The organism is Micromonospora sp. NPDC049891 (assembly GCF_040660295.1).
Lineage (GTDB): Bacteria > Actinomycetota > Actinomycetes > Mycobacteriales > Micromonosporaceae > Micromonospora.
In genome coordinates, this window is record NZ_JBFAML010000003.1 from 282,040 (window position 1) to 339,710 (window position 57,671).

Sequence of the window (57,671 nt, forward strand, 5' to 3'; positions counted from 1 at the left end):
CGTGATCTACTTCGGTCGCGGTGCGTACGGCATCGAGGCGGCGGCCCAGACGTACTTCAACACCAACGCGAAGAAGCTGACGGTGGCGCAGGCCGCGGTGCTCGCCGCGCTGATCAAGCAGCCCGTCGCCAGCGCCACCCACAAGGGCTTCGACCCGGAGACCAACGAGGTCGACGCGAAGTCCCGGTGGGAGTACGTCATCAACGGGATGGTCCAGGAGGGCTGGCTGAACGCCCCGGGCAAGCCGGAGCGGCCGACCGAGTACCCGAAGGTCCAGAAGTCGAAGAAGAACAACGGCTTCGGCGTGGCCACTCCGCGCGGCAATGTCATCAACTACGTCCGCAAGGAGATGGCTGCGTGGGGCATCTGTACCGAGTCCGGTGAGCCGGACAAGCCCACCTGCGTCGACGAACTGCGCGAGGGCGGCTACCGGATCACCACCACCATCGACCCGAAGATGCAGAAGGCCCTGGAGGAGGCGGCCCAGCCGGACCGCAAGGGCTCGGTGCTCAAGGGTCAGCCGAAGAACCTGATGTCGGCGGCGGTCTCCGTCGAACCGAAGACCGGCCGGGTACTGGCCTACTACGGCGGTGACAACGGCACCGGGTTCGACTACGCCGGCCTGAACACCAACCAGAACGGCGACCTCGTCGGCGGCCACCCGCCAGGCTCGTCGTTCAAGGTCTACACGCTGGCCGCGGCGATCGACGCCGGCATCTCGGTGAAGTCGCACTGGGACGCCACGCCGTTCAAACCCGAGGGCTACGACAATAAGATCCAGAACGCCGGTCGGGACGTGCGACAGACCTGTAACAAGTGGTGCTCGCTCCAGGAGTCGACCGTCCGGTCGTACAACGTGCCGTTCTTCCACCTCACCGAGGACATCGGCGAGGACAAGGTGATCGACATGGCCCGCCGCGCCGGCATCCGCACCATGTGGACCGTGGACCCGCCGAAGGCGTACGACCTGACCAAGCACAAGCCCGAGGAGCTCGGGCGCAAGCACTTCGACCGGGTGGTCGGCTTCGGCCAGTACCCGATCACCGTGCTGGACCACGCCAACGGCCTGGCCACCCTCGCCAACAAGGGCAAGTACAACAAGGCGCACTTCGTCCGGACTGTGGAAAAGCAGAACAAGGCCACCGGCAAGTGGGACAAGGTGCCCGGCACTGGCGAGAAGCTCAAGCCGCAGCAGGTGATCCGACCGGAAGTCGCCGACGAGGTGACCGCGGTGCTCAAGGAGATCCCCGGCAAGAACAATGCCAACCTGGTGAACCGCGAAGCCGCCGGCAAGACCGGCACCTGGGAGCACAACGGAACCCCACGCAACGCCCACGCCTGGATGGTCGGTTACGACGAGAACGTGGCCACCGCCGTCTGGATCGGCAGCCGTGACCCGAAGAAGCCGACAATCATCGACAAGAACGGCTCCGACATCGGCGGTGGCAGCTTCCCGGCCGCGCTGTGGAAGCGGTACATGGACGATGCCCTGAAGGGCTACGACCCGTCCAACCTGCCGGACGTCACCGGAGTCGGCGATCAGGACGCCGGCAACGGCGAGGAGCCCGCACCGCCACCGCCCCCGCCGGGTGGCAACCAGCAGAACTGCAACCCGCTCGACCTCCTCTGCCAACTCAACAACGGTGGCAACAACGGTGGGGACAACCGCGGCGACAACGGCGGTCCCGGCGGCGGGAACAACGGCGGCAACAACCCGATCACCCCACCCGGAGGTGATCAAGAGCCGGGCGGTGAAGGCGGCGGACTGCTACCGCCGAGAAATACGACCCGGAACTAGCGCCCACTGACGCCGCGGGCGGTCGGAGAATCTCTCTGGCCGCCCGCAGCTCGTTTTCCGGCACGAGATGCCCGCAGTGTGAGGTGGGCACCGGCCGTGGGCTCGCCGACCGGTCCGGTAGTAGCTTCAGTCGGCACCCATGCCAGCGAGGTCGGCGGACAGGGACGTCAGCAACAAGCCATGCGATTCGCTCGGGCGATGGGCAACGTCCGGTCGTCCTGGCCGGTCAGCGGACTTGCTTCGCCGGGCGTTTCATCATCCCGTTGTCGCGCCGCCTCGTGCGGTGGTGCCCGTGATGGTGTCGCGATGATCGGCCGATGAGCACTGATCCTAGGCTCCCCCGAGCAGAGGGACGAAGAGGAAGAGGTGCACACGTGCAGAAGCTGTCCAGCAGGAGAGCCTTCGGTAACCTGCTCGCGGGGGTCATGATGGCGCTCGCCGCCATCCTGGCCGTGCCCGCGGCGGCGGCGGCCGAGCCCGCGAAGAACGCCGCCGAGAGCATCGACGAGACCTGTCGAAACAATGGCGGGGGAGGATACGTTTCTTGCAATGGCAAGGACCCGGTGGCGATGAACTGCACCGGCAACTCGACGAAAGCAACGGTCAAGGCGAAGAACGGTGTGCAAATCGAGTTGAGGTACTCGTCGTCCTGTCAGGCGTACTGGACCCGGTACATCAACACGCCGGGTGCCACCGGTGAGGCGCGGATCAAGGGCACAAATATGGTCCAGACAAAGACGTTGGCGGCGTACAAGGGCGAAGAGGGCTGGACGCGGATGCTCTCGGCCGCCCAGAACCCCAAGGCGTGCCTGTTCTTCTGGTACGCCCCGTTCAGCGAGTACATGGAGTCCTGCGCCTAGGAACACACAGCAATGATCGGCGGGTGACCGAGGCACCCTCGGTCGACCGCCGATCATTTTCGCAAAGTCGGTGTGCCTGATCGTTGCCTAGTCCGGGAGCGTCCGCCAGCTACTGACAACTGTTGATTCGGCTCGTATGCACATGACCGCAATCTTCCTGTCGGGCTCAAGCATCAGGGCCTGCCCGTAGCGATGGCGCCGTAGTGAGGCAACGATGAGAGTTGCCGCCAAAATTGCGCCGATCCGGGCCACGGCGATCAGACGCCGTCGGCGCGGTGGAAACCCGGGAGGCGCGGTTGTGAAAGTATCCAGAATCAGGGCGGTGGCGTCATGCTCACTCACCCTGCTGATTGTCGGCACGGCGGCCAGTCCGGCTGTTGGCGCACCAGAACCTGGCAGCGGTGCGGCACCGACGACAGCGACGGATTCCGGTGCCGCACCGGCATCACGACCCCAGACGGACACGGTTGACCCCGACCGTCGGGACGACCTGCTGGGAAAGGGCTGGCGATCCTCGAAGGACGTCGCCTGGACCACCTTCGGCGACGCCGAGGGCTTCCACGTGCTCGCCGCCGACGCCAGCGCCGGTTACACCTGGCGGACCGTGACCAGCCTGGCCGAGCCCGGCTTCGACGCTGACCAGTGGATCGGCAACGCCTGCCTCACCGGCTCCGGCCGGCGGCTGGTGGTGGTCTACGCGCCGCGTACCTTCACCAACGACGCTGACCTGTTCGACCGGGGCGGGTTCACGGCAGTGGTCGACCTGGGCACCGGCGCGGTGCGCAAGCTGCCGGTGCAGAGCTCGCTTGCCTACTTCAACCCGGGCTGCGGCGTCGGCGAGACCGCCGTGGTGACGCAGTTCGGCGGCAAGCTGGTGGACGACCCGTCGGCGACCCGGGTGGAGAGCCGGATCCGAACTGTGGACGCGGCGGCCGGTACGGTGTCGGCGCCGGTGAAACTGGCCACCGAGGTCACCTCGGCGGTGCCGGTCGGCGACGCGATCATCGCCGCAGCGAACGGCGCGCTTGTCGATGTCGCTCGTGACGGCACCACACGGCGGATCGCCGAAGCGTCCGGGGTGCCATTCCGGCTGGTCCCGGATGGAACTGACGGACTGGTGTTCCTCGATCTGGCACAGCAGCGGGTACGCGTCAAGCGGACCACGCCGGGCGCCGGTGCCGGCGTGCGCACCCTGGCCGAAGGTGCGGAGGGCGAGCTGAGCGTCGCCCGGGGCGCTGCCGGTCGGGTCTTCCTCACCGGCCAACCTGCCCAGGTCAGCACGCTGCCGGCGGGTATCCGCGCGGTCGAGGCCCCGGAGCACAGCGAGATCTCCACTCTGGGGCAGCTCGCGCTGACTCGGGTCGCCGGGCCCGGCAGTGGCGATCCACGTGCGGCGACCCGGACGCCCGGGGTGCCCGAGCACGTCCAGATCAACGCCAAGACCCTTGGCAGCGGCGGTGACCTCGCCTTCGAGGTGCATCCGGCGGCGACCGGAACGGCTGCTTCGAGCGGCCGGGCCATCCATCCGAAACTCGGTACGTCGTCCGGGAAGGAGTCCCGGTCCGGTGCCCAGGCGGCCACCGCTGGTTCGCCGACCGACCCGGTGGAGAGCGAGCGGTACTGCTCGGTGCCCCGCAACGACCCCCGCAATCAGGTGCTGCAGCCCAAGCCTCGACAGGTCGAGTGGGCGGTCAACCAGGCCATCACCAACTCCCTGCACGTGACCCGTGAGGCGAACTGGAAGAACCTGGGCATGCCGGCATACACCCCGCAGGGTCTGTTCCCGCGCCGGGATCTGCTCGGTGGCGGTCGGGTGCCGGCCCAGATCATGCTCGGCATCATCGCGCAGGAGTCGAACATGTGGCAGGCCTCGCGGTACGCGCTGCCGGGTGTCACCGGCAACCCGCTGATCGGAAACTTCTACGGCCGCAACGTCTACAACGAGACCCCCGACGACGACTGGGACATCGTCTGGGAGGAATCCGACTGTGGCTACGGCGTGGCCCAGGTGACCGACCGGATGCGGCTGGCCGGGCGGGAGAAGCCGGGCGAGACGGCGCTGCCCTACCAGACCCAGCGGGCTGTGGCGCTTGACTTCGCCACAAACGTGGCGGCCGGGCTGCAGATTCTCCAGGACAAGTGGAACCAGACCCGATCGGTCGGAATGATCGTCAACAACGGCAACCCGGCGTACATGGAGAACTGGTTCTTTGCCGTCTGGGCGTACAACTCAGGCTTCTACCACGACAAGGGTGACGGGTCACCGTGGGGTGTGGGCTGGCTGAACAACCCGATCAACCCACGGTACGACCCGGTGCGCAAGCCGTTCCTGGAGGAGACCTACGCCGACGCGCGGACGCCGCAGAAGTGGCCCTATCCGGAGAAGATCATGGGCTGGGCGGGGCACCCGGTGGAGATCAGCGAGTCACCGACGACCCTGGTCGCCGGCTACCGGGCCGCATGGTGGTCCACAGTGGCCTCGCGAGCTGCGGTGAAGCCGCCGAGGGCGCAGTTCTGCGACGCCACGAACCACTGCGACCCGACGGGCCGTTACCAGCCGAACGACCCGGATGTCATCGGCGAGCCGACCGGGCCATGCGCGCACCGCAACGCGGCCGGCTACTACGACCTGCGGTGCTGGTACAACAAGCCGGTGGCCTGGAAGGGCGGGCCAGGGCTGGCCTGCGACTGCGGCAACGAGGTGTTGCGCTTCGATCCCGGGTACGCCTATCAGGAGGACGGTACGAGCTTCCCGCCCCGGTGCGACCTGTCCGGGCTTCCCTCCGGCTCCCGGATCATCGACAACTTGCCGGACGGAGTACCTACGGTCCGCTCCGGTTGTGGGCGACCCTGGTCGAACGCGGGCAGTTTCGGACTCCGGTTCGGCAGCAACTACTTCGGGGAATATCCGTCCAAGGTGGACTTCCATCAGCTCGGTGGCGGGTTCGGTGGGCACTTCTACATGGGTTACACCCGCAAGGCGGGCAACCTGAACGACCAGATGAAGATCACCGGTACCTGGACGATCAATCCCACGAACGCGTGGACCCGGGTCCTGGTGCACATTCCGGACCACGCCGCCTACACGCGCCAGGCTGACTACAAGGTTTATCTTCCCGGACAGACCACCTCGACCCGGCACCGTTCGGTGCCTACACGGTGGCAGGAACACAAGTGGCTGGACCTGGGGGTGTTCGACTTCCGAGGCAGCGGCTCTCCGAAGGTCGAGCTCTCCACGATCGCCCAGGACGGCAACGGTACTCATAAGATCGTCTGGGACGCGATCGCGGTGCAGCCACTGTCGGCCAAGCCCCGACACTTCGTAGTCGGTATGGGCGACTCGTTCTCCTCGGGGGAGGGTGCCGGAGATTACACCCGGGTCTCCGACCAATATGGCGACGAGCCTGGCTTCAAGAATTCCTGCCGACGCAACGCCCACGGCTGGGCGCGGCAGGTCGTCCTGGCCGGCGCGCCGGGCGGACGGTCGTTGGGCAGTCTCTCCGACGGACTGGATGCCAACGTGGACTTCCACCACATCGCCTGCGCCGGAGCGCAGACCCACCACGTGATGGCGACCAGAACGGCGAGCGGGCAACCGGCACCGGCGAACGCCATGGGTCAGGTCCCCCGAGACACCAGCAACGGCGAGCTCACCCAGATCGACCAGGGCTTCCTGGACGAGAACACCACCCTGGTGATGCTCACCATCGGGGGTAATGACGCGGGCTGGACCGACGTGTTCAAGGAATGTGCGGTGAAGAACTGCATGGAGCCGGGCTTCACGCTGCCCGGCGACAGTCAGCCGATGACGGTGGCGGTGCCGGCCAGGTTCCGCGACAAGATCAAGCTGGACGTTCGTCGGGTGATCAACGAGATCCGGGAACGGGCACCGAACGCGTGGATTGTGCTCGCCGGCTACCCGCAGATCTTCAAGTCGGGCACCACGTATGACCTGAACCCGCTGCCGGGGGTGGCGATCGGAATCACCGCCGAGGAGGTCGACTGGCTCAACGACATGGCTCGGGTCGCCACCACCGAACTGCTCTACACAGACCTGGCCAACAAGATCAACGGTGTTGACGTGCGAGCCGACTTCGCCGGACACGAACTCGGCACGGCCGACGCCACCGAGAACTGGCTCAACGGCTACATACTGGGTGACTGGTTCCGCCCCGACGACGATGACGGGGAGCCGAACGACTCGTACTTCGGTGCTGGTTCCTTCCACCCCAATGTCAACGGATTCCGGGCTTATGGTGGGGCGGTCTCCGATCGTCTCAGCGCACTCGGCTACCGCTGGAGCTGACCGGCGCCTGTAGCGCCAACCGGCGTCCCCGCCCACGTGCGGGGACGCCGGCCGGCCGGAAGGAGCGTGACGTGGTCGAGTCGCCGTCGGGACCATCCGAGTCGCCGCGTGCGTCGACGCACGGTCCGCAACGTGCCGACAACAGACTGCCTGCCTCCTCGTTCTGGCGGGTCACGATCGCAGCGCTGCTCGGCGCCTTGGTCGGCACCGTGATCGGGGTGACCTGGCGGGCACTCACCGAGTCCGATCGACCGTCCGAGGACATCATCGCTCTGACCTTCCTCGCCTGGCTGGTCGGTCTTCCGGTGCTGTTGGTGGTGAGCTGGGTGGTACTGGCGCTCACCGGTCCGGCCTGGGTGGCGCCAACGGTGACGATCGCGGGGCTGGCTGCCGGAGCCTACGTCGAGGGCCTCTACCAGAAGGCCACCGGCTCGTCGGACGCGACACCGGTCGCGATCTGCGCCTTGGCCTGGGGAGCCTGCTATACGGCCGTTGCGTTGGCCTGTCTTCCCGGGCTGTCCCGAGCGGTCCGCATCGCACTTGCCGCCCTGCTCATCACCCCGGCGATCCTGTTCCTCGTGCTCTGAGCTTCCGTACCGGAGCGCAACCGGCAGCCGCCGGATCGTCAGATGCGGCATGTCGGGGTTTCCGGCGCCAGGGATACCGCGACATGCCGCAGACCGCGAGCGCCGGACGTCGGTTGCCGAGCGCCGGCTGCCGGTGCCCAGGTGGCGGAGGTGCCCACACAGCGGCGGCAGCGCCTCGGGGATTCGCTGTGGTTTCGGCTTCAACGCGGTCGCAGGATGCGGCAGGATGCACGGTCATGAGCACGAAGTCGACGCCAGGCATCGATGAATCGGATGCCCCCGATCACCCGTCCCGCTCCGACGGCTTCGTCCGGGGGCTCTCCGGACTGATCGGTGGTCCACTCGGTGACCACGCGGTCGCCCGGGACCGGCCGGTCGGCGCGGAGCGTCGGCTCTGGACGGCGGTGCGGATCGTCCTGGCGCTGACCTGCCTCACACTGGCCCTGCACTGGGTGCAGAAGTCGCCCTGCCAGGACGGCGCGTGGGTCAACAACGAGCAGTACACGCGCTTCTGCTACACCGACGTCCTGGCGCTCTACTACGCCGAGCGGCTCAACGAGGGAGCGGTGCCCTACCGGGACCATCCGGTGGAGTATCCGGTGCTTACCGGGTACTTCATGGGGGCGCTCGGGTTGCCGGTCCACTCGGCCGGCGTTGATAACCCCGACATGAACCAGGGCCAGTGGTTCTACAACCTCAACGCGATCGTGCTCGGGGCGCTGGCGGTGGTCACCGTGGCGGTGATCCTGGCGCTGCGCCGTCGGCGTCCCTGGGACGCAGCGCTCTTCGCGCTCGCGCCCGCGCTGCTGCTCACCGCCACCGTCAACTGGGACTTCCTCGCCATCGGGCTCGCCGCGCTCGGCCTGCTGGCCTGGGCACGCTCCGGACCAGGCCCGAAGGGGACACTGCTTGTCGCGCTCTCCGGGGTGCTGCTGGGGCTCGGTGGCGCGGCGAAGATGTGGCCGCTGTTCATCCTCGGGCCGATCCTGGTGCTCGCGTTACGCGCCAACCGGACCCGGGCCGCGCTGCTGTCCATCCTCACGGCAGCGGTGACCGTGGTGCTGGTGAACCTGCCGGTGGCGATCCCGTACCGGGACAACTGGAACCGGTTCTTCGAGCTGAACACCACACGTCCCATCGACTGGGGCACCTTCTGGTACATCGGTCGCTACCTGGACGGAAAGTTCGGTGACCCCGCGAGCATCGGGCCCTTCCAGTGGCTGGACGCCAACATTCCCACGCTGAACCACCTGTCGTACGCGCTGTTCGGGCTGGCCTGCCTCGGCATCGGCGCGCTGGCGTTGCTGGCACCGCGACGTCCCCGGCTGGCCCAGCTCGCCTTCCTGGTGGTCGCCGCCTTCCTGATCTTCAGCAAGGTCTGGTCGCAGCAGTTCGTACTCTGGCTGCTGCCGCTGGTGGTGCTCGCCCGGCCCAGGTGGGGGGCGTTCCTCGTCTGGCAGGCCGCCGAGGTCTGCTACTTCATCGCCTTCTACGGCCAGCTGCTCGGCGCGTCGACAGGCACGCCGGTCTTCCCGGAGGGCGTCTTCGTGCTGGCCGCGAGCCTGCGGCTGGCCGCCGTGGTGGCCCTTGTCGTCCTGGTCGTCCGCGAGATCCTGAACCCGGAGCAGGACGCGGTACGGCGCACCTACGCCGACGACCCGGACGGCGGCCTGCTCGACGGCGTTCCCGACGCTCCCTGGCTGGACCGATGGCGAAGCCGCCGCTCGACAGTCGAGCAGACCCCGACGCCCGCCGCCACGACCACGTGACCATGACCGGCACGCTCAGAGGCGGAAGACGACGACGTCGTCGATCTCCTCACGGGTGATGCCCAGCCCGTCGACAGGTGCGTCGACGCTCACCTCCCACGGGGTGCCGGCGATCTTGTTGCGCAGCACCAGGACGTTGCGCACGCCGAGGGTGCGCAGGTAGTCGACGCTTGTCTGGTCGGGGAAGGTCATGGCCACCCGGCGTGCGTCGTCGAGCTGACGCGGGGTGAAACCGCTGCCACCGTTGACGATGTCCTGGAACCGCGTGGTCGACCAGAGCATCACCGGTTGGTCATGGTTCTGCCCGCTGGGCAGGACGAGCAGTGGGCCGTCGACCGAACGCATCGCCGCCGGCTGTGCCGGCACCACCGGATGGGGTGTGGTGTTTGTGCCCTCGGCGATGACCAGCATCAGCGGCACCAGGGTCGCCAGGCGCAGCCAGGGGCTCGGCCAGGACGGGATCCGTTCGGCGGAGATCTCCCGGACCCGTTCGGCGAACGCGCTGACCGCCCCCGCCGCGAGCAGCCCGAGCAGCAGCGTGGCCCACAGCATCAGCCGGCCCGGCGTCCGGATGCCGCTCCAGCCGGGCAGATGGTCGAAGAGCGGTACGTAGGTGAAGCGACCGCCGAAGAGTTCGGTGCCCATCGACAGGGCCATCGCGACAAGCACCCCGGCGAGCAACAGGAGCCGTTGACGGACCTTCCAGACGGAGAAGAACAGCCCGCCGAGGGCCAGCGCGTACAGCACGAAGCCGGGCAGCAGCGTCATCTCCGGATGCCACGACAGCAGTGACCGGGCACCTTCGTGCAGCCCGCCCCAGAGGCGGGACTCGGCCGGGGCGGTGACGAAACTGGTCGCGGGCGGCGAAAAGACGGCGATGTCGCCGATCGTCCGTTCCGCGTTCGGGTGCAGCTGCGTGACGGTGAAGTACGGGATGGCCATCAGGACACCCACCCCGGCGAAGATCAGCCCGCCGATCAGGTCGGCGACGAACAACCGCTGGCCGAAGGGGCGCTTGACCCGCCAGAAGATCCGTTTCGCGTACCAGATGGCGGCGGCCACCAGCACGATGCCGGCGAGCACGTACGCGAACGGCAGGCCGATACCGAAACCGAGGCTCAGCTGCCAGGCGGCCATCAGCCAGCCGGCGTACACCCAGCCCTCGTGCCGACGCTCGGGTCGGTAGCCGTGCCGGAGCGACCAGCCGTGCCCCCGGGCCAGCATGGCGAGCGCCAGCGGAATGCCGCCGTTGGAGACCACGTGCAGGTGACCGGCCTGGGAGAGCAGCCACGGCGCGTAGGTGTACGCGGCACCGACCACCGCGGAACCCGTCCGGCTCGCGCCGAGCTGCCGAGCCAGCACGTACGCGCCGAAGGTGGCGAGGGCGTGCGCCAGCACGAACATGATGTTGTAGCGAACGAGGGCGGCCTCGGGACCACTGCCGATCATGCCGGCCGGCGCGTACCCGAGCAGGGTGTCCGAGAAGGCGAAGCTCCACCGTTCGGGATAGAACGCGTTGGCATGCCACAGCTGGGCCGGCTCGCTCAGCAGGATGTGCCCGGACCAGGCCATCTGCCAGGCCTGAAGGCTCGGATCCCAGTAGTCCTGGGGCAGCGTGTGTGCCGGGTAGCGCAGCGTCGGCCAGGTCATCAGCACGGCCAGAGCCAGTGACGCGACGGCAGCCAGCGTCCACTCGTGGATCAGTAGCCGGCCGAACCTCCGACCCGCCCGCCCGTACCAGGTGGGGACCGGCTCGGGTGCGGGCCCGAAGGCGGACCACCGGTCCGGCTTGCTGCCGCCCTCCGCCGGGGCTCCGTCCGGCTTGCCGCTGCCGTCCTCGCCGGACCGGTCGCCGCTCGCCGGACCGGCGGATCTGTTCTCGTCGGCGGGTTTGCCCTTCTCCCCGCCCGTGTCCTTGCCGTCGGCCTTGCTCTCGGCCTCGGTCCCGTTGCGGGCCTTGGTCTTGTCGTCGGCCTTGGTCTTGTCGTCAGCCTTGGTCCCGTTGCCGGCCGTGCCCCTGCTGTCGGCCTTGGTCTTCTCCTCGGCCCTGCCGTTGTCGGCAGCTTCGCCGGCGGCAGTGACCTCGCCTGCGGCGGTCTGGTCGGTGATCGCTCTGCCGGCGGCCTTGTCGGTGTCTGCGGCGTCCTTACCCGCAGCCGTCCTGCCGTTCTCGCCCTCGGCGGCGGTCGCCGACGCGGTGGCCGGGTCAGTCGCTGAGTCTGCCCGCTTGCCTCGGTCATCGCCGGTGCGCTTCTCCGCCGGACGGACCGCGTCGGCCGGACCACTCGCGGTGGGCCTGCCTGGCTCGTCGAGGGCGCTCGCCCGTACCTCGTCGCCAGCGTCGCGTCGGCGCTCCGGGTCAGTGCCGTCGACCGCCGATCCGTCGGCGGCCCGACCGTCGCGCGAGGCCGGCCGGGGGCCGCCGGGGGCGGACTGGTCCGTGGTCATCGTGCCCCGGTCTCCCCGTCGAGCTGCCCGCGCAGGAAGGAGATGTCGTTGCCCTGCCCCTCGACGCCCCCGGGCGTCTCGACGATGACCGGTGCCCCCGCTGCGCGGATCACCGCCACCACCAGGTCCGGGTCGATGGTCCCGCCCGACAGGTTGTCGTGACGATCACGCCCCGACCCGAACCCGTCCTTTGAGTTGTTGGCGTGCACCAGGTCAATCCGCCCGGTGATCGCCTTGACCCGATCGACCAGGCCGAGCAGCTCCTCCCCGCCGGCATGGGCGTGGCAGGTGTCCAGGCAGAAACCGACCTCGTGGTCACCGACGGCGTCCCAGAGCCGGGCGAGCGCATCCAGCCGCCGGGCACAGGCGTTCTCGCCACCGGCGGTGTTCTCGATCAGCACCGGAAGCCCGAAGCCGCCTGACTCGGCCGCGTACGACAGCGCCTTGCGCCAGTTGTCGAACCCGGTCGCGGGGTCGTCGCCGGCGTTGACGTGCCCGCCGTGCACCACCAGGCCCTTCGCGCCGATCGCGGTGGCTGCTTTCGCGTGCGCCAGCAGCAGCTTGCGGCTGGGGATCCGGATGCGGTTGTTGCCGGTGGCGACATTTATGACGTACGGCGCGTGCACGTAGACGTCGACGTCGGCGCTGCTCAGCGCTTCCGCGTCGGGACGGGGTTGCGGCGTCTTCCAGCCCTGAGGGTCGGAGAGGAAGAACTGCACGGCGTCTGCCGCTCGGGCGGTCGCCTCCGCCAGCGGGTCGGTCGGATCGACGTGGGCTCCGATACGCATGCAGGCGAGCCTACGTCCCGACTCCGACGGCCGGGGCGACGCCCGCTACCCGGCCGCGTCACCGGCGCCGACGGCAGTCGTTGATTCCGGTGGATCCTCCGGTCAAGTGACCTGGCCGGAGTCCATCGAGAAAATTGTCGGTAATTCCGGGATTTGCCCCATGAAGCACCAGCTTCCGCGATAACGTCAGGTAACAACGTGATAAAGCTCCGCGGGGCGTCTCCGGTCCAACCTCATCGGTGTGGTCGTTCCTCCCCAGGTCCCACCCAAGGAATGCGGACCAGGCGCCCCGCGGCCCCGTGGCCGGGGGTCCGTGCCGACAGCGACGTCGGCCGGACCCCCGGTTCGCTGTGCCCGTCACCTCGGTGATGGTGATCGTCTGGGCCGGGTATCCTGGTCCGGTTGTCCGTCCCCGGCCGGGTCCCCCCGGTACCGGAACGGGCCACGACGCACGACCTCCTGCCACGGAAGGACCGTGGCCGCTTAGCCCACAGGAGGTGAGCACGTCTTGCGTCATTACGAGATCATGGTGATCCTCGACTCCAGCCTCGAGGAGCGCACCGTCGCCCCGTCGCTCGACACGTACCTGAACGTGATCAGGACTGCGGGTGGCTCGGTGGAGAAGACCGATGTGTGGGGCCGCCGACGCCTCGCCTACGAGATCAACAAGAAGGCCGAGGGCATCTACGCCGTCATCGACCTCCAGGCGACGCCGGAGGCGGTGGCCGAGCTGGACCGCCAGCTGCGGCTCAACGAGTCCGTGCTGCGTACGAAGGTCATCCGGCCGGAGATGCGCTAGCAAACCCACCCCGGCCCCACCCGGATCAGCCTCACCGTCGCTGTCAGAGGGTTCTGCGAACCTGTACGGCGGAACGGATGAGCGCGCGAGGAGTTGGTCATGGCAGGAGACACCACCATCACGGTCATCGGCAACCTGACCGATGACCCCGAGTTGCGGTTCACCCCCTCCGGTGCCGCGGTCGCCAAGTTCCGGGTCGCTTCGACGCCCCGGTTCATGGACAAGGCATCCGGTGAGTGGAAGGACGGCGAGCCGCTCTTCCTCTCGTGCACCGTCTGGCGGCAGGCCGCGGAGCACGTGGCGGAGTCGCTTCAGCGCGGCGCCCGCGTGATCGTCTCGGGTCGACTGCGTCAGCGGTCGTACGAGACCCGCGAGGGTGAGAAGCGCACCGTCATCGAGCTGGAGGTCGACGAGATCGGCCCGTCACTGCGCTACGCCACGGCGAAGGTGCAGAAGATGTCCCGGTCCGGCGGCGGTGGCGGCGGCTTCGGTAGTGGTGGCGGTGGTGGCCAGGGCGGCGGAGGCAACTTCGACGACCCCTGGGCTTCGGCTGCACCGGCCCCCTCCCGTTCGGGTGGCGGCAACTTCGACGAGGAGCCTCCGTTCTAATGGCGCCGAGCGCCCGTGATCGTAAACCAGGAGCAAGAGCAATGGCGAAGGCTGCGGCACTGCGCAAGCCGAAGAAGAAGGTGAACCCGCTCGACAAGGACGGGATCACCTACATCGATTACAAGGACACCGCGCTGCTGCGCAAGTTCATCTCCGACCGCGGCAAGATCCGCGCTCGGCGGGTGACCGGCGTCACCTCGCAGCAGCAGCGGCAGATCGCCCGTGCGGTCAAGAACGCCCGTGAAATGGCGCTCCTGCCGTACACCGCGACGGCCCGCTGAGAGAGGCACCGACATGAAGATCATCCTGACTCAGGAGGTGTCCGGGCTCGGTGCCCCGGGCGACATCGTGGAGGTCAAGAACGGCTACGGCCGTAACTACCTGCTCCCGCAGGGCTTCGCGATCGCCTGGACCAAGGGCGCGGAGAAGCAGGTCACCCTCATCAAGCGGGCCCGTTCGGCCCGCGAGATCCGCGACCTGGATCACGCCAACGAGGTGAAGGCACAGCTTGAGGCCCTCAAGGTGAACCTGAAGGCCCGTGCCGGTGAAGGCGGTCGGCTCTTCGGCTCGGTCACCCCGGCCGAGATCGTCGACGCCGTCAAGGCGGCCGGTGGTCCGGCTCTCGACCGGCGGCGGCTTGAGGTCACCGGTCACATCAAGTCGATCGGGTCGCACCCCGTGCGGATCAAGCTGCACCCCGAGGTGACCGCCTCGTTCAACCTCAACGTCGTGCAGGGCTGAGCCCTCGCCGACGAACGACACAGGGCCCGCACCGTCCACGGTGCGGGCCCTGTTCGCTGTTGAGTTTCCCGGTCAACCGATCGGCTGGCCGGTCACCGCGCTGATCATCACCGTCGAGAGGCCGCCCCCCACCACTGCGGCGGCGAGCGCCACAGTGGTCGGACGCCAGGTCGTACCCACCCGGCGCAGCAGCGTCGCGATCGCCAGGCTGCTGGCCAGGGCCAGGCCGAAGCGCGGCATCCCGCCCACCATCGCCCCGAACGCACGCGCCCGGGGTGACTCACAGCCACCACCACTGATGTCGGTCACACACCCCACAGGTGGCGTCCCGTCGAGGGTCAGCAGCCACACGAACACCACCACCGCCGGTAGGACGTAACAGGCCGCGGTGTAGAGCAGGGGCAGCCAGGGTCCACCCGGATCGGGGTCGAGCAGGTCGTCTTCCAGCCGACGGTTCCAACTGGCCCCGCCCACCGACTCGATGCGCCGTCGTACCGCCGCGATACCTACCGGCCGGGCCTGCGGCACCGCTGCGGCACGACGTCGTGGCGTCGGTCGGGGACGCGGCGCCGTGTAACCCACCACCGGCGACCGGGGCGCCGACGCGGGCGCAGCCACCCAACGCGGATCGTCACCGGCCAACCGGGTGCCCGGCCAGAAGGTCTCCTGCGGTGGTTCCGGCTCGGGTGGGGCATTCCACGACCACTGCTGTGCAGGGGGTGCGCCACCCGACCGGGGCTGCTCCGTACGATCCCAGCGATCCGGCTCGGAGTAGTCGTCCCACCTGTTGCGGTCCCGCTGCCGCTCCCGCCGATCCACCTCGGGACCGCGGTCCCACTGGCCCGTGCTGTCCGGCTCCAGCCACTGGTCCGTCACGGGTGACTGAAGCCACTGACTCGTACTGTCAGCGTCCCAGGGGTCGGCCGGGCCGGACTCGGCACGACGATCCAGACCGGCGGGCTGCTGCCAGGCGTGCAGACCGGAAGCGTCCCACGGGTCCACCGCGGGTCGTCGCGGCTCCGGCTCTGCCACCCGCTCCCACGGTTCCGCCGCCCGCTCCCACGGATCCATGGCCGGACCGGGTGCCGGCTCTACCGCCCGCCGCCGCCGACGAGGGGTCGGGTCGACGGCCGGCTCCGATTCGGGCGTCTGCTGCTCGTCCTCCTCCAGGCCGGACCAGGTCACCTCGCGTCGGCGAGACTGCGCCCGGCGAGGTCGGCTCTGCGGCGCGACACCCGAAACGGGATCGTCCTCCTCAGCCCGGCGGCTGCCGACGTACCCCTCCTCCTGTGGACGGTCGAAGGTCCACTCGCGGGTGTGGTCGGACTGCGGCGCCACTGCTGGTGACGATCCGATGGCGCGCGGCGATGTGCCACGCCAGTCGGCCTCATCGGATCGCCGGCTGCTCCGGGAAGCCCTGGACGAACGCCGGCCGCCGTCGCCGTAGCGCGGACGGTCGTCATCGTCGTCCTCGTCGTCCGGTGCGGCGTGCCGACCGCCACCATCGACGCTGCTGACCCCCGACTCCAGCGCCCAGCGCGGCAGATAGGGCTCGGCGGGCTCATCCTGGCCACGCTCGATCGCCCGTCGACGGCTCGGGGTGCGGTAACGCTCGACCGCCGAGTCGTAACGCTCGGCCCGTGAATCCTCGACGGGCTCGGCCCACGAAGCGGTCGGTCGCCGCTCGCGCGGACCGTCCTCCCCGCGTGCCCAGTCCCGGTAACTCACGGCCGGAGCGTGACCCTTCTCAACCGAAAGTGCAATCCGCTGTCCAGGTGTAGCCGTAGGCCACCGATCTTACGGGAGGTTCAGGACAAAGCCCTACCCGGAAATTCCCTCCACAGGCTGGGGAAACTGTTCGTGCAGGTCAGAGGCTTGCGGCCGAGAATTCCCCATCCGTTATCCACACCCTGTGCACACGCTGCGCACATGCTTGTCCACCTGCGTCCACAGGTTGTCCCGAGGCTCGTCCACCGGCACGGTTGAGCGGCTGACCTCGGAGTCCGTATGGTTGCCACCGACCTGCCGACCCGATGGCCCCCGATCGAAACGGCCGGTCGACGTTGTCGCACCCGGGCGGTAAGCCTGGAACCGATCCGACGCAGTGGAGGGGGGCCCGGTGTCGGTCACCGACGACAGGCGGACGGAGTCGTTCCCGGGCGGCGGGCAACAGCCCGGCGATGCACCACGCGACGGCCAGTTCGACAAGACGCCACCGCAGGATGTGGCTGCGGAGCAGTGCGTCCTGGGCGGCATGCTGCTCTCCAAGGACGCCATCGCCGACGTCGTCGAGATCCTCAAGACAAACGACTTCTACCGGCCGATACACGCCACCATCTTCGACACCATCCTGGAGATCTACGGCAGGGGCGAGCCGGCCGACGCCATCACCGTCGGGGCGGCACTTGCCGACTCCGGCGATCTGGCCCGCGTGGGTGGCGCTCCGTACCTGCACACGCTGATCGCGAGTGTGCCGACCGCCGCGAACGCCGCCTACTACGCCCGCATCGTCAGCGAACGCGCCGTGCTCCGCCGTCTGGTCGAGGCCGGCACCCGGATCGTCCAACTCGGCTACGGCACGGCGAGCGGCGGCAGCCGGGACGTGGACGACGTCGTCGACCTGGCCCAGCAGGCCGTCTACGACGTGACCGAGCGCCGGGTCAGCGAGGACTTCGCCATCCTGGCCGACATGCTGCAACCGACGCTCGACGAGATCGAGGCGGTCGGCGCGCAGGGTGGCGTGATGACCGGCGTGCCGACCGGTTTCACCGACCTGGATCGCCTGCTCAACGGGCTGCATGCCGGTCAGTTGATCATTGTGGCGGGACGACCTGGCCTCGGAAAGGCGCTCGCGCTCGACACGCCCCTGCCAACTCCGGCCGGCTGGACGACGATGGGTGAGGTGCAGGTAGGCGATCAGCTGATCGGCGCGGACGGCCGCCCTACCACCGTCACGCACGCCTACGAGGTGCGCCACGACCGCCCCTGCTACGAGGTCGAGTTCTCCGACGGTTCAGTTATCGTCGCCGATGCCGAGCACCTGTGGACGACGACCACCCGGGCCTCACGCCGCCAACAGAATGAGCGCCGGCCGCGCTACCAGTGGGATGCCTCGGCACGCGCCAAGGCGGCAGCCGTACACCGGACCGTCACCGCAATTCCCGACCGGCTTGTCACCTACCGGGAAGCCGTGGAGATCGCCGGGTCCCAGTTCCGGAACGTCCTGCACGTTGTGGCGGCCAAGGTCGGCATCGCAGGCACTGTCGAACGTCAGTACTCCCGGAACGGTAAGCCCTGGCGTCGGACGGTCGACGCCTACAGCGCCCATGCCCTGTTCGACGCACACCTGAGCCGGGTGAGTCGGGTGATGAACAGCAGTACGACCGTGGCACACCCTCGGGCCGTCACTACCGAACACATCGCCGCGACACTGCGGCATCCGGCTGACGGGCGCGCAAACCACGCGGTGACCAATGCTCGACCGCTGTCCCTTCCCGCCCGCGAGGACCTGCCGATCCCCCCGTACACGCTTGGCGTGTGGCTGGGCGACGGGCACTCGGCAGGTGCCCGGTTCACGTCGGCGGATCCGGAGATCGCACAGTACGTCGCAGCCGATGGCTTCATCGTCGCCCCGGGAAGCGGGACTTACTCCTACAGCATCAAGCTGCCGCCGCGGGCACCACTCGGCGATCGTCACTGCATCGTCTGCGGCGTCATCTTCACTCCCCGCGCGTCTTCGGTAAGAACCTGCGGAAGGACGTGTGGCGCCAGGTCGAGAGGCATGGTCGAGACCGCCGACCGCGAGGGTTGCGAGACCTGCGGCACGACGACGAAGTCCAGCTGGAACGGTGCCCGCCACTGCGCGTCGTGTCGCCGGTTGCGTGGCTCGTTCACCGGGCTGCTTCGAGCCGCCGGTGTCCTTGACGACAAGCACATTCCGCAGCCCTACCTCCGAGCGTCGGAGGAGCAGCGACGGGAGCTGCTGGCCGGACTGCTCGACACCGACGGTACCGCCGCGCCAGCCGGACACATCCAATACACCACCACCTCGGAGCGGATGGCCGAGGATATGTACGAACTCGTCGTCAGCCTGGGCTACCGATGCTCGATCAACCGAAAGCGAGTCAACGGCCGCACTCCCGAAAGCTCGACGGCTTTCACACTGAACTTCTCCACCTCGGACGAGGTGTTCCGGTTGACCAGGAAGCGGGAGTCGCACGCCACACGCCGGCACGCGGTCGGCCGCGCGGGTACCCGATCCCGCTACATCGTGGATGTGCGACCGGTGCCGAGTGTCCCCGTGCGGTGCGTCACGGTCGACAACGAGGACCACCTGTACCTGGCCGGGCGGTCGATGATTCCCACGCACAACAGCACAGCAAGCATGGACTTCGCGCGTAACGCTGCGATTCGTGCCAACCAGGCGGCGGCGATCTTCTCGCTGGAAATGAGCAAGGTCGAGATCGTCATGCGGCTGCTCTCGGCCGAGGCTCGAGTGCCACTGCACGTGCTGCGGAGCGGGCAACTGTCCGATGACGACTGGACGAAGCTGGCCCGATGCATGGGTGAGATCAGCGAGGCGCCGCTGTTCGTCGACGACACGCCCAGCATGAACCTGATGGAGATCCGGGCGAAGGCCCGTCGGCTCAAGCAGCGGCATGACCTCAAGTTGATCGTGGTCGACTATCTCCAGCTGATGACCTCGCCGAAGCGCACCGAGAGCCGGCAGCAGGAGGTCGCGGACCTGTCGCGTGGCCTGAAGCTGTTGGCCAAGGAGGTCGAGTGTCCGGTCATCGCGGTGAGCCAGTTGAACCGTGGCCCGGAGCAGCGCACCGACAAGCGTCCACAATTGTCTGATCTGCGTGAGTCTGGGTCTATTGAACAAGATGCGGACGTTGTCATACTTCTGCATCGCGACGACTACTACGACAAGGAGTCACCCCGCGCCGGGGAGGCGGATTTCATAATCGCTAAACACAGAAATGGCCCGACTGACACTGTGACGGTCGCCGCCCAGCTGCACCTGTCGCGCTTCGTCGACATGGCGATCGTCTGACGGGCTTAGCCCAGCACCGGGAAGCGGTCGGCGAGCGCGCCGAGTTCGCGTCGCTCCGGGTCGGTCAACGATAGCCGCCCGGTCGCCTTGAGCAGGTAGTCGTGGTCGCTCCAGCCGGACGGCCGGGCAACGGCACCGTCGAGCAGAGCGTCCACGGTGGTCGTCGCGACCCGGGTCGCGGCAGGTCCGGGCATGGGCGCGTCAGATAGATCCAGCACCAGGTCGAGGTGGTGGACCACTGCTTCGGTGGTGAGCGTGTCCAGCAGATCGGCCACCCGCAGCACGTGCCCCTGGGTGGTGACGAGACCGTTCGGATCTGCGCTGCCGGCGGCGCGTACGGCGGCGGGTGCAGTGTCGGCCCAGAGCCGGACCACACCGGACGGGCGGTCGAAGTCGGCCGCCGAGCGTCGCGCCCACCAGGCGTGCCGGGCGCTTTCGTCGTCGCCGGGGAACGAGTGCCAGTAGCTGACGGAGTCCACTGTCGCCGGTGGGGCGGCGGGGCTGGCCAGCGCGACGAGCGCTCGCTGCGCATCGCAGAGCACGTGGAAGAGCAGGTCCGCGACGAGCCATCCCCGACATCGGGTGGGTCGCTGAAGATCACTGTCGTCCAGGTCTGCCACCACGGTGCTGATGCCGTCGTACGCGTTGGCCAGTGCGATGTGCGAAGCTCGCGACCCCATGCCGGCAGCGTCCCACAGCCGGCGACAGCCGGCGCGTTCAGCGACCTGTCGGGCGGTGCCGGGCACGGCCGGACCTGGTCTCAGTCGGGCAGCGACGGGCTCAGGCGGTTGGGCTGGCGGACGCAGTAACGGGTGACCGGGCTGGCCGGGCTGTGACTGGCTGTGGCGGCGGAAGACCGGTCCGGCCATTCGGCCGGACCGGTCTTCCGGGGCTCAACGGCTCAGCCGAACATGTCGTCGAGGAAGCTCTTGCGCTTCTTCCGGCGGTAGTGCCCGTGATAGCCGTAGTGCTGCTGGCTGTGGCCGTAGGCGGGCGCCGGGGCCGGGTAGCCGTGCGGCGGGGGCGGAGGCGGCGGCACGGCGCCGTAGCCCGGCTGGTGTGGCGCGGGCGGTGGGGGCGGGGGCTGGTAGCCGCCCGGCTGGGGGGCGTGCTGGGCCGGCTGCGGGGCGGCGGGGGTCTGCTGCGCGCTCCAGTTGGCCTCCGCCTCGAACAGCTTCTCCAACTCGCCGCGGTCGAGGAAGATCCCCCGGCACTCGCCACACTGGTCGATGACGACGCCACTGCGCTCGTACTGGCGCATTTCTCCGTGACACTTGGGACAGGTCAGGCTCATCACCCGACGGTACCTGGTCGACTCACGCGGTAGCGGTCAGCGCCTCCGTCACCTCGTCGTCGGAAACCTCGTGGAAGTCGTCGTAGTACGCCCCGACGGCGGTAAAGGTTTCCGGCCGCTGGGCACAGATCACCTGGTCAGCTTCGTCGGCGAGCATCTCGTACGCCTCGTGGGCGCCGACCGGGACGGCGGCCACCACCCGACGGGCGCCCAGATGACGAGCCACCTGCACGGCAGCCCGGGCGGTGGCACCGGTGGCCAGCCCGTCGTCGACGATGACCGCGGTACGGCCGGTCAGATCCAGCGGTGGGCGGCCGGCCCGGTAGAGCTGCTCCCGCCGCTCCAGTTCCGCCTGCTCCCGGCGCTGTACGTCGGCGATGTCGTCGGGGTCGAGCTGCCCGGCCACCATGTCGTTGAGCACGCGTACGCCAGCCGGACCGAGCGCGCCGAAGGCGACCTCGGGCGCCCACGGCATGCCGAGCTTGCGGACCACGAGCACGTCAAGTGGTGCGCCGAGGCGTTCGGCGACGACCTGGGCCACCGGCACGCCGCCGCGTACCAGGCCCAGCACGACGACGTCCGGTTCGCCGATCAGGGCGGTGAGTCGGTCGGCGAGCACCCGGCCCGCCTCGTTGCGGTCGCGGTAGGTGGTCATGTCCTCAGGTCTACGCCCTGCGGGCCGTCTTCGCCCGCCGGTTGCCGGATCCCGGGAACGTCGAGTGCGGCTGCCCAGACGAGGAACGCCACCGGATAGAGCAGATAGCCGAACCGGGTGGTCGGCATCAGCAGGATCGCCACGAGCAGTCCGTACCCGCAGACGAGTGCCGCCGTGCGGGCGGTGCGGGGCGGGCGGCGGGCGAGCCGGACGGCGATCGCCACCGCCGCGGCGACCAGCAGGGCCGCTGCCACGGCCCGGCCCGACGGTAGCGCGTTGGCGATCAGATAGCCGGGAAACGGTGACTGCGCCGGGCTGGAGACCAGGCCGTGCCCGAGGGGGAACCGCAGCACGTTCTCAACCAGGGCGTCCCGGTCCACCAGCAGAGTGGGCAGCAGCACGGCAGCGGGCAGGCCGAGCGCACCGGCGGCGACCCGCAGGCCGGCCCGCCGGGAGATGCCCCAGATGACCAGGACTGCGGCGACCGGCCAGGCGAAGAGTTTGAGCGCACCGGCGAGCCCGACGGCGACGCCGGCCCAGCCGGGTCGTGCGGTGGCGGCGAACGCGAGGGCCAGCAGGCAGAGCGCGAGCACGGGCAGGTCGTCGCCACCGGTGGCGAGGGTCAGCGCGCAGACGGGTAGGACGGTGGCGGCCTGGACCCCGCGGAGCAGGGCGGCGTCGTGCCCGAGCGCGGCGGCCGTACCCACGGGTCGGCGCAGGACGCGGACGGCGAGCAGGAGGGCGAGGGCGGTGCCGACGGCGAACCAGACCCGGGCGTCGCTCCACCACGCGTCGGTGACCGCGCGGGGCAGCCCGAACAGGGCCATCCCCGGTTGGTACGGCGTGTAGCCGAGCAGTTGTTCGCCGGGCGGCAGCGCGGCGATGGCGTCGGGTCCCAGGTAGGGCGTGCCGGTCTCCACCAGCCGCCGACCGGACTCCTCGACGACGAGCACCTCCTCCTGGGCCCGGTCGGTGCGTCCTGCCGCGCGCTGAATGCTCTGCCTGACGAGGGGCAACAGGGCGACGGCGGTCCAGGTGAGGACGGTGACCAGCCAGCGTGCGGGCAGTCCGACAAGTGCCGAGCCGGGCCGGTGCCGCCGGAGCAGGAGTTGGCCGAGCGCCACGAAGGCCGCGGCGAGGTAGCCGAGTGCGGCGATGCCACCCCAGGCGCGGTGCGGCAGGAGGGTGGAGGTGGCCGCGGTGACCGCGGCGAAGGCGGCGGAGACGGCGTAGAGGCCGAGGTCGAGAGCCAGACCCCCGGCGGCGGTGTCGATCCGCTGCCACCACCCGGGACGGCGGCGGGTCGGGGTGGTGGTGCTCACCCGGGCAAGTGTGTCAGGCCGGCTGGTGGCGGCCCCGGCCACCCTGTCGGCGTCCCTGCGGTAGCCGGACCACCGCGCCGGCGTCGTGCAGGGCGACAGCCAGGCAGCCGGTCCGGTCACCGGTGCCGCGCTGGAGGGCGGCGAGCAGCGTACCGGCGGGCAGTGGGCGGGCGAAGAGATGGCCCTGGCCGGCGGTGCAGCCCAGTTCCCAGAGGGCGTGCCGTTGCGCCTCCCGCTCCACGCCCTCGGCCACCACGGCGAGGTCGAGACTGCGACCGAGATCGAGGGTGGAGCGAATGATCGCGGCGGCCTCGGTGGAGGATTCCATGGCGGTGACGAAGCTCCGGTCCACCTTCAGTTGGTGCAGCGGGATCCGGGAGAGCAGGGAGAGCGAGGAGTAGCCGGTGCCGAAGTCGTCCAGGGCGAGCCGGACGCCGGCGTCACGGAGCCGGGTGAGTACCTGGTCGACGACGTCGAGCTGACTGAGGGTGAGGGTCTCGGTCAGTTCCAGGATCAGCCGGTCGGGTGGCAGGTCGTGGGCGCGCAGGCGGGCCAGCACCGAGCCGGGGAACCGGGCGTCGAGCAGGCTGCGGGGGGAGACGTTCACCGCCACGGGTACGTCGAAGCCGGCGTCTCGCCAGGTGCCGGCGGCGATCAGGGCCTGGTCGAGGACGGCGTCGGCGAAGGCCGGGAGGAGTCCCGAGCGTTCGACCGTCTCCAGGAAGCGCAGTGGGTCGATCATGCCGTGGGTGGGGTGACGCCACCGGGCCAGCGCTTCGGCGGCGATGACCTCTCCGGTGCCGAGGTCGACGATCGGCTGGAAGTTGACTGTGAACTCGTGATCGGCGACGGCCCGGGGCAGGTCGCCGCCGAGGGTGAGGCGACCCAGGTCGGCGGTGTCCCGGGCGGACGCGTAGGTGGCGACGCGTTGCCCGGTCCGTTTGGCCTGGTACATGGCGACGTCAGCGCGGCGCAGTAGTTCGACCATGCCGCCGGTGGCGGGGGCCGCGGCGATGCCGCCGCTGGCCTCCACGTTGATTCGCATGCCCTCGATGTCGAAGGGTTCGTGCAGCGCCGCCAGCAGCGTTTCGGCCCGGTGGGCGGCGACCGCCGGGGCGGGCAGGGCGCGCATGAGTACGGCGAACTCGTCGCCGCCGAGCCGGGCGACCAGGTCCTCGGCGTGGGCGGCGGCACGCAGCCGTTCGGCGACGGCCGCGAGCATCTGGTCACCGGCGGTGTGGCCGAGGGTGTCGTTGACCTCCTTGAAGTGGTTCAGGTCGATCAGAACGAGGGCGCTCACCCCGTCGGCGTGCCGTTGTTGCAGGTGGTCGTTGCCCGCTTCGAGCAGGTGGCGCCGGTTCGGCAGGCCGGTGAGCGCGTCGTGCGTCGCGTCGTGCGCGTGGGCCTGGGCCACCCGGGCGAGTTCGGCGTACGCCTGGGCGTTGCGGATGGCGGTGCACAGGGCCGAGGCGAAGGTGTACAGCGTGTAGTGCTCTCGCTCGGAGAGTTTCACCGGTCCCCGGAAGCGCAGCCGCAGCATGCCCACGTCGACGGTCTTGTCGTGCCCTTCCAGACGGGCGGGGACCACCGCGCCCTGGACGGCTGTGGGCTCGTCGGCCGGCCCGTCGTAGGTGACCCCTTCGGTGCCGCCGCGTACCACCCGGTCGTCGTCGCCCAGCTCGACCTCCACCTCGTCGGCGGAGAAGAGTTCGGATGCCCGGGTGACAGCGGTGGTCAGAACCTCGTCCAGCTCGACCACGTTGAGCGCGTCGGTGGTCTGGGCGAGCCGCTGCCACACCTGCTGCTCGGTGCGGCTGCGGATCCGCGCCGAGTAGAGCAGGTGGAGGCTGAGCATCAACGGCGGTACCGCGAGGAGCAGTCGGAAGTCGATGTTGATGAGCAGCACCGTGCTGATGATGACGACGAGGCGGGCGACGGCCGCACTGATGCGGAGACCCCAGTCCTCGCGGAACAAGGTTCGCAACGAGGTGCCGGTCGCCATCGAGATGACGGGCAGGGTGACGAGCTCGTCGAGCAGTACCGCAGCGAGATAGGCGAGAGCTAGGGGGACGGCTGTCTCACCGAGACCTGAGCCGGCGGCGGGCCAGTCGAACACCTGAAGCACCAGACCGGCGGCGGTGGCCACGAGCATGTTCTTGCCGATGCCGAATGCCTTCTTGATCGGCGAGATGCCGGCCAGGGTGGTGGCGATCGCCATGCCGAACCCGGTGGCGAGGATGACCACCGGGGCGGGCGACACCGCGAGCCCGATCACGATGGCCGTCTCGGTCCAGGCGATGTCGTGGTTGGTGGAGCGGATGCGCACCCTGACCTTGACGATGTAACCGACCGCGACGAGGGAGATCAGGGTGGCCCAGGTGAGGGTCGCCGTGATGGCACCGTAGCTGGGCAGGTGGGCGACAGAGACCGCACCGGCGAGGCCGGCCAGAACGACGACGAGACCGACGAGCAGCATCAGCCGCCGATCGGTCCCAGTCTGTCGGGCCTGCCGAGCCAAGCATCATCCCCATTCGTCACCGGGGCGTTGCGCTCCGCAAGCGTACTCCGGCTGCTCCTGATCGGGCAGGAGGCTCAGCTCCATTCGTGCGAGTTCATCTCGACCCCCAGCTGAATCTGACTTCACTTGCTGCCAGACCCTAGGGGCGCTTGCGGGCATTTAGCGATGATTCATGTCCTAATGCGCATAATAGGCCAATATGGAGAGGTCGTATCACGGTCCGTCTTACCCTCTTGACTGACTGTTCAATGGCGACGGGTGCCGCTCGGGTTGGCCGGAATGCGGTCAATCAAGTGTGGCCAGAGTCGCTATTCAGTTCATCGTCGCTTCGGTTGAGCTTGCCGCGACGGACTGCAACGTACCGGGTACCGGCGGCGCTAAGCTGCATACAGTGATCCTTTGAATGCGGTCAGAGGGGCCGGGTGCAGATTCAGGTTCTCGGCGGTCTGGCGGTGCGCCTCGGCTCACAGGCGCTACCGCCTGGAACGCCCAAGCAGCAGACCGTCCTGGCCATGCTCGCGTGCAACGCGGGGCAGCTGGTGTCGGTCGAACAACTCGTCGACGAGCTGTGGTTCGAAGATCCACCTCCCTCGGCTATACCGAATGTCCGTACTTATGCGGCTAACTTGCGACGCAGCCTTGAGGCGATGCTTCCGAATCGAGAGGTGTTGATCCGCACTCGTGACGGTTATCGACTCGACGTCGAGTGCTCGGACGTGGACCTTTGTGCCTTTCGAACAGAGGTGACCGAGGCGCGGCGACTCCTCGGAACCGACAAGCGGGAGGCGGTGCGACTCGTGTCCCGAGCGCTGGCCCGCTGGCGTGGGCCGATGCTCACCGGGATCGCCCTCGGACCGCTGCTCTCCGCACAGGTGGCCGCCGCCACCGAGGATCGGTTGCTGGCCACCGAGTTGTACGGCGAGTTGCAGATCCAGCTCGGGCGCTATGACGAGGCTCTTCCGGTCCTACGGGAACTGCTGATCAGGCATCCGCTCCGCGAGCCGGCCCACCTGCTGCTCATGCAGGCGCTCTACCTGGGGGGAGACTCCGCCGGCGCGGTCGCGGCGTACACCGCGGCTCGTCAAACCCTGCGCGAGCAGCTGAATGTCGAACCCGCGGCGGAACTGCAACGGTTGTACCGCCGTATCGCCCGTAACGACGGGAAGCCTCGCCCCACCGGAGCAGGCGGATCGCTGGGCAAGGCGCCGACCGCCTCCGCCGACCAGACGCAGCAGCCGTTCTTCTTCCTCCCGAGGACGGTCCCGGACTTCGTGGGCCGCGTGGACGCCGTCGAGCACCTGGTGGGCAGGACCCTCCGCGCCGGAGCGTCGGCCTCGGTGGTGCACCTCGTCGACGGCATGGCCGGCAGCGGCAAGACAACGCTTGCGGTACACGTGGCCAACCGGCTCGCGGACCGGTTTCCTGATGCCCAGTTGTTCATCGATCTCAAAGGTCACGACCCTGCGGAAAAGCTGAGTCCATCGGCGGCGACAGCGGCCCTGCTGCGGCAGCTCGGCACACCGTCCAGCCGCATACCGCCGGATTTCGGGGACCGCCTCGACCTGTGGCGTCGCGAACTGGCGGGGCGCAAGGTGATCATCGTCCTGGACAATGCGGCCGACGCCGCGCAGGTCCGACCGTTGCTGCCGACTGCGCCGGGAAACCTGGTGATCGTGACCTCGCGTCGACGGATCAACGGCTTGGACGTCGATCCGCCAGTGTCCCTGCCGCTGCTGGAGCCGGCGGAGGGCGTCGCCCTACTGGCATCCACAGCGGGGGCGGAGCGGGTGGCTGCGGAGCCCGAGGCGGCAGCGGCGGTGGTGGAAAGTTGCGGTCACCTGCCGTTGGCGATCCGGCTCGCCGGCTCTCGGCTCGCGCATCGCCCGAACTGGCAAGTGACGGATCTAGCGAAGTTGCTGGCGAGCAAGGCCCGCCCGCTGGACCACCTCACCTCAGGGGACCGGAGTGTGGCCGGTGCCTTCGCCGCCTCGTACGCCTCCCTCAGCGAGCCCGCGCAGCGGATGTTCCGACTGCTCAGCGTCCATCCGGGAGACGAGTTCGGTCGGCTGGCAGCCAGCGCGCTGTCCGGCCTGTCACTCGACGACACCGCCGACGTGCTGGACGACCTTCTCGACTCCCACCTGATCGAAGAATTGACGGCGGGGCGTTATCGGATGCACGACCTCATCCGACACTACGCTCACGATCTTTCGAGTGGCATGGACCAGGTGGAGGTGCGAAGAGAGGCGCTCGCGGGCCTGCTCGATCTGATGCTGCACATGTCCTTTTCTGTGGCCGAAGACCTTGAAGGAAGCCGCATTCGTATCGATGTCGCTCTCGGCGTCCCGCGCCGACCCGACCTGGTTGAGATGAAGAACGGACCTGCCGAGAAGTGGATGGAGACCGAACGGGCCAATCTGGTGTTGCTGGTCGGTAGTGCTCAGGAGTGGGGCTTTCGCCAGGAATCATGGCAGCTGGCACGGGTATTGTGGCGGTTTCTGTACACCCGAGGGTGTTATGAGGATATCGTCCTGACCAGCCTTCAAGGGCTTGCGGCTGCGGAGAAAAGCGGCGACGAGGGGGCCGTGGCCGTCATGCACAACTATCTCGCCTCCGCCTACTTGCGGACCGGCAACTATCCAGGCGCGTTAACGCATGTGGAGAAGGCTGTCGAAATCTGTGAGCGCTGCGGTGACCGATCTAACCTTGCGCGTTATCAGGCAAACCTGGTGGCAGTTTATTGGCTTTTTGGTGAACCCGAGAAGGCAGTTGCTGTGGCGCTGGAGCGAATGCGAAAAGGAGGTGTTGCCGAGACGCATGAGACCGCCACCCACCTGCCGAACCTCGGTCTCGCGTTGGCGCTACTCGGGAGATACGACGAGGCTCTGCGCGTGCACCGCCTCCACCTGTACGTCGGACGCCAGATTGGTAGTCAGTTCCATATTCTCAACGCGCTCGGTCACATCGGTGCGGTCAAGTGCCGCATGGGTCAGTACGCCGTGGCCGCGCGAGCGCTGCGGACGGCGCTCATCATGCGGCAACGCACCGGACACCGTTACGCGGAGCCTGAGGTCCGGAACGACCTGGGAGTCGCCCTACGTGGTCTCGGACGCATGACGGAAGCGGTGCTTGAGCATGAGGCTGCCCGGAAAATGGCAGTCGCTGCCGGCGAACCTCATGTCGAGGCAGCCACTATCAACGATCTCGCGTTGACCCTCGCCGATTCGGCGGAGACGGCGAAGTTGATCGAGCTGCACCGGGAGGCGCTGCGCGTGGCCACCCGGATAGCTCATCCCTATGAACAAGGGCGGGCCTTGGCCGGGTTGGCTGAGCACATGTGGTCCGTTGATCCGGCTGAGGCGCGTCGGCACTGGGCGCGGGCGTTGGCGATTTTCCGGCGGATGGGGGTGCCGGAGCAGTTTGACGTCGCCCGACGCTTGACCGAGGCCGAAGCTCAGCAGCCGCCGGAGAGCACGCCATCGACCGCTGCCGCGCAGATCCGGCCGGCCGCGATTTGATGATCCAACCTGGCCGGTCCGAGTAGGCAAGCCAGACCAGACGTGGCGATGCGCAACCTCAACGGGGCCCCCTCGTCATGACGCGCCCCGTCTGCATGGGGTGCGGAGCGCGTCGGTCGTGGGTCTTATGGGGCGGCTTGTCCCGATGCTGACAGGCAGCTCACCGCATTTGGCATGGCTCGTTCGTCGCCACTTCGGGCGCACCAACGAGCACTTGATCTGGCGGTCCGGATCGACAACCGGTACGAGCAGGCCCGAGCGCTGGCCGGTTTGGCCGAGCACCTGCTGAGCACGGACCCGACCGAGGCCCGGCGGCACCTGGAGCGCCCACTGGTGCTCATCGTGCCGACCGGAGCACCGGAGCGGTTCGAGATCGAACGCCGTCTCGACGCGCTGAAGCAGAGCACGCCGACGTGTTGAGGGCCGTCACCCCGGCCTTCGTCCTTATCGATTTCTTATCGCCGAGGTCGCTAGCCTCCGGGATGTTCGCCGACGGGGGGAGATCCGACAGTTGCCGGATCTCGTCGCGACCCCTGCCGCCGGGTAGACCCCAGCAACCCGGGGCAGGTTGGCGAGGAAGGAGCGGCGTCCCCGCGTCGCTCCTTCCGAGCGCCGCAACGGCTGTCGCACCGCAGGGATAGGCTCGCGACCGTGACCGAACCCGCCCAGCTCACCCACGTGGACACCGCCGGCGCGGCACGCATGGTCGATGTCTCCGCCAAACAGGTCACCGGTCGTGCGGCGACGGCCGCCGGCCGGCTGCGGACCACCCGCGAGGTGATCGACCTGCTGCGCGGGGAGAGTCTGCCGAAGGGCGATGCCCTGGCGGTCGGGCGGTTGGCCGGCATCATGGGCGCCAAACGCACCCCCGACCTGATCCCGCTGTGCCATCCGATCGCCCTGCACGGCGTCACCGTCGACCTGACGCTCACCGCCGACACGGTCGAGATCACCGCCACCGCCCGCACCGCCGACCGCACCGGGGTGGAGATGGAGGCCCTGACCGCGGTCGCGGTCGCCGGTTTGGCTCTGGTCGACATGGTGAAGGCCGTTGATCCGGCGGCCAGCGTCGACGCGGTCCGGGTGCTGCGCAAGGAGGGTGGCAAGACCGGTCTCTGGGAGCGCCCCGAGGGTCGGCCGTGATCCGCGCCCGGGTGGTGGTGGCCTCCAACCGGGCCGCAGCCGGTGTCTACGCCGACACCAGCGGCCCGCTCCTCGTCGCCGGCCTGCGGGAGTTGGGCTGCGCGGTCGACGAACCAGTGGTCGTGCCGGACGGCGACCCGGTCGGCCAGGCGGTCTCGGCGGCGGTGGCGGACGGCGTCGACGTGGTGCTGACCAGCGGTGGCACCGGGGTCACCCCCACCGATCGCACTCCCGACGTGACCCGGGCCCTGCTCGATTATGAGATTCCCGGCGTCGCCGAGGCGATCCGCGCGCACAGCCGCGACAAGGTGCCCACCGCCGCACTGTCCCGCGGGGTGGCCGGCGTGGCCGGCCGCACGCTCGTGGTCAACCTGCCCGGTTCGACCGGCGGGGCGCGGGACGGCCTCGCCGTACTGGGGCCGATTCTCGCCCACACCATCGACCAGTTGCGCGGTGGCGACCACCCGGCGGCCGGTTAGGCTCGGCCGGTGAGAACGGAAACGGCCTCCACCGACGAGGTATCCGCGCCACCACCCGCCGACTGGGCGCAGGCACGCTCCCGGGTGTACGCGGCCGGCCTGGCCGCCGCGCTGCCCGCAGTCGAGCGTCCGCTCGCCGAGACCGACGGGCACACCCTCGCCGAACCGCTCACCCCCCGGACCGACCTGCCGGCGTTTCCGACGTCGAGTGTGGACGGCTGGGCGGTGCGTGGCGCCGGCCCCTGGCAGGTCGTCGGGCGGGTCCTCGCGGGTGGCACAGCCGCCCCGTTGACCGAGGACGGGACGACTGTCGAGATCGCCACCGGGGCGATGGTGCCGGCGGGTGCCTCGGCCGTGCTCCGGGTGGAGGAGTCGAGACGTACCCCGGAAGGGTTTGTCGACGGCGTGCCGCGCGCCACGCCGGAGTGGCGACAGCCCGGCGAGGAGGCCACCGCCGGTGAGGAACTGCTGCCGGCCGGGACGCCTGTCGACCCCGCGGTGATCGGCCTGGCCGCCTCCTGCGGCCACGACACTCTGCGGGTACGCCAGCAGCCCCGGGCGGCGCTGCTGGTCTTCGGCGACGAGCTGCTCACGGCGGGTCCGCCCGGTGCCGGGCGGGTCCGCGACGCGCTGGGCCCGGCGGTGCCGGGTTGGCTACGCCGGTACGGCTGCCGGATGGACCCGAACGGTGTGGTCGGTCCCGTCGCCGACACGCTGCCCGCCCACGTGGCCGCGCTGCGTGCTGCCCTGGACGACGCCGACCTGGTCTGCACCACCGGCGGCACCATGCACGGCCCGGTAGACCACCTGCACCCGGCACTGGCAGCGTTGGACGCCGAATACGTGGTCAACACGGTCGCGGTGCGTCCCGGCTTCCCGATGCTGCTGGCCCGGCTGGTCGGTGCCGACGGGCAGGTCCGATTCGTGGCCGGGCTGCCCGGCAATCCGCAGTCCGCCATCATCGCGCTGGTGACGCTTGTCGCTCCGCTGCTGGCCGGGCTGACCGGCCGGCCGTTGCCGGTGCTCCCGCACGCCGTCCTCGCCGAGCCCGTTCCCGGTCGTGGCGACCACACCCACCTGGCGCTGGTCCGGCTCGACCGGGTCGCCGGGACGGCCCACCCGGTCCGGCACGTCGGTTCGGCAATGCTGCGCGGGCTCGCCAACGCGGACGGGTTCGCGGTGATCAGGCCCGGCACCACCGGCTCGGTCGGTGACCGGGTCCCGATCGTGCCGCTGACGCTGCTACCCGGGGAGCGGGCATGGTGACAGTCATCAGCACCATCACCGACCAGCCGCTTGATCTCGCCGCCCACGAGGCGGCGGTCGCCGACCGTCGGGCTGGCGCGGTGGTCTCGTTCGCCGGGGTGGTCCGCGATCACGACCACGGACGGTCGGTGGTCAACCTGGATTACGAAGGCCACCCGAACGCCGAGAAGGTGCTCCAGGAGGTCGCCGACGAGATCGCCGCCGACCCCGACGTGTACGCCGTGGCGGTGTCACACCGGATCGGTCCGCTGGCCATCGGCGACGTGGCCCTGGCGGCGGCGGTCAGCACCGCCCACCGGGCTGCCGCGTTCGCTGCCTGCGCCCGCCTGGTGGACGAGGCGAAGGCCCGGTTGCCGATCTGGAAGCGGCAGGTCTTCGCCGACGGCACCGAGGAATGGGTCAACTGCCCCTGACCGGTGACCGGATCGGGCGGCCTACCGCCGTCCGTACAGCATGGAGGCGCGTGCCGCCCGGTCGGTGTGGAAGGCGGGTTCCGCGCCGGGACGCCAGGGCAGCGCGGCGACGAGCACGATCAGAGCCAGCGCCAGGGAATTTTCCATAAACGCGCCGAACAGGCCGTCCTCGTAGTGGGAGACCTCCGGCAACTGGTGTTCGTACGGCCAGATGGGGGAGATCAGGAAGAGCAGGTAGAGCCCGATGGCGGCGATGCCGTGGCGGAACCCGGTCAACGTCGGGTACCAGATCGGCGGGCGGAGGCTCGACACTCCCGGCGGCCCGCCGTACGACCCGGACGCGGCGCGCCCCACAGGTCCCCGGCTGGCGTCATGGCGACGGATCGCGGCGTCGGCCAGGACGATGATCGCCGGGATCACCCAGACCAGGTGGTGCGTCCAGGAGATCGGGCTGATCACGTTGGCGGTCAGGCCCACAAGCGTGAAGGCGGTCAGTTCGTCGCCGTCGGAGTGGGCGTTGGACGCCCGGGACAGGCCGAGTGCCAGCACCAGCACGGAGAAGGCGAGCCAGAGCAGGCCCGGGGTCTCGATCGAGTCGTAGAGCCGGGCCAGCAGACCGGCCAGGGACTGGTTGGGCGTCATGTCGGCGGCGCCGACCCGCTCGGTCTGCCACAGCACGCTGCCGAAGTAGTCGCGGGACTCCGCACCGACGATGCCGAAGCTACCGATGGTCACCGCGACGGCGGTGCCGATGGCCGTCGCGGCCACCCGCCACTGACGAGTGATCATCAGATAGAAGATGAACAGGGCCGGGGTCAGCTTGACGGCGGTGGCCAGGCCGATACCCACGCCGGCCCACGCGCCGCCGTAGACGAACCGCAGCAGCGGGCCGTCGTCGTCGGCCTGGTGCGTGCCCCGGCGTGACCGCCAACGCAGGGCGATCAGATCGGCCAGGATCAGCGCGAACAGCAGGAGGTTGACCTGACCGTAGCCGAGGGTTTCCCGGGTGGGTTCGATGGCGACGGCGAGCGGCGTGGCGATGGCCACCGTGTACCACAGTGGCCAGCCCAGCCGGTCGACGATCGGGCGCAACAGCGCGGCCAGCACCACGGCCAGCGCGGCGATGCTCACCACGGCGTTGACCAGACCGGCGAGCGTGACCGGCAGGTGCGCCATCGGCAGCATCGCCAGCCCGGCGAAGGGTGGGTAGGTGAAACCCAGGGTTGTGTCGGGCGCGACGAACTCGTACAGCTCGTGACCGCTCGCCCACCAGACCACCGCGCCGTGGTAGATCTTCATGTCGAAGAAGTTGTACGGACGCCCGAACGCGCCGATGGCAAGCCATGCGGCGTAGGCGACGGCGGCGACGATGCCGGCCCGTACGACTGTCCTACGATCGATCCCACGCGTTACGCGACGGACTGTGGCGAGGCGGTCCAGCCCTCTACCGACGATCGTCGGCATGGCGTGGCCACCCCCGTACCAAGGTCGTCCTACCCGTCCAGGTCCAGTACGGAGCCTAGAACGGCGCCTCACGTCAGTGCCTCCCGCGTTATGCGACCGTGTCCGATCCCACACATTCTTTTGACATTTCCACCGCGTTAACGCCTACCGGGCGGTTCAGGTGATTCGCGGCCTTAGCGGGGGTGGGGGGTGGACGAATCGCAGCTCAGCCGGGGAGTCGCCGAGCGGTGGAGGCGGACCGCAGGGCGATCCGGGCCTCTCGACGGGCGGTCCGGACGGCCCGGCGTACCGACCGTCGGGAGTGGCCGATCCGGTGACCGGCCCGCCACCGTAGCCCGGGCTTACCCTCCGTGTCCGCCGCGGCGAGCAACAACCCACCGAAGAGACCGAGGTTCTTCAGGAAGTGGACCTGGTTGTTGTTCTTCGCGACCGGGTCGTCGTTGCGCCAGAAGGGGTGCCCGGCGAGGGTGACCGGGATCAGCGTGCCGGCCAGCACCAGGGCTGCCGGCCGGGTGAACCGCCCGGTGGCCAGCATCAGCCCGGCACCGAACTGCACGGCCGAGTTGGCCCGGATCAGGGTTTCAGTGTCCGTGGGAATCCGCGGATCCGCCCGCTCCAGCAGCGGAGTCACCCGATCGGTGATCGGCTTCGCGGTGGGCACCAGGCGACCGGGGTTGGCGAAGTTGCGGGCGCCGCTGACCACGAAGATGCCGCTCAACATGGCGCGGGCGAGGGATCGTACGGGCGTCATGGAACAGTCATACCCTGTCCGGGGCGCTGGTACGCCCCGCAACGGGGTATGTCGATCGATCGGGTGGTCGGTGCCGCCGCGCCCGGGTTCGAGGACCGTCGCTGATGGACACGTGTTCCGGGGTACCCTACGCCGCGTGACGACCCTGCGGTTGCGACCCGAGGACCCGGCCGACACCGGTGCGATCCGCCGGGTCCTGGCCGCAGCCTTCGCCCGGCCCGACGTGGCCGTCCCGCCGGAGGTACGCCTCGTCGACGAGTTGCGCGGCAGCGACGCGTGGCTGCCGGAGCTGGCGATGGTGGCCGAGTACGGCGGTGAGATCGTCGGTTGCGCCCTGCTCACCCGGGTGTTTGTGAACTCGGGTGCGGTCAGCACCCCGGCGCTGGCGATGGGCCCGGTGGCGGTGGCGCCGCACCGGCAGCGGATCGGGCTCGGCACGTCGGTGGTGCAGGCCGCGCTGGAGGCGGCCACGGAACTCGGCGAGCGGCTGGTGGTGGTGCTCGGCGACCCGGCCTACTACCGGCGCTTCGGCTTCAGCCGGGCGGACCAGTTGGGCCTGACCAGTCCCTGGTCCGGCCTTGGTGAGCCGTGGCAGGCACTGGTACTACCGCCGGCGACAAGCGGCGAGCCGCCACCGCCGCAGGGCGAGGTGGTCTTCCCACCGCCCTGGTCCAAAGTCTGACCGGGCATCGTCACGTCGAACGGCGGACTGGGCTTCCGGCTGTCTGCGTGGACCTGGATCAGACAGGAAGACTGGTGTGGGTGTGTCCTGTCGAGCTGACGGCGCAGATGGATCGCGGCGACTGCCGCCGGTGCGACGCCCCGCGTGATAGCACGCGCGGTTCAGCTCGACAGGGCCCGCAAAGGGGAGCGCACCCGGCCGCAGTGCCAGGGCGTGCCGCAGTCACGCAAGCCTCGCCGCCGGACTCTGTCGGATGTCTCAGTCAGGCGGGTTGGGTGCGCAGGTAGCGGCCGAAGTGCGGGACAGTGAAGGCGACGGTGCCGCGCTCCCCGGAGTAGATCAGGCCCTTCTTGATCAACGCATCCCGGGCGGGAGAAAGGCTGGCGGGCTTACGGCCGAGCGCTCGGGCGATCTCCGAGGTCGGCACCGCCGCGTCCATGTCGTCCCGGCCGCCGCCGTCGGTCTCCCCTTCGACAAGCGAGAGCGTCGCCATCGCCCGCATGTACTCCCGCTCGGCGGGAGTGGCCCGCTCGAATCGGGAACCGAAGAAGCCGACGGCCAACTCCGCCTCGGCCTCCGGTGCGGCGACGCGTACGTCGGCCGGGGTGATCGGTGACCGGGGGGCGTGGTCCCAGGTGGCCTTCCCGTACGCCTGCACGAAGTACGGATACCCGCCGGACTTCTCGTAGAGCAGGTCGAGGGCTTTCGCCTCGTACTCGACGTCCTCCCGCTCGGCCGGCGCGCAGAGCGCGTGGTCGGCGGCGATCCGGTCGAGCCGGTCGATGCGCTGGTAGCGGAAGAGCCGTTCGGAGTACGACTTGGCCGCGCTCAGCACCGCCGGCAGGTGCGGCAGGCCGGCGCCGACCACGATCAGTGGCGCGCCGAGCTGGGAGAATTCATGGCAGGCGGCACAGAGCGCGGAGACGTCCTCCGGCCCGAGGTCCTGCATCTCGTCGATGAAGATGGCGACGCCGGTGCCGACGTCACTGGCGACCGAGGCGGCGTCGGTGAGAAGTTCCACCAGGTCGATCTCGATGTCGCCGGAGTCGGCTCGCCCGCTGGCCGCCGGCACGTCGATGCCGGGCTGCCAACGGTCGCGCAGTTTCGGAGCGGACCCGCCGCGACCGGTCGGAGCGCCCCGTTGGGCGAAGGCCTTGAGCACCCCCAGGAAGGCGTCGATCCGCTCCGGTGCCCGGTGCCTCGGTGCCAACTCTCGGACGGCCATGTGCAGGGCGGCGGCGATCGGTCGGCGCAGCGACTGATCCGGTCGTGCCTCGATCTTGCCGCTGCCCCAGAGTCGGTTGATCGCCTGGGAACGGAGAGTGTTCAGCAGGACGGTCTTGCCGACGCCGCGCAGCCCGGTGAGCATCAGGCTGCGTTCCGGTCGGCCCCGCGCGATGCGTTCCAGCACGATGTCGAAGACGTCCAGTTCCCGACCCCGCCCGGCGAGTTCGGGCGGACGCTGGCCGGCGCCCGGCGCGTACGGGTTGCGGACAGGATCCACGCATCGCAGAGTATCGGGCCGTCTAGAGGAGAGGCTAGACATGGATAGACGGCGGTACCGGCGTGTTGCCCTCGACCAAAAACTAGTGCTGTCTAGCATGGAGGCTAGACAGCACTAGTTTTGGTAATCGGTCGCTGGCCGCGACGCCTCAGGCAGAGCCGGTACGGTGCCCGAAGCGGTCAGTTCCGCTGCTTGAGGCAGAGCACGAAGTCAAGGGAGTCCAGTTCGCTGTCGTAGAAGTACCAGTTGGTGTAGCCATCCACCGCAGCGCACTTCTCCTCGGCGTCACGCTCGCCGCTGGTCTTGCCGTCGAAGCGCCGCAGCACCTCGTACGACCTCGGCGTGCACTCACTCAGCAGCAGCTTGGGCTTGCCACCGTCGGCTGCGTCGTTGCGTACGCACTGCCCGACCTGCACGAAACGAGGGTCGGCGGAGGACGCGGAGGCCGGATCGTCGGGCGGGGTCTCCTCGTCCTGCGCGTCCGGTGCGGGCGCCACCTCCTCGCTCGGTGCGGCCACCGGAGTCGGCGTCTCCTCGTCCCGCCCGGCCAGGTAGAACGCTGTCGCACCGCCCAGCACCAGCACCAGCACGGCTGCCAGGACGACGAGCATGCGTCCGCGCCGGCGCTCCGGCGGTGGCGCGGGTGTGCCGGCGTACCCGGTCTCCGCGGCGTGCTGCTCGGTGTGCTGCGTCCAGGAATCCGGTGCCTGCGGGACGTGTCCCGGCCCGGTCGTGTCGTACCGACCGCCGCCATGGCCCCCACGGCCGTAGGACTCGTCGCCCCCGTAGCCCCGCCCGGACCCGTAGCCCTGGCCGGCCCCGTATTCCTGCTCGGACCCGTACCACTGGCCAGAACCGTATTCCTGCCCGGTGCGGTACTCCTGCCCGGACTCGTAGCTCCAGCGCGGATCGTGCGGTGGCTGCACGTCGGGTGGCTGCCCGTGGCCGTACCACTGACCGGGCTGCGGCTCGTGCCACGGCTGCTCACCGGATTGCCGCTTGTGCCACGGCTGCTCACCGGGCTGCGGCTCGTGCCACGGCTGCGAGCCTGAGCCCGGTGGTCCGTAGTTCGCCATGCACGCCCTCCTGAGCCTTCGGGTGAAGCCGGTGCCCTCGCGCCTGCCGGAAGGGTAGCGGGCACCGATGTGACCCACAGTGGTTACCGGTGAACAGGTGCGTCGCGCAGACCGTATCTGTCGGGCGGCCGTCAGATGAGGCGTAGCTGGCGGTCCTTGGGTCGCCGGGGTCCCTCGCTGTCGCCGAGGCGCTCGAACAGGCCCGGGTCCACCACGTCGAGGAACGGCGACGGGCGGCAGTCCCGCTCCGAGCCGTGCCGGAACCGACGGGCGGCGTGGCTGACGTAGAGCCGGTCCTGGGCGCGGGTCAACCCGACGAAGAAGAGTCGTCGTTCCTCGGCCACCGCCGCCTCGTCGGGCGCGGTGCCGGGCCAGCGCAGCGGCAGCAGGCCGTCCTCGGCACCGACCAGGAAGACCACCGGGAACTCCAGCCCCTTCGCGGCGTGCAGGGTCAACAGGGTGACCGCCTCGGCACGCGGATCGAGCGCGTCCACCTCGGCGCCGGTGGCGAGCTGTGACAGGAACATCTCCAGGTCCTCACCGCACCGACGGGCCAGCGGCGTCAGCAGGTCGACGGCGGTTCGGACATCCTCCGGGCGCACCCCGCCCGACCCGTCCAGGGTCGGGGTGGCGAACCGGTCCGCGAGCACCTGGCCGGCGAGGCGTACCCGGGCGGGCAGGGCACCCTCGACACCGGGAGCGTGCCGCAGTTCGCGAGCGATGGCGGCCACCCCGGGACGGTCCCGCAGCCGGTCGTGCGAGCGTTTCTGCACCGGGATGTTGGCCCGGGCCAGGGCGTCCACGATCGGCGCGGCCTGCGAGTCGGTGCGGTACAGCACGGCGATGTCCGAGAAGGACAGCGTTGTCGACCGTCCGTCGATCCGGCCGGAGTCCAGCGAGCGGTGGGACAGGCCGCCGACCAACTCGTCGACTGTGCGTACCACGAAGTCGGCCTCGTCGGCGACGGAGGCCGCGGCGTACCGGCCGACAAGTGCCGCCTCCGGGTCCAGGCGGGCCGGATCCAACCGGCGACCTCGCACCAGCGACGACGGCGCGATGGCCTGCACCGCAGCGGCCAGGATCGGCGCGGAGGACCGGTAGTTGCGGTTGAGCCGGACCAGCCGGGCGTCGGTGAAGTCCTGGGAGAAGCGCAGGAAGTATCCGACGTCGGCGCCCCGGAACGAGTAGATCGCCTGGTCCGGGTCGCCGATCGCGCACAGGTTCCCGTCGGCCGGACTGAGCAGGCGCAGCAGTTCGTACTGCACCGCGTCGACGTCCTGGTACTCGTCCACGAAGATCCACCGCCACCGCTGCCGGTACCTGTCGACAAGCCTGCGGTCCTCCCGCAGCAACGCCACCGGCAGGGTGAGCAGCTCGTCCAGGTCCACCAGACCCTGCTTGCGCAGCAGCGCGGTGTAGCGGGCCGGGTCGTCCCCGGCATCGGTTCGCGCGGTCGTCCGCTCCGTGTCGTCGGCGATCCGGAAGCCCTCGGTCAGACCGGCGGCCTCGGCGTTCTCGCGCAGGATGGTCAGCCCGAGCGAGTGGAAGGTGCCGACGGTGACGTCCTCGGCGACCGGGCCGAGCAGGCCGTCGAGGCGGTGTCGCAGTTCCTCTGCGGCCCGCCGGGTGAACGTGATGGCCAGGCACTGCTCGGGAAAGACGTTCAGCTCGGCGCAGAGGTACGCGATGCGGTGGGTGAGCGTCCGTGTCTTGCCGGTGCCCGGACCGGCGACGATCAGCAGCGGGCCCCCCGGTGCCGAGGCGGCTACCCGCTGCATCGCGTCGAGCCGGTCGAGCAGGCCGGTGCCGACCTCCTCCATGCCGGCGAGCATCGGTTCGAACGGCTCGTGCGGGGAGGGTGCCGGCGCGATCGGCGGTGCCGGGGCCGCCGGCCTTCGTTTCGGCTCGGGCCTGGCCGACGACCGCTTCGCACCGGCCTCCGTCTTCGCCGTAACCTCCGGAGCGCGTCGCTGCGCGGGCACCGGTACGTCGAACAGCGTCTCCTGCCCGACGGAGACCCCGGCGCTGCCGCCCAACTCGGTCGGGTCGAACAGGGTGATCACGCCGTACTCGCCGTCGTAGCCCGGCACCCGGCGGACCTCACCGCGACGGAGCCGGCCGAGGCCCTCGGCGAGCAGCTCACCGCCGACCCGGCTGATCTCGTCGAGCGGAACGCGAGTCAGGATCTCCAGCTCGGTGCCGAGCGCGGCGACCAGGTCGGTGAGCTTCCCCTCGACCCGCTTGGAGCGCGGGCCGACCTTGTTGATCTCGCCGAGGATCTCGGCGAGTTGGATCAGGTGGGTCACCTCGGGGGCGTGCTGCGGCCGGTATCCCTCGGGCCGGTCAGCCAGATCCTCGACCCGGCTCAGTACGCCCACCGTCAACGGTTTGCCGCACTCCGGGCAGCGTCCGCCCGCCTCCCGGGTCCGCTCCGGTGCCCAGTTCACCCCGCACAGCCGGTGGCCGTCGGCGTGGTACTTGCCCTCCTCCGGGAAGAACTCGATCGTCCCGGCCAGCCCGTCGCCGGTACGCAGCGCCTCCCGGATGCCGAAGTAGTCCCGGGACGAGGCGAAGACCGTGGCCTCCCGGGCGAGGGCGGGGGGTGAGTGCGCGTCCGAGTTGGAGACCAGCCGGTAGCGGTCCAGGCTGCCCACCCGCCAGTTCATCTCCGGGTCGGAGGAGAGCCCGGTCTCCACCGCGAAGATGTGGTCGGCCAGGTCGGCGTAGCAGTCCGCGATCGCGTCGAAGCCGGACTTCGAGCCGAGGGCCGAGAACCACGGGGTCCAGATGTGCGCGGGTACGAGGTACCCGTCCCCGCTCGCCTCCAGCGTGATCTCCAGCAGATCGCGTGAGTCCAGACCGAGGATGGGCCGGCCGTCCGAGCCGAGGTTGCCGATCCGACCGAGCGCGGCGTTGAACCGGCCCACGGCGTCCAGGTCGGGCAGGTAGATCAGGTGGTGGACCTTGCGCGTCCGGTCGTCCCGTTTGTAGATCGTGGAGATCTCCACGCTGAGCATGAACCGGACCGGATCGCCCTCCGCCTCGCTGGCCAGCCGGGGTGGCAGCCGACGAGCGATGTCACGCTCCGCCTCCGGTGACAGCCGGTACAGACCCGGCTCGGCGGGGTGCAGGGTCTCCCGCAGGTGGTCGTACCAGGCGGGATGGGTGAAGTCGCCGGTACCGAGGACCGCGATGCCCTTGCGTCGCGCCCACCAGCCGAGGTTCGGCAGGGTCAGGTCGCGGCTACAGGCCCGCGAGTACTTGGAGTGGATGTGCAGGTCCGCGACGAAGGGCGGAAGGCCACCGGGGGGTACGACGCTGAACGGGGGCACGCCGCATCCTGCCACGACCGGCCGCACTCCCGCTCGGCGCCACGCACGGAGGTGAGCTGCGCTATGCCGAGCGGAGCTCGACGAGGGTGACCTGAGGCTCCGCACCGACCCGTACCGGCGGACCCCAGAAGCCGGCGCCGTTCGTCACGTAGACCTTCGTCCCGTCCACCTCACCGAGCCCGGAGACGACCGGCTGTTCGAGCCTGACCAGCAGGTTGAAGGGGACGATCTGGCCGCCGTGGGTGTGGCCGGACAGTTGCAGGTCGACCCCGTACCTGGCCGCTTCCAGCGCGGCCACCGGCTGGTGGGCCAGCAGCACCACCGGCCGGGACGGGTCACGGTCGCCGAGCGCGGCGTCGTAGTCCGGCGGCGCGGAGACGCCGCTGCCGACGGCGGAGACGTCGTTGACACCGGCCAGGTCGATCACTCCACCACGAGTGGCGATCTCCAGTCGCCGGTTCTGGAGCACCCGCAGCCCGAGCCGGTCGATCTCGGCCACCCACTCCTCCACGCCGGAGTAGTACTCGTGGTTGCCGGTGACGAAGTAGCTGCCGTACCGCGAGCGCAGGCCGCGCAGCGGTGCCGCGTCGTCGCCCAACTCGGCAACCGTGCCGTCGACCAGGTCGCCGACCACGGCGACGATGTCGGCGTCCAGCCGGTTGATCGCGGCCACGATCCGCTCGGTGTGTGCCCGGCCGGTCAGCGGCCCGATGTGGATGTCCGACACCGTGGCGATGCGCAGACCGTCCATGCTGCGGGGCAGCTTGGCCAGCCGGATCTGCACCCGGTCCAGCTGTGGCGGACCCATCGCGGTGCGTACGCCGTAGCCGACCAGGCCGGTGGCGGTGAGCCCGGCGAAGATCGCGGCACCACGGGCGAGCAGCAGGCGGCGGCCCGGATCGTGGTCGGGACCGACGGCACCGGCGGCCGGCGGAGTCGCCGGGGCATCGTTGGCCGGCTGAGGCGGCTCGGCCAGCTCGTCAGTGCCGGTCGACCGCTCGTTCGACGCGTCGGGCCCGGCCGGGCCGACAAGCACGGGCTCCGGGGCGGCCAGCCCCGACCGGCGGCGCAGCACCAGCCTCGTCACCAGCAGCGGGATTTCCAACACGACGAGCAGCACCAGCAGGTAGAACATCAGCGCGAGCCACAGGTAGCCCGGCCAGGCGAGCCAGTACATCCCGGCCCGCGTGCCGATCATGGTCGCCGGTACGAGCAGGGCCAGCACCACGGCGGTGATCGTGCCGGCCCGCCGCCAGCGTCCGGCGGTGGTGGTGGTGTCCTTCACCAGCCGTTTCCACAGGTAGAGGTGGATCAACCCGGTGATCACGGCAAGGGTGGTCACGAAGCCGAGTACCGCGAACACGTGTGGGTCCCCCTCAGCCGCCGGCGAAGGGAGGCAGGACGTCGATCGTCGCCCCAGCCGGCAGCGGCTTCTGCCGATCATGACAGGTCACGCCGTCGATCAGAAAACTCGACACCGCCAGCACCGACACCAACCGCCCGCCGTGCCGCTCGGCCAGTTCCGCCACCAACTCGTCAAGCGACCGGCCCGCGGTGACTGTCTCCTCGGTGCGGCCGGCGGCGGCCCGAGCCCCGGCGAAGTACCGGACTGTGACGCTCGCCACGGTCAGCCTCCGATGGCCGACATCGGCCGGGTCGGTTGCAGGAAGGACGGGTCGTCGATGCCGTGCCCGGCCCGCTTGCTCAACGTCGCCGCCCGCCAGCGGCGGGCAAGCTCCTCGTCGTCGGCACCGGCCCGCAACGCGCCGCGCAGGTCCGACTCCTCGGTGGCGAACAGGCAGTTGCGGATCTGCCCGTCGGCGGTGAGCCGGGTCCGGTCGCAGTCGCCGCAGAAGGGCCGGGTCACCGTGCCGATCACGCCGACCCGGGCCGGGCCGCCGTCGACCAGCCAGGTCTCGGCGGGAGCGGTGCCGCGTTCGGCCGGGTCCGGGCTGAGGTCGTACGCGGCACGCAGCGCGGCCAGGATCTCGTCGGCGGTCACCATGGCGGCGCGGTCCCAGCCGTGCTGTGCGTCCAGCGGCATCTGCTCGATGAACCGCAGCTCGTAGCCGTGGTCGAGGGCGAAACGCAGCAGCGCCGGTGCCTCGTCGTCGTTGACGCCGCGCATCAGCACAGCGTTGACCTTGACCGGAGTGAGTCCGGCGGTGGCCGCACCGGCCAGGCCGGCCAGCACGTCGGCCAACCGGTCCCGGCGGGTGAGTTTGGTGAAGCGTTCCCGGTCCAGCGTGTCGAGCGAGACGTTGACCCGGTCGAGTCCGGCGGCGCGTAGCGCGGGTGCGAGCCGGTTCAGGCCGATCCCGTTGGTGGTCAGCGAGATCCGGGGGCGCGGGTCGAGGGCCGAGACGGCTTCGACGATGCCGACCAGACCGGGGCGGACGAGCGGTTCGCCACCGGTGAACCGCACCTCGTCGACCCCGAGCTGGCACACCGCGACCCGGATCAGCCGGACCACCTCGTCGTCGGTGAGCAGTTGCGGCCCGGCCAGCCAGGGCAGGCCCTCGGCGGGCATGCAGTAGGTGCAGCGCAGGTTGCACTTGTCGGTCAGGGACACCCGCAGGTCCCGGGCGACGCGGCCGTACCGGTCGACGAGGCCGGTCGGCGGGGGCAGGCTCACCGGTCGACGGTAGCGCGCCCTGTCCCGTTCAGGGCGTCCCGGGCGGTCCTGGTTACCGAATCGCGGTACGCCGCACCGAAGAGCGCGGTGTGCACGAGCAGCAGGTGCAGCTGGTGCAGCGGCATCCGCTCCCGCCACCCGTCGGCCAGTGGCCAGCTCTCCCGGTAGGCCGCCATGATCCGATCCTGGTGCGGAGGGCCGCCGAAGAGCGCCAACTGGGCCAGGTCGGTCTCCCGGTGCCCGCCGTGCGCCGCCGGGTCGACAAGCCAGACCCGGTCGTCGCCCCAGAGCAGGTTGCCCGGCCAGAGGTCACCGTGGACCCGGGCGGGCGGCTCGTCGCCGCCGAACTCCCCGATCCGGGCGATGACCTGCTCGACCAGGATGGCGTCGGTACTGGTCAGGGCCCCGGCGTCGACCGATCGGCGCAGGTAGGGCAGCAACCTGGACCGGGCGAACCACTCCGTCCACGGGCCGTCGTCCGGCGTGTTGTCCGCCGGCAGCGCGCCGATGAACCCCGGCCACCGTGCGCCGAACGCCGGTGCACCTGCTCGGTGCAGCTCGGCCAACTCCCGCCCGAAACGGTCGGCCGCCTCGCGGCTCGGCTCACCCGGGTCGACCCACTCCAGCGCCAGCAGCTGCGGCAACGCGACAAGCACCTCCGGTACGGCGACGGCACCGGCCTCGCGTAGCCAGCGCAGCCCGTCCGCCTCGGTGGCGAAGAACCCCTCCGGCACCGGCCGCCCCGCGTTCTCCGGCCAGGTCTTCGCGAACACCGAGTGTCCGTCGTCCAGGGTCAGCCGGGAAGCCGCGCAGATGTCGCCGCCGGACACCGGCGTCTCCCGGATCCGCTGATGGGTCATGAAGGTGGGCAACTGCTCGGGATGTGCCCGCAGGTAGGCCAGATCCATCCCCGCAACGTATCGCCAACCGGACGGCTCCCACTTCTGGACGGTCGCCGATTGCTCGTGAGCAGCGAAAACACTCTGTGTAACTGTGGATAACCGGCGTGTCGTCCACAGGGGCGGCGGGACCTACCTGCCGGCTCGCAGGCTGCCTGCATGAACTCGACCGAGCTGCCCCGACTGTCCGTACGCTCTCCCGCCGACCTCATCGCCGCCGTGCCGTACCTGCTCGGCTTCCATCCCGCCGACAGCATCGTGGTGGTGGCACTCTCCGGTAAGCGGATCGTCTTCGCGGCGCGCGGCGACCTGCCCGGCGACGCCGACCCCTACGAGCCCGGTCAGCACATCGCCGCGGTGACCGCCCGACAGGGCGCCGACTCGGCCACCGTCGTCGGGTACGGTCCGGCCGCCCGGGTGACTCCGGCGGTCGATGCGGTCCGGGCCGCACTGGCCGAGGCGGGGTTGGCCGTTCTCGACGCGCTGCGGGTCACCGACGGACGGTGGTGGTCCTACCTCTGCGACGAGCCGGAGTGCTGCCCGCCGGAGGGCACCCGCTACGACCCCCAGGCCAGTACGGTGCCGGCGGCGGCGGTCTTCGCCGGCCAGGTGGCCCTGCCCGATCGGGCGGCACTCGCCGCACAGGTGGCTCCGGTCGGTGGGGAGGCGATGCGGCAGGCGGTCGAGCAGGCGGAGCAGCGTCTCACCGATCTGCTGGCCGCCGCGCCCGCCGCCGACCTGCTCGGTGCTCGGGCCCTACGGGCGGCCGGCACGGCGGCGCTGCGGGCCACGGTGCGGCGCCACCGTGCTGGCGAGCGGCTGACCGACGACGAGCTGGCCTGGCTCTGCCTGCTCCTCACCCACCTGCCGGTACGCGACCATGCCTGGGAGCGCACCGACGGCCGGGACGAGGACATCGCGTTCTGGGCCGAGGTGCTACGCCGGGCCGCGCCGGAGCTGATCGCCGCCCCGGGTTCGCTGCTCGCGTTCGCCGCCTGGCGGGACGGGCAGGGCGCGTTGGCGGCGGTGGCCCTGGAACGGGTGCTGACCGACCATCCGGACTACTCGCTCGCCCTGCTGCTGGACGACCTGCTCCGTCGGGGAGTGCCCCCGTCCCGGCTGGACGGCTGGCCGGCGACCGGTCTGCCGAGAGCGCGGCGTCGGGTGCGGCGGCGCGCCCGACGGCGTCCTCGATGACCAACTCTCCGAGCACAGCCCAACCGACAGGTGTCGACGGCGTCTGCTCCGATGCCGGCGCTACCGCCCAGGTCGGTGGCGGTGTGGGCGATCGGCGGGGTCACCGCCCTGGCGGCAGTGTCGGATAATCGCCGCATGCCCGAGATTGCTCCTGGTACGGCATGAGCCTTGCCCTGCTGCTGTCCCTCGCCGGGCTGGCGTTGGTGGACAGCACCAGCATCGGCACCCTGTTCATCCCGGTGTGGTTGCTGCTCGCCCCGGGGCCGGTGAGCGTCCGGCGGGTGATGACCTACCTCGGCACCATCGCCGGTTTCTATTTCGCGGTCGGGTTGCTGCTGTACTTCGGTGGCAGTGGCCTGGCCGAGCTGCTGGGCGGCGCATTGGACAACCGGCCGGTGCTCTGGGGCCAGTTGGTGCTCGGGGTCGCTCTGTTCGTGCTGAGCTTCCGTTACGACGGCAAGCGTGGTGCCGGTACAGGTCGGGTGTTGCGCTGGCGGGACCGGGTGACCGCTGGTGACTCGTCGTCGCGTTGGCTGGTGGGGCTGGCGCTGTTCGCCGCGCTGGCCGAGGTGGCGACGATGCTGCCCTACCTCGGCGCGTTGGGCCTGCTCACCACCTCCGGCCTGGCCGTGCCCACGAGCGTGGCGCTGCTCGCCGGCTACTGCCTGGTCATGGTGTTGCCGGCGATGCTGTTGCTGGGCGCGCGGGTGGCGTGGCCGAGTTGGGTCGAGCCGGTGCTCGCCCGGCTCAACGCATGGATCGTCCGCTCCTCGGGCAGCATGCTCGGCTGGGTTCTGGGCATCGCCGGCTTCCTGATCGCCCGCGACGCGGCGGCCCGGTTAGAGCTGTTCGAGTTGCTGGCCCGTCGCTGACGGTGGGACCGGGGTGCTGTCAGCTGGTGACCCGGTGCCCGCCGGTGTAGACGTTCATCGTCCGTCCCCGTAGGAACCCGACGAGGGTCAGCCCGGCCTCGGTGGCCACGTCGACCGCGAGGGTGCTCGGTGCCGAAACCGCGGCGAGCAGCGGCACACCCGCCATCCACGCCTTCTGGGTCAGCTCGAAACTGGCCCGACCCGACACGAGCAGCACGTGCCCGGCCAGCGGCAACCGGTGTTCGCGTACCGCCCAGCCGACGACCTTGTCGACCGCGTTGTGCCGACCCACGTCCTCGCGCAGCACCACCAGCTCGCCGTCCGCGGAGAACAGGCCCGCGGCGTGCAGTCCGCCGGTGCGGTCGAAGCCCCGCTGCTCGGCCCGTAGCCGCTGCGGCAGCTCGGCCAACAGCTCTGCGGGCACACTGAGCGGGTCGTCGCTGACGTGGAAGAGCGACCGGGTACGCACCGCGTCGATGCTCGCCTTGCCGCACACCCCGCAGGCGCTCGTGGTGTGGAAGTGCCGGGTCGCGTCGGTGACCGGATCCGGCACCCCGGGAGCGAGGGTCACATCAACCACGTTGTAGGTGTTCGGGGTTTCCGTCCCAGCGCACAACTGCGCGGTGGACACGTCGTCCGCCGAGCGGATCAGCCCTTCGTTGAACAGGAAGCCGATGGCCAGGTCGAGGTCGGCTCCCGGGGTACGCATGGTGACGGTGAGCGGTCGACGACGGCCTGGCCCGGCCGGGCCGACCCGCAGCTCCAACGGCTCCTCGGCGGCGAGAGTGTCCGGCCGCCGAACCCGGCGCCGGCCGCCCTCCGCCGCATCCAGGTCCACCCGCACCACACCACGCCGTTCCGAAGCCCGTCCCACGTCGTCCATCCTGCCCGCATCGCCGGAATCGCCCCACGTGGGCCCGTCGATCTGCCGAACCTGCCCCGTCATGGCCCGCCGAAATTCCGGCCCACCATCCGGGCCGCGCTGTTGAGCTGGTCCGTCCGTGCCATCGGTCAAGCTGATCCACCTGTTCGTCAGCCGAGCGTTCGAGGCGCGATCCGTCTGTGCGTTCAGCTCGACAGGCGCTCGACAGGGGGTTGGTCACCATGACTGCCGCCGCTCCAGGTGTCGGGGCGGTGCGGGCGGCTAACGTGGCGCAGATGACGGCGTACGCGGCTGTGGTGCTCGCGGGTGGTGCGGGGCTCCGGATGGGCGGGCGGGACAAGCCGGTGTTACCGGTCGGCGGGGTGCCGATGCGTGAGCGGGTGCTGGCCGCGGTGGCCGATGCGTCGCCCCGAATCCTGGTCGGCCCCGGACCGGCGATCGCCGGAGTGCGGCTGACCCGCGAGGTGCCGCCGGGCGGCGGACCGGTGGCCGCCGTCGCGGCCGGGCTGGCCCTGCTCGACACCGATGTACCCGCCGTCGCCCTGCTCGCCGCCGACCTGCCCCTGCTGACCCGGTCAGCCGTTGGCGAGCTGCTGGACCAGCTGCACCGCATCGACGGCAACCGCCCAGACGACGCCGGAACGCCGAGCACCGGAACGCCGAGTACCGAGGCGGGGGTTTTCGACGGGGCCTGTTACGTGGACCGGTCGGGGCGGCGGCAGACGCTGTGCGGGGTGTGGCGGCCGGCTGCCCTGCGTGCTGCGCTCGATCGGCTCACCGGCCGGCGTGGCGGTGACGTGGCTGGTGCACCGCTGCGGGAGCTGCTCGCCGACCTGATCGTGCGCGAGGTGACGTGGCACGGTGACGGCCCGGAGCCCTGGTTCGACTGCGACACTGAGCGTGACCTACGCCGGGCGGAGGAGTGGACGCGATGACGGTGATGGACGACTGGGTCACGGCCGCCTGTGCGGAACTTGGTCTCGACCCGGCGCAGGTGCCGGTGCCGACCGTGCTCGACCTGGCTCGGGATGTGGCCCACCAGGTGCTGCGGCCCGGTGCGCCGGTCACCGCGTACCTGCTCGGCCTGGCCGTCGGGCGGGGGGCGGATCCGGCTGTGACGGCGGACCGGCTCTCCGGGCTGGCCGGCACCTGGCCGGTGGAGCTGGGTGGCGACCCGCACCCGCGAACCGACCCGGCCGGACCGGACCGCGACTGACCGTCTCCGGGGCGTTGTCCGATCACGGTCCGCGCCGATCCGTACCGGCAGCCGGCTGGGTAGGGTGACCGGAACGGACGGAGGCGATCATGACGGCTGACCACCCCTCGGCACCGCCCGGTACGTCGGTGCACCACGAGTCGATCCTGCTCGACGAGCCGAGCACGGCCGACCTACGGGCGAAGGTGACCGAGGCGTGGCGGGAGTTCGCCCGAGCGCTGGCGGAGCGGCTGTCCGCGCTGCCACCGGGCGCGGAGGTGGCGTTGACCCTCGACCCGACCGCCTCCGGCACCGATGACGCCATCTATTCCGTCTATGTCGAGGTGCGGACCGACGGCCGGTTCGCGGCCCGGGCGGTGGGCAACGCGACCCTGCCGCAGGGATACCGACTGGATCGTGCGGCGGTCGCCGACATGGTCGCGCTGGGCTGGTCACCGCCGGGCGTGGTGGACGGCTCGGGGGACCAGTTCGGGTTGGATTCCGCGGCGGACGAGGCACCCCGGCTGGCCGCGCTGCTCTCCCGCACCCTGCGTGACATCTACGGTGCCCCACATCCGGCCTTTCTCGTCTACGCGATCGAGGACGGCCAGGGTGAGCCGATCTCCGGGGAGGCGCTGGGGACAGCCCGCAGTGAGGCGAACCTGGCCCGGGAGATCGGCACCGAGCTGGAGAAGGCGCTGGCCGCGACCGACGAGGACGGCGCGGACACCGAGGTGCTGGATCTGGCCGAGCGGGTCCGTACGGTCGTCTCGACCATGCTCAAGTCCGACTCGGACCGGCTCCAGGTCGACTCTGACGGTGACATCAACATCCGGGCCGGCTCGGCGATGGTCTTCGTCCGGGTGCGAGACAACCCGCCGCTTGTCGATGTCTTCTCTCCGGTGCTGACCGAGGTCGAGCCGACCGAGCGGCTGTACGTCAAGCTCTCCGAGCTGACCAACCGGATGCCGATCGGACGCCTCTACTGCGCCGACGACACCGTGTGGGCGTCGATCCCGGTCTTCGGCCGCAACTTCCAGCCGACCCACCTGATGCTCGCCGTGCAGGTGATGACCGGGCTGGCGGACGAGCTGGACGACCGCCTGCACGGCGAGTTCGGCGGCAAGCGGTTCTTCGGCGAGGGAGACAAGCCGGGACGCGGCGAGCACCGCACCGGCATGTACCTCTGAGGGCGGTCAGCGCACGTCGAGGAGGGTCTTGCCGACCGTCGACCGGGCCTCGATGGCCGCGTGCGCCTCGGCCGCCCGGGCCAATGGGAACCGCTGACCGATCACCGCGCGTAGCCGGCCGGCGGCGCCTTCCGCCAGCGCCCGCTCGGTGTACGCCCGCAGCTGGGCGGGTGTCGGCGTCGGCCGGACCACTGTCACGCCCCGCTCGGCGGCGGGCTCCGCACCGATGCCGGCCCACTCGCCGCTGGACAGCCCGAAGCTGAGCATTCGCCCGCCCCGGTCGAGCAGCTCGAAGGCGTCCCGCCCGATCGTGCCGCCGACCCCGTCGAAGACCACGTCGACCGCACCGACCGCCGACCGTACCCGCCCGACCCAGTCCGACCGCCGGTAGTCCACGGCGACCTCGGTGCCCATCGGGGGTAGCAGAGCGACCTTGCGCGTACCGCCGGCGAGTCCGACCACCCGTGCTCCGGCGCGGGCGGCGAGCTGGACGAGCAGGCTGCCCACCCCGCCGGCGGCGGCCTCGACGAGCACCCGGTCGCCGGGCCGGAGATCAGCCGCCTCGGCCAGCATCAACGCCGTACGCCCGTCGGCGAGCAGGGCCACCGCCTGGTCGAGCGGCAGTCCGTCCGGTACCGCGACCGGCAGCGTCGCGTCCACGACGACCCGCTCGGCGTACGCCCCCGACCCGCCGGTGCCGCTGACCACCCGGCGGCCGACCAGCCCCGGGTCGACGTCCGGCCCGACCTGGCTGATCAGGCCGCCGACGCCGTTGCCCGGGATCACCGGCAGCGTCGCGCCCGACGGCCCGAAACCGGTCGCCCGGAACTGGGTCTCCACGAAGGTGATGTTCGCGAGCAGCACGTCGATCAGCACCTGCCCCGGCGCGGGTACGGGGTCGGGCGCGGTTCCCGGAACGAGTTTCTCCGGACCGCCGAACTCGTGGATCCACACCGCCCGCACGTCTCCCCCTCACCGCCGCTTCCCGCCGAGTCGATCACTTGAAGCGTGGTTGAGGTCAAGGCGGGTGGGGCCCGGAAACCCCGAGAAACCGGGCCCCACCCGCTGGGGAGGAAGGTTCAGGTCGCAGCGATCCAGGCCAGGCTCCGGGCCGAGGCAGGGTCGGTGGCGCGCAGGCCCGTTTCGGAGACCGTCCAGAGCACGTCGCCGATGACCAGGGACCGCCGCACCGCTGGACCCCACTGCCCCCGGTTGCCGCCGGCCGGATGGGTCACCTCGCCGATCTCACTGATTGTGTCGTCGCGGACGCGCAACAGCCGGACACCGGCGTCGACCGGCAGCGCCACCAGACCGGTGTCCGGGCGATACAGGAAGGCGTGCGGGTCGTGCTCTGCACTGGACCAACCGCCGGGCAGGTGCCACTGGTCCAGCCGGTCCGGCCGGCCGGGATCGCGGACATCGAAGAGGGAGACCTGTACGCCCTTGGTCCGTCCCTGGCTGTCGGCCTCCTGACCGACTCCGAGCAGACGTTCCTGGGGCAATGGATGCAGGTACGCGGAGTAGCCGGTGATCTTCAGTTCGCCGGTGACCACGGGCGCGGCCGGATCGGCGAGGTCGAGCGCGTAGAGCGGGTCGGTCTGCCGGAAGGTGACCACGTACGCGACCGGCCCGAGGTAGCGCACCGAGTAGATGCGTTCACCTCGCCCGAGGCCGCCGACCATGCCGACCGGTACCAGTGCCCCGTCGGCGGGGCGGAGCACGCGAACCGTCGACTCGGAGGCCCTGCCCTCGCTCCAGAAATCGCCGGTGGTGGTGGCCACCCGCAGGTGACCCGCCCACTCGGAGAGCGCGTACTGGTTGATCAGCCAGCCGGGCACCGAGCCGGCGGCCAGGAAGCGGGGACGGCCCGGCGCGGCGGTGTCGAACTGGTAGATGTCGGTGACCTGATCGGCCGACGACGGCCGCCAGCGGGGGATGCCGCCGGTGTTCGGCGTCGGACGCTGACCTGCCAGGTAGAGGCTGGTCGCCGTGCCGTAGACGGTGTCGGCGTCGGCGGCCACCGCGGCCGGGTCACCGTCGCCGAGCCGGTCGCGGGTGAGATCGAAGCTGAGCACGGTGAGGGTGGACGAGCCGGTCATCCGCTCGGGCCGGCTGAGCCGGTCGCAGCCGACCCGACCGGTGTGCCGCTCCGGTCCGGCGGTCCACTCGTACTCCGGCAGCCAGGCCTCGACACCGGCCCGCGCGATCACCTGGCGGTTCCGTTCCGTCCGGGCCTCGTCGGTTCCCTCGGACGCCGGCGGGAACTCCAGTCGGGCCGACGAATGGACCGCCACCCGGGCCGTGGCACCTGTCAACCGGGCGTCGACCGTGCTGCCCTGGATGCGGTACGTGCCGAGCACCAGGGGGCGGCCGGTCAGGCCGATCAGCAGGAGGCGAGTCGTACCGGCACGCCTGATTGAGCGCAGCGCGTCGGCTGGACGCGGCGGATCCTCGCTGAGTACCAGTGCGCGGTCGCCGAGCAGCAGCAGCCGGTGCTCCTGCCAGCGCAGTTCCTCCCGGCCGCCGGCCAGGTCGAGTCGGCCGGTGACGCGTCGGCTCACCGGGTCGACCACCCGCAGCACGCCCCCGGTGACCGTGACGATCCGTCGGCCGTCGGTCTTGACCAGGTCGGGTTCGTCCGCGCCGGCCTCGTGGTTGTTCGTCGTCGAGTAGCCTGCGCCGCTGTCCCGGCCGGCGGTGTCGCCCGGCGCCCCGGCGAAGCTCCGGGCCATCGACTCCGCGCCGCCGACGGCCGCCTTCAGCCTCGCGTCGCCGGCGAGACCGTACGGGCCGACCGAAGCGGTGGCCGCCGCACGCAGCTCCGCGAGAGCGTCGGCGCAGGAGTCGAAGGAGACCAGGCCGACCGGCACCATCGGTGCTGCGGTGGTGTCGGGCCCGGTCGGCGGAGGTTGCGACACGGCCATGCTGCCGGCGAGTAGCGCGAGCACGACCAGCGAACCGCCGGCCGTGGCGACCTTGGTGCCCCGTTTCATGGCCGGTTCGACGCGGTGACTCCGCGTCCGGTTCCACCCTCGGCCGAGTGGTTCCGGGTTCAGCCGGTGGAGGGGCCCACGCCCGGTGACTCGACCAGCCGGGAGAGCACGATCGTGCTGCGGCTGGAGGTCACGAACGTCTCGGCCCGGAGCCGCTCCAGTGCATCCTCGAGGTGTGCGATGTCGGCGGCCCGCAGGTGCACCAACGCGTCGGCCTCGCCGGAGACGGTGTACGCGCCGACCACCTCGGGATGGCGACGCACGGCGGCGCCGATCTGGGCCGGGGTGGTCCGGCCGGCGCAGAACAGCTCCACGAAGGCCTCGGTGGTCCAGCCGACCGAGGCCGGATCCACGATGGCGGTGAATCCCCTGATCACCCCGGCGGCCCGCAGTCGATCGACCCGCCGCTTCACCGCCGGAGCGGAGAGCGACACCCGAGTGCCGATGTCGGCGTACGAGGCACGGGCGTCAGCCACGAGCAACGCAATGATTCGCTGGTCAACGGCGTCGATCTGCAATGTTCCGCCTCTTGGAAGCAATGTTTGCGGCTGTTACCAAAGTTCTACCGTACCTACCCTTGGTCACCGTGAACCAGCAGCGAGTGCCGCGAAAGCGGACATATCTCATGTGCTCCCCCGAGCACTTCGCGGTCGAGTACGCGATCAACCCGTGGATGGACGTGACCTCCCCGGTCGACGCGGAGCTGGCGGTCAAGCAGTGGGACCGGCTGCGGGAGACCCTGGTCGGCCTCGGCCACGAGGTGCATCTGCTGGTGCCCGAACCCGGCCTGCCCGACATGGTCTACGCGGCCAACGGTGCGTTCATGGTCGACGGCACGGTCTACGGGGCCCAGTTCAAGCACGAGCAGCGGGCCGCCGAGGCGGCCACGCACCGGGCCTTCTACGAGTCGCAGGGCTGGCGGTTCATCGCGCCGAACGAGACGAACGAGGGCGAGGGTGACTTCGCGTACCTGCCGGAGGCGCACGGCGGGCTGGTCCTGGCCGGGCACGGCTTCCGGACGGAGTTGCCGGCGCACGCCGAGGCGCAGGAGGCGCTCGGCCGGCCGGTGGTCTCGCTGCGGCTTGTCGATCCGCGCTTCTACCACCTGGACGTGGCGCTCGCCTCGATCGACGACAGCAACATCGTCTACTACCCCGGTGCCTTCTCCGCGGCCAGCCAGCGGGTGCTCACCCAGCTCTTCCCGGACGCGGTGCTGGCGGACGACGAGGACGCCCTCGCCTTCGGGCTGAACCTGGTAAGCGACGGTGCCAACGTGGTGCTCAACAGCGAGGCCACCCGGCTCGCCGGTCGGCTCAAGGCGGCTGGCTACACCCCGGTGCCCGTCGAGCTGGCCGAGCTGAAGAAGGGCGGTGGCAGCGTGAAGTGCTGTATCGCCGAACTGCGGTACTGAGTTTCCCGCCGAGCGACGAGGCCGGCCCCTGGTGGGGGCCGGCCTCGCTGCGTTCCTCGACTCAGCCGAGCGTGGCCAACTCGTTGACGAGCACGTTCGAGACCACCTGGCCGTCGCGCTGCACCTCGCGCAGGTACCACTTCTGCTGCGGGGTACGCGGCTGGTTGAACTGCCAGGCACCACGCGGGCTGTCGATCTGGCCGATCCGGCCCAGCGCCAGGTTCACCTGCTGCGCGGTGGGTGCCGCGCCGGCGAGACGGATCGCCTGGTCGAGCACCTTGGCCGCGTCGTACGAGGCCATCGCGTACGTGGTCGGGGAGGCGTTGTGCTTCTTGCGGTACGCGGAGGCGAACCGGCGGTTGGCCGCGTTGTTGAGGTCGGCGGAGTAGTTCAACGCGGTGCGGATGCCGATCGCGTCGCTCGCCGGCCGGATGCTCTCCAGCACCGAGCCCTCGGTGAGGAAACCGGGGGCGTAGATCCGGCCCCGGAACCCGGCGTCGCGCAGCTGCATGATGAACTCCACAGCCGCCGCGCCGGAGTAGAAGCAGAAGACGACCGCCGGATTGTCGGCCAGCGCGCGGTTGATGTCCGAGACGTAGGCGGTCCTACCGGGGTTGTTGCTGCCGGAGGTCCAGACCACCTCGGAGGCGATGCGCGGGTCGGCTTCGCCGAACTCCTCACGGAAGCCGCGCAGCACGTCCTCGACGCCGACGACCCCTTCCGGCAGGATCGTGGCGATCCGGTCGGCGGGACCGAGCTCGTCCTTCAGGTAGCGGCCGAGCGCCCGGCCCGCCTCGTCGAGCACGTACGACGTACGCCAGATGTAGACGACACTCTGCAGGCTCGCGGGCGAGGCGTTGGAGCCGATCAACGGAACCCGGGCCTGCTCCACGATGTCCCGGATGCCGAACAGGACCGACGAGCTGGCGACCCCGGTCAGGGCGAGCACGCCCTGCTTGAGCAGTCCCTCGACGGCGGCCTGACCCGACTTGACGGTGTCACCCTCGTCGGCCGTGACCAGGTCGACCGGGTGGCCGCCGAGGCGCCTGTCGTTGAGGTCCAGGTACAGCTCGAAGCCGTTTGTGAGCTCGTCACCGATGGCCTTGCTCGCACCCGACTGTGGCGCGATGAGCCCGATCTTGATCGGGCTCTCTGTGCTGGTGACCTCCGGCTCGGCGTCGGAGCCGCACCCCGCGACGAGTCCGCCCGTACCGAGCGCGGCCAGCAGCTGGAGTGCCCGCCTGCGGTTCATCTGCGACACCGGGTTCCCTTCGAATGTGTTGCCGGGCGCATCCGCCCATCCGGCGTTCTACCTGCTCCGCGACGCTGCGTCAATGGCTAATGATCTTCGTGCAGAGACCGCAACGCGCTGGTTACCTCCGGCCACGCCGACGAGCCGGGAGCGATAAGCCCGAAATGCTCGCACTCTGGCAGCTCAATCAGGCGAATATCGGTGCCTGCGGCGCGCGCTGCGGCCACATAATTTCGAGAGATGTCGATGGGGACCTGTTGATCCAGCGTGCCGTGTATCACTACCGTGCGTGGCCGCAGCGGGACCAGAGACCGTGGATCCGCTGTCGCGTACCGCTCCGGCACATCGGCCGGTCCACCCCCGAGCAGCGCGGCCACGGCACCGGCGTCCAGATCCAGTCGGTACGCCTCGGCCAGGTCGGCGACCGGGGCGAGGGCCAGCACCCCGGCGACCGCACCGGGTGCGTGGGCCGCCGCGTACAGCGCGAGGTGCCCGCCGGCCGAGTGACCGACAAGGACCGGCGGGCCCGAGGTGACGTGCCCCGGCAGTGCGGCCTCGGCCAACCCGGGCAGCGCGGAGACCCCCGCCAGTACATCGGTCAGTGTGCCGGGCCAGCCACCACCGGGCTGTCCGGTCCGCCGGTACTCCAACTGGGCGACCGGGTACCCGAGGGCGGCCAGTGCGCTCGCCAGTGGCCCGGTGTGCCGTCGGTCGTACTCGGCGCGCCAGAAACCACCGTGCACCACGACCACCAGCGGCCGGGGCGGCCCGGAACCGGCCGGACGACGCAGGTCGGCGATCTGGTCCGGGTGTTCGCCGTAGGCGACTGTCACGTCCGGTTCGGGCGCGGGGCGGGTCAGCACCGCCCGGGGATCGGAGGGCATCGGGCGACGGTAGCGCGGTTCGCGGGCCCCCGGGGGGTGGGTGCCCGGCCGGGTACCGGACCAGCGGGCCGGCGGGCGCTGACGGGTACCGCTGGGTAAAGATGGAGGGCATGACCGAAGCGCGCTCCGCTGGACAGAACGACGAGCCCGGCCGGGACGGTACCGGGCACTCCGGAACCGTGGTGGTGGTCGGACCGGACGGCCGGCCCGTCGGCACCGTGCAGACCGACGACGGGCCTGGCGAGGATCCGTCGCGCCTGGTCGAACAGCCGGCCAAGGTGATGCGGATCGGCAGCATGATCAAACAGCTGCTGGAGGAGGTCAAGTCCGCTCCCCTGGACGACGCCAGCCGGCACCGGATGCGGGAGATCCACCAGCGGTCGATCGTCGAGCTGAAGGAAGGGCTCGCCCCCGAACTACGGGACGAACTGGAGCGGATCTCGCTGCCGTTCTCCGAGGACCAGGCACCGAGCGAGGGTGAGCTGCGGATCGCCCACGCCCAACTGGTCGGCTGGCTGGAAGGGCTCTTCCACGGCATCCAGGCAGCCCTGGTCGCGCAACAGATGGCGGCCCGGGTGCAGTTGGAGCAGATGCGCTCCGGCCGGCAGGCACTGCCCAGCGGCCCGGCGGGGGCGATGCTGCCGGGGATGCCCGGCATGGGGCAGCCAGGTGGTGAAGGACACAGCACCGGCCAGTACCTCTGATCGCCCGGTCCGGGTGCGGTGCGTTCGTCGGGCCGCACCCGGACCGCTCAGTCGGCCCCGAAAACCTTCTCCAGGTACGCGGCGACACCGTCGGACGAGTTCGCCGGGGCGACCTCGTCGGCGATCTCCAGCACCTCCGGGTGCGCGTTCGCGACCGCCACAGCCCGCCCCGCCCAGGTGAGCATCGGCAGGTCGTTGGGCATGTCACCGAAGGCGAGCACGTCCGTAGCGGCGACACCGATCCGGTGGCAGTACCAGGCCAGGCCGGCGGCCTTCGTCACCCCGGCCGCCGAGATCTCCACCAGCCCGGAGCGTGAGGAGTGGGTGGCCTCCGCGAGCCCGGTGAGGGCGGCGGCGACCAGTCGGGTGAACCGGTCC

General features: G+C 70.2%; 47 protein-coding genes and 1 pseudogene (2 of these 48 only partly in view). 24 read left to right on the forward strand and 24 right to left on the reverse strand.

Annotated elements, in window-relative coordinates:
• The 5 genes from AB0I71_RS06680 to AB0I71_RS06700 all read left to right on the forward strand — a co-directional run.
• On the forward strand, positions 1-1,798 hold the 3' portion of the coding sequence (locus AB0I71_RS06680) for a transglycosylase domain-containing protein (protein ID WP_357582238.1). 1,070 nt of this gene lie to the left of the window's left edge; 1,798 of the gene's 2,868 nt are visible here — the last part of the coding sequence; the start codon falls outside the window, past its left edge; its stop codon occupies positions 1,796-1,798.
• Positions 1,799-2,172: 374 nt separating this feature from the next.
• Positions 2,173-2,658, forward strand: a complete 486-nt coding sequence (locus AB0I71_RS06685; RefSeq protein WP_357582239.1) for a DUF2690 domain-containing protein — start codon at positions 2,173-2,175, stop codon at positions 2,656-2,658.
• 322 nt (positions 2,659-2,980) lie between these two features.
• Positions 2,981-6,964, forward strand: coding sequence for an SGNH/GDSL hydrolase family protein (locus AB0I71_RS06690; protein WP_357582240.1), 3,984 nt, complete (start codon positions 2,981-2,983; stop codon positions 6,962-6,964).
• 71 nt (positions 6,965-7,035) lie between these two features.
• Positions 7,036-7,551, forward strand: a complete 516-nt coding sequence (locus AB0I71_RS06695; RefSeq protein WP_357582241.1) for a hypothetical protein — start codon at positions 7,036-7,038, stop codon at positions 7,549-7,551.
• A 236-nt stretch (positions 7,552-7,787) separates the two neighbouring features.
• Complete coding sequence (locus tag AB0I71_RS06700; RefSeq protein ID WP_357582242.1) at positions 7,788-9,320, forward strand: glycosyltransferase 87 family protein; 1,533 nt, start codon at positions 7,788-7,790, stop codon at positions 9,318-9,320.
• Between the two features lie 15 nt (positions 9,321-9,335).
• On the opposite strand, the gene AB0I71_RS06705 is transcribed toward AB0I71_RS06700, so the two are convergent.
• Both AB0I71_RS06705 and AB0I71_RS06710 read right to left on the reverse strand, forming a co-directional pair.
• Complete coding sequence (locus tag AB0I71_RS06705) at positions 9,336-11,768, reverse strand: hypothetical protein (RefSeq protein ID WP_357582243.1); 2,433 nt, start codon at positions 11,766-11,768, stop codon at positions 9,336-9,338.
• Positions 11,765-12,556 (reverse strand): deoxyribonuclease IV, encoded by a 792-nt coding sequence (locus AB0I71_RS06710; RefSeq protein ID WP_357582244.1) that lies wholly within the window; start codon positions 12,554-12,556, stop codon positions 11,765-11,767. The genes AB0I71_RS06705 and AB0I71_RS06710 overlap by 4 nt, the downstream gene beginning before the upstream one ends.
• Before the next feature lie 508 nt (positions 12,557-13,064).
• Here AB0I71_RS06710 and rpsF point away from each other — a divergent pair.
• The 4 genes from rpsF (at position 13,065) to rplI (ending at position 14,705) form a co-directional block, all read left to right on the forward strand.
• Positions 13,065-13,355 carry a 30S ribosomal protein S6 gene (gene rpsF, locus AB0I71_RS06715; protein ID WP_265010155.1) on the forward strand — a complete coding sequence of 97 codons (291 nt, stop codon included), beginning with the start codon at positions 13,065-13,067 and terminating at the stop codon, positions 13,353-13,355.
• 99 nt (positions 13,356-13,454) lie between these two features.
• Positions 13,455-13,964 (forward strand): single-stranded DNA-binding protein, encoded by a 510-nt coding sequence (locus tag AB0I71_RS06720; protein ID WP_093409371.1) that lies wholly within the window; start codon positions 13,455-13,457, stop codon positions 13,962-13,964.
• Positions 13,965-14,005: 41 nt separating this feature from the next.
• The gene (gene rpsR / locus AB0I71_RS06725; protein WP_007073789.1) at positions 14,006-14,245 is read left to right on the forward strand and encodes a 30S ribosomal protein S18; all 240 of its coding nucleotides are present in this window, start codon (positions 14,006-14,008) and stop codon (positions 14,243-14,245) included.
• A 13-nt stretch (positions 14,246-14,258) separates the two neighbouring features.
• Positions 14,259-14,705 (forward strand): 50S ribosomal protein L9, encoded by a 447-nt coding sequence (rplI, locus tag AB0I71_RS06730; RefSeq protein WP_357582245.1) that lies wholly within the window; start codon positions 14,259-14,261, stop codon positions 14,703-14,705.
• 72 nt (positions 14,706-14,777) lie between these two features.
• Here the strand turns inward: rplI and AB0I71_RS06735 are convergent, their stop codons facing one another.
• Positions 14,778-16,433, reverse strand: a complete 1,656-nt coding sequence (locus tag AB0I71_RS06735) for a hypothetical protein (RefSeq protein ID WP_357582246.1) — start codon at positions 16,431-16,433, stop codon at positions 14,778-14,780.
• A 391-nt stretch (positions 16,434-16,824) separates the two neighbouring features.
• On the opposite strand from AB0I71_RS06735, the gene dnaB reads away from it, so the two are divergent.
• Complete coding sequence (dnaB, locus tag AB0I71_RS06740; protein ID WP_357582247.1) at positions 16,825-19,761, forward strand: replicative DNA helicase; 2,937 nt, start codon at positions 16,825-16,827, stop codon at positions 19,759-19,761.
• Between the two features lie 5 nt (positions 19,762-19,766).
• Here the strand turns inward: dnaB and AB0I71_RS06745 are convergent, their stop codons facing one another.
• The 5 genes from AB0I71_RS06745 to AB0I71_RS06765 form a co-directional block, all read right to left on the reverse strand.
• Complete coding sequence (locus AB0I71_RS06745; RefSeq protein ID WP_357582248.1) at positions 19,767-20,441, reverse strand: maleylpyruvate isomerase N-terminal domain-containing protein; 675 nt, start codon at positions 20,439-20,441, stop codon at positions 19,767-19,769.
• 221 nt (positions 20,442-20,662) lie between these two features.
• Positions 20,663-21,058 (reverse strand): zf-TFIIB domain-containing protein, encoded by a 396-nt coding sequence (locus AB0I71_RS06750; protein ID WP_357582249.1) that lies wholly within the window; start codon positions 21,056-21,058, stop codon positions 20,663-20,665.
• A 19-nt stretch (positions 21,059-21,077) separates the two neighbouring features.
• Positions 21,078-21,710, reverse strand: a complete 633-nt coding sequence (locus tag AB0I71_RS06755) for a phosphoribosyltransferase (protein ID WP_357582250.1) — start codon at positions 21,708-21,710, stop codon at positions 21,078-21,080.
• On the reverse strand, positions 21,707-23,032 hold the full coding sequence (locus tag AB0I71_RS06760) for a glycosyltransferase 87 family protein (RefSeq protein WP_357582251.1): 1,326 nt from the start codon (positions 23,030-23,032) through the stop codon (positions 21,707-21,709). The genes AB0I71_RS06755 and AB0I71_RS06760 overlap by 4 nt, the downstream gene beginning before the upstream one ends.
• A gap of 13 nt (positions 23,033-23,045) precedes the next feature.
• Positions 23,046-25,508 carry a bifunctional diguanylate cyclase/phosphodiesterase gene (locus AB0I71_RS06765; protein ID WP_357582252.1) on the reverse strand — a complete coding sequence of 821 codons (2,463 nt, stop codon included), beginning with the start codon at positions 25,506-25,508 and terminating at the stop codon, positions 23,046-23,048.
• A 464-nt stretch (positions 25,509-25,972) separates the two neighbouring features.
• On the opposite strand from AB0I71_RS06765, the gene AB0I71_RS06770 reads away from it, so the two are divergent.
• The 6 genes from AB0I71_RS06770 (at position 25,973) to AB0I71_RS06795 (ending at position 32,369) form a co-directional block, all read left to right on the forward strand.
• Positions 25,973-29,068: a BTAD domain-containing putative transcriptional regulator gene (locus tag AB0I71_RS06770; RefSeq protein ID WP_357582253.1), complete on the forward strand. Its 3,096-nt coding sequence runs from the start codon at positions 25,973-25,975 to the stop codon at positions 29,066-29,068.
• A gap of 174 nt (positions 29,069-29,242) precedes the next feature.
• Entirely contained in the window at positions 29,243-29,488 is a 246-nt protein-coding gene (locus tag AB0I71_RS06775; RefSeq protein WP_357582254.1) for a hypothetical protein, read from the forward strand.
• A gap of 231 nt (positions 29,489-29,719) precedes the next feature.
• The gene (moaC, locus tag AB0I71_RS06780) at positions 29,720-30,211 is read left to right on the forward strand and encodes a cyclic pyranopterin monophosphate synthase MoaC (protein ID WP_357582255.1); all 492 of its coding nucleotides are present in this window, start codon (positions 29,720-29,722) and stop codon (positions 30,209-30,211) included.
• Complete coding sequence (locus AB0I71_RS06785) at positions 30,208-30,690, forward strand: MogA/MoaB family molybdenum cofactor biosynthesis protein (RefSeq protein ID WP_357582256.1); 483 nt, start codon at positions 30,208-30,210, stop codon at positions 30,688-30,690. Before moaC ends, AB0I71_RS06785 begins: the two co-directional genes overlap by 4 nt.
• Before the next feature lie 9 nt (positions 30,691-30,699).
• Positions 30,700-31,956: a molybdopterin molybdotransferase MoeA gene (locus AB0I71_RS06790; RefSeq protein ID WP_357582257.1), complete on the forward strand. Its 1,257-nt coding sequence runs from the start codon at positions 30,700-30,702 to the stop codon at positions 31,954-31,956.
• Entirely contained in the window at positions 31,950-32,369 is a 420-nt protein-coding gene (locus AB0I71_RS06795; RefSeq protein ID WP_357582258.1) for a molybdenum cofactor biosynthesis protein MoaE, read from the forward strand. Before AB0I71_RS06790 ends, AB0I71_RS06795 begins: the two co-directional genes overlap by 7 nt.
• 21 nt (positions 32,370-32,390) lie before the next feature.
• Here the strand turns inward: AB0I71_RS06795 and AB0I71_RS06800 are convergent, their stop codons facing one another.
• Entirely contained in the window at positions 32,391-33,833 is a 1,443-nt protein-coding gene (locus tag AB0I71_RS06800; RefSeq protein WP_357582259.1) for a glycosyltransferase 87 family protein, read from the reverse strand.
• Between the two features lie 205 nt (positions 33,834-34,038).
• Positions 34,039-34,584, reverse strand: a complete 546-nt coding sequence (locus tag AB0I71_RS06805; protein WP_357582260.1) for a DoxX family protein — start codon at positions 34,582-34,584, stop codon at positions 34,039-34,041.
• Between the two features lie 136 nt (positions 34,585-34,720).
• Between AB0I71_RS06805 and AB0I71_RS06810 the strand changes: the two genes are divergently transcribed.
• Positions 34,721-35,266, forward strand: coding sequence for an N-acetyltransferase (locus AB0I71_RS06810; protein WP_357582261.1), 546 nt, complete (start codon positions 34,721-34,723; stop codon positions 35,264-35,266).
• Between the two features lie 262 nt (positions 35,267-35,528).
• Here AB0I71_RS06810 and AB0I71_RS06815 read toward each other — a convergent pair whose 3' ends face one another.
• From AB0I71_RS06815 to AB0I71_RS06845, 7 genes and pseudogenes are all read right to left on the reverse strand, one after another.
• Entirely contained in the window at positions 35,529-36,770 is a 1,242-nt protein-coding gene (locus tag AB0I71_RS06815; RefSeq protein WP_357582262.1) for an ATP-binding protein, read from the reverse strand.
• A gap of 179 nt (positions 36,771-36,949) precedes the next feature.
• Positions 36,950-37,414, reverse strand: a pseudogene (locus AB0I71_RS06820) (flagellar basal body protein FliL); the annotation flags it as partial.
• 563 nt (positions 37,415-37,977) lie between these two features.
• Positions 37,978-41,178, reverse strand: a complete 3,201-nt coding sequence (locus tag AB0I71_RS06825; RefSeq protein WP_357582263.1) for a UvrD-helicase domain-containing protein — start codon at positions 41,176-41,178, stop codon at positions 37,978-37,980.
• Positions 41,179-41,239: 61 nt separating this feature from the next.
• A complete protein-coding gene (locus AB0I71_RS06830) occupies positions 41,240-42,541 on the reverse strand; it encodes a metallophosphoesterase (RefSeq protein ID WP_357582264.1) in 1,302 nt (433 codons plus the stop codon).
• Between the two features lie 13 nt (positions 42,542-42,554).
• Entirely contained in the window at positions 42,555-42,809 is a 255-nt protein-coding gene (locus AB0I71_RS06835; RefSeq protein ID WP_357582363.1) for a MoaD/ThiS family protein, read from the reverse strand.
• Complete coding sequence (gene moaA, locus AB0I71_RS06840; protein WP_357582265.1) at positions 42,806-43,813, reverse strand: GTP 3',8-cyclase MoaA; 1,008 nt, start codon at positions 43,811-43,813, stop codon at positions 42,806-42,808. Before moaA ends, AB0I71_RS06835 begins: the two co-directional genes overlap by 4 nt.
• A complete protein-coding gene (locus AB0I71_RS06845; protein ID WP_357582266.1) occupies positions 43,810-44,721 on the reverse strand; it encodes a fructosamine kinase family protein in 912 nt (303 codons plus the stop codon). The genes moaA and AB0I71_RS06845 overlap by 4 nt, the downstream gene beginning before the upstream one ends.
• 150 nt (positions 44,722-44,871) lie before the next feature.
• Between AB0I71_RS06845 and AB0I71_RS06850 the strand changes: the two genes are divergently transcribed.
• Both AB0I71_RS06850 and AB0I71_RS06855 read left to right on the forward strand, forming a co-directional pair.
• Positions 44,872-45,909, forward strand: coding sequence for a DUF4192 domain-containing protein (locus tag AB0I71_RS06850; protein ID WP_357582267.1), 1,038 nt, complete (start codon positions 44,872-44,874; stop codon positions 45,907-45,909).
• A 161-nt stretch (positions 45,910-46,070) separates the two neighbouring features.
• A complete protein-coding gene (locus AB0I71_RS06855) occupies positions 46,071-46,781 on the forward strand; it encodes a GAP family protein (protein ID WP_357582268.1) in 711 nt (236 codons plus the stop codon).
• Between the two features lie 19 nt (positions 46,782-46,800).
• Here the strand turns inward: AB0I71_RS06855 and fdhD are convergent, their stop codons facing one another.
• Positions 46,801-47,655, reverse strand: coding sequence for a formate dehydrogenase accessory sulfurtransferase FdhD (fdhD, locus tag AB0I71_RS06860; protein ID WP_357582269.1), 855 nt, complete (start codon positions 47,653-47,655; stop codon positions 46,801-46,803).
• 230 nt (positions 47,656-47,885) lie between these two features.
• Between fdhD and AB0I71_RS06865 the strand changes: the two genes are divergently transcribed.
• The 3 genes from AB0I71_RS06865 (at position 47,886) to AB0I71_RS06875 (ending at position 50,049) form a co-directional block, all read left to right on the forward strand.
• Entirely contained in the window at positions 47,886-48,599 is a 714-nt protein-coding gene (locus AB0I71_RS06865; RefSeq protein WP_357582270.1) for an NTP transferase domain-containing protein, read from the forward strand.
• Complete coding sequence (locus AB0I71_RS06870; RefSeq protein ID WP_357582271.1) at positions 48,596-48,880, forward strand: DUF6457 domain-containing protein; 285 nt, start codon at positions 48,596-48,598, stop codon at positions 48,878-48,880. The genes AB0I71_RS06865 and AB0I71_RS06870 overlap by 4 nt, the downstream gene beginning before the upstream one ends.
• 89 nt (positions 48,881-48,969) lie before the next feature.
• A complete protein-coding gene (locus AB0I71_RS06875) occupies positions 48,970-50,049 on the forward strand; it encodes a hypothetical protein (RefSeq protein WP_357582272.1) in 1,080 nt (359 codons plus the stop codon).
• A 6-nt stretch (positions 50,050-50,055) separates the two neighbouring features.
• Here AB0I71_RS06875 and AB0I71_RS06880 read toward each other — a convergent pair whose 3' ends face one another.
• The 3 genes from AB0I71_RS06880 to AB0I71_RS06890 form a co-directional block, all read right to left on the reverse strand.
• Entirely contained in the window at positions 50,056-51,012 is a 957-nt protein-coding gene (locus tag AB0I71_RS06880; RefSeq protein WP_357582273.1) for a zinc-binding dehydrogenase, read from the reverse strand.
• Between the two features lie 116 nt (positions 51,013-51,128).
• Positions 51,129-53,042, reverse strand: coding sequence for a beta-propeller domain-containing protein (locus tag AB0I71_RS06885; protein ID WP_357582274.1), 1,914 nt, complete (start codon positions 53,040-53,042; stop codon positions 51,129-51,131).
• A 59-nt stretch (positions 53,043-53,101) separates the two neighbouring features.
• Positions 53,102-53,560 carry an Lrp/AsnC family transcriptional regulator gene (locus AB0I71_RS06890; protein ID WP_357582275.1) on the reverse strand — a complete coding sequence of 153 codons (459 nt, stop codon included), beginning with the start codon at positions 53,558-53,560 and terminating at the stop codon, positions 53,102-53,104.
• A gap of 59 nt (positions 53,561-53,619) precedes the next feature.
• Between AB0I71_RS06890 and ddaH the strand changes: the two genes are divergently transcribed.
• Positions 53,620-54,453 carry a dimethylargininase gene (ddaH, locus tag AB0I71_RS06895; RefSeq protein ID WP_357582276.1) on the forward strand — a complete coding sequence of 278 codons (834 nt, stop codon included), beginning with the start codon at positions 53,620-53,622 and terminating at the stop codon, positions 54,451-54,453.
• A gap of 61 nt (positions 54,454-54,514) precedes the next feature.
• On the opposite strand, the gene AB0I71_RS06900 is transcribed toward ddaH, so the two are convergent.
• Positions 54,515-55,714 (reverse strand): ABC transporter substrate-binding protein, encoded by a 1,200-nt coding sequence (locus AB0I71_RS06900; RefSeq protein ID WP_357582277.1) that lies wholly within the window; start codon positions 55,712-55,714, stop codon positions 54,515-54,517.
• Between the two features lie 77 nt (positions 55,715-55,791).
• Positions 55,792-56,589, reverse strand: coding sequence for an alpha/beta hydrolase (locus AB0I71_RS06905; protein ID WP_357582278.1), 798 nt, complete (start codon positions 56,587-56,589; stop codon positions 55,792-55,794).
• 101 nt (positions 56,590-56,690) lie between these two features.
• On the opposite strand from AB0I71_RS06905, the gene AB0I71_RS06910 reads away from it, so the two are divergent.
• A complete protein-coding gene (locus AB0I71_RS06910) occupies positions 56,691-57,293 on the forward strand; it encodes a bacterial proteasome activator family protein (RefSeq protein WP_357582279.1) in 603 nt (200 codons plus the stop codon).
• Positions 57,294-57,340: 47 nt separating this feature from the next.
• Here AB0I71_RS06910 and AB0I71_RS06915 read toward each other — a convergent pair whose 3' ends face one another.
• On the reverse strand, positions 57,341-57,671 hold the 3' end of the coding sequence (locus tag AB0I71_RS06915; protein ID WP_357582280.1) for an HAD family hydrolase. 482 nt of this gene lie beyond the right edge of the window; the window shows 331 of its 813 coding nt (coding positions 483-813); its start codon lies beyond the right edge, outside the window — the gene reads right to left on this strand; it ends in the stop codon at positions 57,341-57,343.

What these genes read in the sequence shown, in the direction of transcription:
- AB0I71_RS06910 (WP_357582279.1), top strand. Translation starts at nt 56,691, where the DNA reads ATGGAGGGCATGACCGAAGCGCGCTCCGCTGGACAGAACGACGAGCCC.
- AB0I71_RS06755 (WP_357582250.1), bottom strand. Translation starts at nt 21,710, where the DNA reads ATGACCACCTACCGCGACCGCAACGAGGCGGGCCGGGTGCTCGCCGAC.
- AB0I71_RS06905 (WP_357582278.1), bottom strand. Translation starts at nt 56,589, where the DNA reads ATGCCCTCCGATCCCCGGGCGGTGCTGACCCGCCCCGCGCCCGAACCG.
- AB0I71_RS06845 (WP_357582266.1), bottom strand. Translation starts at nt 44,721, where the DNA reads ATGGATCTGGCCTACCTGCGGGCACATCCCGAGCAGTTGCCCACCTTC.
- AB0I71_RS06800 (WP_357582259.1), bottom strand. Translation starts at nt 33,833, where the DNA reads ATGCCGACGATCGTCGGTAGAGGGCTGGACCGCCTCGCCACAGTCCGT.
- AB0I71_RS06850 (WP_357582267.1), top strand. Translation starts at nt 44,872, where the DNA reads ATGAACTCGACCGAGCTGCCCCGACTGTCCGTACGCTCTCCCGCCGAC.
- AB0I71_RS06765 (WP_357582252.1), bottom strand. Translation starts at nt 25,508, where the DNA reads ATGCTGCTCGTCGGTCTCGTCGTCGTTCTGGCCGGCCTCGCCGGTGCG.
- rpsR (WP_007073789.1), top strand. Translation starts at nt 14,006, where the DNA reads ATGGCGAAGGCTGCGGCACTGCGCAAGCCGAAGAAGAAGGTGAACCCG.
- AB0I71_RS06855 (WP_357582268.1), top strand. Translation starts at nt 46,071, where the DNA reads ATGAGCCTTGCCCTGCTGCTGTCCCTCGCCGGGCTGGCGTTGGTGGAC.
- AB0I71_RS06870 (WP_357582271.1), top strand. Translation starts at nt 48,596, where the DNA reads ATGACGGTGATGGACGACTGGGTCACGGCCGCCTGTGCGGAACTTGGT.
- AB0I71_RS06710 (WP_357582244.1), bottom strand. Translation starts at nt 12,556, where the DNA reads ATGCGTATCGGAGCCCACGTCGATCCGACCGACCCGCTGGCGGAGGCG.
- AB0I71_RS06875 (WP_357582272.1), top strand. Translation starts at nt 48,970, where the DNA reads ATGACGGCTGACCACCCCTCGGCACCGCCCGGTACGTCGGTGCACCAC.
- AB0I71_RS06700 (WP_357582242.1), top strand. Translation starts at nt 7,788, where the DNA reads ATGAGCACGAAGTCGACGCCAGGCATCGATGAATCGGATGCCCCCGAT.
- AB0I71_RS06885 (WP_357582274.1), bottom strand. Translation starts at nt 53,042, where the DNA reads ATGAAACGGGGCACCAAGGTCGCCACGGCCGGCGGTTCGCTGGTCGTG.
- AB0I71_RS06745 (WP_357582248.1), bottom strand. Translation starts at nt 20,441, where the DNA reads ATGGGGTCGCGAGCTTCGCACATCGCACTGGCCAACGCGTACGACGGC.
- AB0I71_RS06865 (WP_357582270.1), top strand. Translation starts at nt 47,886, where the DNA reads ATGACTGCCGCCGCTCCAGGTGTCGGGGCGGTGCGGGCGGCTAACGTG.
- AB0I71_RS06775 (WP_357582254.1), top strand. Translation starts at nt 29,243, where the DNA reads ATGGCTCGTTCGTCGCCACTTCGGGCGCACCAACGAGCACTTGATCTG.
- rplI (WP_357582245.1), top strand. Translation starts at nt 14,259, where the DNA reads ATGAAGATCATCCTGACTCAGGAGGTGTCCGGGCTCGGTGCCCCGGGC.
- AB0I71_RS06805 (WP_357582260.1), bottom strand. Translation starts at nt 34,584, where the DNA reads ATGACGCCCGTACGATCCCTCGCCCGCGCCATGTTGAGCGGCATCTTC.
- AB0I71_RS06705 (WP_357582243.1), bottom strand. Translation starts at nt 11,768, where the DNA reads ATGACCACGGACCAGTCCGCCCCCGGCGGCCCCCGGCCGGCCTCGCGC.
- AB0I71_RS06720 (WP_093409371.1), top strand. Translation starts at nt 13,455, where the DNA reads ATGGCAGGAGACACCACCATCACGGTCATCGGCAACCTGACCGATGAC.
- AB0I71_RS06795 (WP_357582258.1), top strand. Translation starts at nt 31,950, where the DNA reads ATGGTGACAGTCATCAGCACCATCACCGACCAGCCGCTTGATCTCGCC.